Origin of the sequence: Arthrobacter sp. M2012083 (assembly GCF_000281065.1) — a bacterium.
GTDB lineage: Bacteria > Actinomycetota > Actinomycetes > Actinomycetales > Micrococcaceae > Arthrobacter.
In genome coordinates this window covers 1-57,671 of the sequence record NZ_AKKK01000027.1, presented here as the reverse complement: position 1 = coordinate 57,671, position 57,671 = coordinate 1, and the positions used below count along the sequence as shown (strand labels likewise).

At 63.0% G+C, this 57,671-nt stretch carries 50 protein-coding genes, 1 tRNA gene and 1 riboswitch; of the genes, 18 read left to right on the top strand and 33 right to left on the bottom strand.

Annotation, left to right across the window (positions count from 1 at the left end):
* Positions 1–43: 43 nt before the first annotated feature.
* The 3 genes from A477_RS0113640 to A477_RS0113625 form a co-directional block, all read right to left on the bottom strand.
* Positions 44–1,405, bottom strand: a complete 1,362-nt coding sequence (locus tag A477_RS0113640) for an MFS transporter (protein ID WP_017199536.1) — start codon at positions 1,403–1,405, stop codon at positions 44–46.
* A 333-nt stretch (positions 1,406–1,738) separates the two neighbouring features.
* A complete protein-coding gene (locus A477_RS0113630) occupies positions 1,739–2,656 on the bottom strand; it encodes a LysR family transcriptional regulator (protein ID WP_017199534.1) in 918 nt (305 codons plus the stop codon).
* Positions 2,657–2,685: 29 nt separating this feature from the next.
* The gene (locus tag A477_RS0113625) at positions 2,686–4,374 is read right to left on the bottom strand and encodes a PucR family transcriptional regulator (RefSeq protein WP_017199533.1); all 1,689 of its coding nucleotides are present in this window, start codon (positions 4,372–4,374) and stop codon (positions 2,686–2,688) included.
* 115 nt (positions 4,375–4,489) lie between these two features.
* Here A477_RS0113625 and A477_RS0113620 point away from each other — a divergent pair, with 115 nt between their 5' ends.
* From A477_RS0113620 to A477_RS0113610, 3 genes are all read left to right on the top strand, one after another.
* Positions 4,490–5,977: a CoA-acylating methylmalonate-semialdehyde dehydrogenase gene (locus A477_RS0113620; RefSeq protein WP_017199532.1), complete on the top strand. Its 1,488-nt coding sequence runs from the start codon at positions 4,490–4,492 to the stop codon at positions 5,975–5,977.
* Between the two features lie 26 nt (positions 5,978–6,003).
* Complete coding sequence (locus A477_RS0113615; RefSeq protein ID WP_017199531.1) at positions 6,004–7,365, top strand: aspartate aminotransferase family protein; 1,362 nt, start codon at positions 6,004–6,006, stop codon at positions 7,363–7,365.
* A 153-nt stretch (positions 7,366–7,518) separates the two neighbouring features.
* A complete protein-coding gene (locus A477_RS0113610) occupies positions 7,519–10,155 on the top strand; it encodes a trehalase-like domain-containing protein (RefSeq protein WP_017199530.1) in 2,637 nt (878 codons plus the stop codon).
* Positions 10,156–10,243: 88 nt separating this feature from the next.
* Here A477_RS0113610 and A477_RS0113605 read toward each other — a convergent pair whose 3' ends face one another.
* The 6 genes from A477_RS0113605 to A477_RS0113580 all read right to left on the bottom strand — a co-directional run bounded on the left by A477_RS0113605 (position 10,244) and on the right by A477_RS0113580 (position 16,919).
* Positions 10,244–11,170, bottom strand: coding sequence for an AEC family transporter (locus A477_RS0113605; RefSeq protein WP_017199529.1), 927 nt, complete (start codon positions 11,168–11,170; stop codon positions 10,244–10,246).
* Between the two features lie 133 nt (positions 11,171–11,303).
* Positions 11,304–11,735 carry an aspartate 1-decarboxylase gene (gene panD / locus A477_RS0113600; protein WP_017199528.1) on the bottom strand — a complete coding sequence of 144 codons (432 nt, stop codon included), beginning with the start codon at positions 11,733–11,735 and terminating at the stop codon, positions 11,304–11,306.
* Positions 11,736–11,747: 12 nt separating this feature from the next.
* Complete coding sequence (locus A477_RS0113595; protein ID WP_017199527.1) at positions 11,748–13,286, bottom strand: rhamnulokinase; 1,539 nt, start codon at positions 13,284–13,286, stop codon at positions 11,748–11,750.
* Between the two features lie 8 nt (positions 13,287–13,294).
* Complete coding sequence (locus A477_RS0113590; protein ID WP_017199526.1) at positions 13,295–15,334, bottom strand: bifunctional rhamnulose-1-phosphate aldolase/short-chain dehydrogenase; 2,040 nt, start codon at positions 15,332–15,334, stop codon at positions 13,295–13,297.
* 2 nt (positions 15,335–15,336) lie between these two features.
* A complete protein-coding gene (rhaI, locus tag A477_RS0113585) occupies positions 15,337–16,515 on the bottom strand; it encodes an L-rhamnose isomerase (RefSeq protein WP_017199525.1) in 1,179 nt (392 codons plus the stop codon).
* On the bottom strand, positions 16,512–16,919 hold the full coding sequence (locus A477_RS0113580) for an L-rhamnose mutarotase (RefSeq protein WP_017199524.1): 408 nt from the start codon (positions 16,917–16,919) through the stop codon (positions 16,512–16,514). Before A477_RS0113580 ends, rhaI begins: the two co-directional genes overlap by 4 nt.
* 126 nt (positions 16,920–17,045) lie before the next feature.
* Between A477_RS0113580 and A477_RS0113575 the strand changes: the two genes are divergently transcribed.
* Positions 17,046–18,062, top strand: a complete 1,017-nt coding sequence (locus tag A477_RS0113575) for a LacI family DNA-binding transcriptional regulator (RefSeq protein WP_017199523.1) — start codon at positions 17,046–17,048, stop codon at positions 18,060–18,062.
* Between the two features lie 27 nt (positions 18,063–18,089).
* On the opposite strand, the gene A477_RS0113570 is transcribed toward A477_RS0113575, so the two are convergent.
* The 7 genes from A477_RS0113570 to xylA all read right to left on the bottom strand — a co-directional run bounded on the left by A477_RS0113570 (position 18,090) and on the right by xylA (position 27,060).
* Positions 18,090–18,986: an aldose 1-epimerase family protein gene (locus A477_RS0113570; protein WP_017199522.1), complete on the bottom strand. Its 897-nt coding sequence runs from the start codon at positions 18,984–18,986 to the stop codon at positions 18,090–18,092.
* A complete protein-coding gene (gene araA / locus A477_RS0113565) occupies positions 18,983–20,518 on the bottom strand; it encodes an L-arabinose isomerase (protein ID WP_017199521.1) in 1,536 nt (511 codons plus the stop codon). Before araA ends, A477_RS0113570 begins: the two co-directional genes overlap by 4 nt.
* A 104-nt stretch (positions 20,519–20,622) precedes the next feature.
* Positions 20,623–21,330, bottom strand: a complete 708-nt coding sequence (locus A477_RS0113560; RefSeq protein ID WP_017199520.1) for an L-ribulose-5-phosphate 4-epimerase — start codon at positions 21,328–21,330, stop codon at positions 20,623–20,625.
* On the bottom strand, positions 21,327–23,078 hold the full coding sequence (gene araB / locus A477_RS0113555) for a ribulokinase (protein WP_017199519.1): 1,752 nt from the start codon (positions 23,076–23,078) through the stop codon (positions 21,327–21,329). The genes A477_RS0113560 and araB overlap by 4 nt, the downstream gene beginning before the upstream one ends.
* A 208-nt stretch (positions 23,079–23,286) precedes the next feature.
* On the bottom strand, positions 23,287–24,270 hold the full coding sequence (locus tag A477_RS0113550; RefSeq protein ID WP_017199518.1) for a LacI family DNA-binding transcriptional regulator: 984 nt from the start codon (positions 24,268–24,270) through the stop codon (positions 23,287–23,289).
* Positions 24,271–24,339: 69 nt separating this feature from the next.
* The gene (locus tag A477_RS0113545) at positions 24,340–25,770 is read right to left on the bottom strand and encodes a xylulokinase (RefSeq protein WP_017199517.1); all 1,431 of its coding nucleotides are present in this window, start codon (positions 25,768–25,770) and stop codon (positions 24,340–24,342) included.
* A 102-nt stretch (positions 25,771–25,872) separates the two neighbouring features.
* Positions 25,873–27,060, bottom strand: coding sequence for a xylose isomerase (gene xylA / locus A477_RS0113540; RefSeq protein WP_026005608.1), 1,188 nt, complete (start codon positions 27,058–27,060; stop codon positions 25,873–25,875).
* A gap of 143 nt (positions 27,061–27,203) precedes the next feature.
* On the opposite strand from xylA, the gene A477_RS0113535 reads away from it, so the two are divergent.
* The 3 genes from A477_RS0113535 to A477_RS0113525 all read left to right on the top strand — a co-directional run bounded on the left by A477_RS0113535 (position 27,204) and on the right by A477_RS0113525 (position 29,913).
* On the top strand, positions 27,204–28,409 hold the full coding sequence (locus A477_RS0113535; protein ID WP_026005607.1) for an ROK family transcriptional regulator: 1,206 nt from the start codon (positions 27,204–27,206) through the stop codon (positions 28,407–28,409).
* Positions 28,410–28,558: 149 nt separating this feature from the next.
* The gene (locus A477_RS0113530) at positions 28,559–29,683 is read left to right on the top strand and encodes a YihY/virulence factor BrkB family protein (protein ID WP_026005606.1); all 1,125 of its coding nucleotides are present in this window, start codon (positions 28,559–28,561) and stop codon (positions 29,681–29,683) included.
* A 20-nt stretch (positions 29,684–29,703) separates the two neighbouring features.
* Entirely contained in the window at positions 29,704–29,913 is a 210-nt protein-coding gene (locus A477_RS0113525) for a hypothetical protein (protein ID WP_237715800.1), read from the top strand.
* Between the two features lie 60 nt (positions 29,914–29,973).
* Here A477_RS0113525 and A477_RS23515 read toward each other — a convergent pair whose 3' ends face one another.
* The 4 genes from A477_RS23515 to A477_RS0113505 form a co-directional block, all read right to left on the bottom strand.
* Positions 29,974–30,147: a hypothetical protein gene (locus A477_RS23515; RefSeq protein ID WP_017199514.1), complete on the bottom strand. Its 174-nt coding sequence runs from the start codon at positions 30,145–30,147 to the stop codon at positions 29,974–29,976.
* Between the two features lie 387 nt (positions 30,148–30,534).
* Positions 30,535–31,377, bottom strand: coding sequence for a sugar phosphate isomerase/epimerase family protein (locus tag A477_RS0113515; RefSeq protein WP_017199513.1), 843 nt, complete (start codon positions 31,375–31,377; stop codon positions 30,535–30,537).
* Positions 31,374–32,588 carry a dihydrodipicolinate synthase family protein gene (locus A477_RS0113510; RefSeq protein WP_017199512.1) on the bottom strand — a complete coding sequence of 405 codons (1,215 nt, stop codon included), beginning with the start codon at positions 32,586–32,588 and terminating at the stop codon, positions 31,374–31,376. Before A477_RS0113510 ends, A477_RS0113515 begins: the two co-directional genes overlap by 4 nt.
* Positions 32,588–33,757: a Gfo/Idh/MocA family protein gene (locus tag A477_RS0113505; protein ID WP_026005605.1), complete on the bottom strand. Its 1,170-nt coding sequence runs from the start codon at positions 33,755–33,757 to the stop codon at positions 32,588–32,590. The genes A477_RS0113510 and A477_RS0113505 overlap by 1 nt, the downstream gene beginning before the upstream one ends.
* A 197-nt stretch (positions 33,758–33,954) precedes the next feature.
* On the opposite strand from A477_RS0113505, the gene A477_RS0113500 reads away from it, so the two are divergent.
* Positions 33,955–34,992 (top strand): LacI family DNA-binding transcriptional regulator, encoded by a 1,038-nt coding sequence (locus tag A477_RS0113500; RefSeq protein ID WP_017199511.1) that lies wholly within the window; start codon positions 33,955–33,957, stop codon positions 34,990–34,992.
* Positions 34,993–35,066: 74 nt separating this feature from the next.
* On the opposite strand, the gene A477_RS0113495 is transcribed toward A477_RS0113500, so the two are convergent.
* Both A477_RS0113495 and A477_RS0113490 read right to left on the bottom strand, forming a co-directional pair.
* Positions 35,067–35,840, bottom strand: a complete 774-nt coding sequence (locus tag A477_RS0113495) for a sugar phosphate isomerase/epimerase family protein (RefSeq protein ID WP_017199510.1) — start codon at positions 35,838–35,840, stop codon at positions 35,067–35,069.
* Between the two features lie 101 nt (positions 35,841–35,941).
* Positions 35,942–36,796: a LysR substrate-binding domain-containing protein gene (locus tag A477_RS0113490; RefSeq protein ID WP_017199509.1), complete on the bottom strand. Its 855-nt coding sequence runs from the start codon at positions 36,794–36,796 to the stop codon at positions 35,942–35,944.
* A gap of 167 nt (positions 36,797–36,963) precedes the next feature.
* Between A477_RS0113490 and A477_RS0113485 the strand changes: the two genes are divergently transcribed.
* Entirely contained in the window at positions 36,964–38,349 is a 1,386-nt protein-coding gene (locus tag A477_RS0113485; RefSeq protein ID WP_017199508.1) for an MFS transporter, read from the top strand.
* A 46-nt stretch (positions 38,350–38,395) separates the two neighbouring features.
* On the opposite strand, the gene A477_RS0113480 is transcribed toward A477_RS0113485, so the two are convergent.
* From A477_RS0113480 to A477_RS0113455, 5 genes are all read right to left on the bottom strand, one after another.
* Positions 38,396–39,568 carry a N(5)-(carboxyethyl)ornithine synthase gene (locus A477_RS0113480; RefSeq protein WP_017199507.1) on the bottom strand — a complete coding sequence of 391 codons (1,173 nt, stop codon included), beginning with the start codon at positions 39,566–39,568 and terminating at the stop codon, positions 38,396–38,398.
* Positions 39,565–39,699: a hypothetical protein gene (locus tag A477_RS23870; RefSeq protein WP_011776304.1), complete on the bottom strand. Its 135-nt coding sequence runs from the start codon at positions 39,697–39,699 to the stop codon at positions 39,565–39,567. Before A477_RS23870 ends, A477_RS0113480 begins: the two co-directional genes overlap by 4 nt.
* 130 nt (positions 39,700–39,829) lie before the next feature.
* Positions 39,830–40,291: a nuclear transport factor 2 family protein gene (locus A477_RS0113470; RefSeq protein ID WP_017199506.1), complete on the bottom strand. Its 462-nt coding sequence runs from the start codon at positions 40,289–40,291 to the stop codon at positions 39,830–39,832.
* A 168-nt stretch (positions 40,292–40,459) separates the two neighbouring features.
* Positions 40,460–40,533 (bottom strand) — tRNA-Gly (locus A477_RS0113460).
* 79 nt (positions 40,534–40,612) lie between these two features.
* Positions 40,613–42,091: a M15 family metallopeptidase gene (locus A477_RS0113455; protein WP_237715799.1), complete on the bottom strand. Its 1,479-nt coding sequence runs from the start codon at positions 42,089–42,091 to the stop codon at positions 40,613–40,615.
* A 241-nt stretch (positions 42,092–42,332) separates the two neighbouring features.
* On the opposite strand from A477_RS0113455, the gene A477_RS0113450 reads away from it, so the two are divergent.
* Entirely contained in the window at positions 42,333–42,776 is a 444-nt protein-coding gene (locus A477_RS0113450) for an SRPBCC family protein (RefSeq protein WP_017199503.1), read from the top strand.
* An 87-nt stretch (positions 42,777–42,863) separates the two neighbouring features.
* Here A477_RS0113450 and A477_RS0113445 read toward each other — a convergent pair whose 3' ends face one another.
* Complete coding sequence (locus A477_RS0113445) at positions 42,864–44,153, bottom strand: CAP domain-containing protein (RefSeq protein ID WP_017199502.1); 1,290 nt, start codon at positions 44,151–44,153, stop codon at positions 42,864–42,866.
* A 794-nt stretch (positions 44,154–44,947) separates the two neighbouring features.
* Between A477_RS0113445 and dcd the strand changes: the two genes are divergently transcribed.
* On the top strand, positions 44,948–45,523 hold the full coding sequence (gene dcd / locus A477_RS0113435) for a dCTP deaminase (RefSeq protein ID WP_011776299.1): 576 nt from the start codon (positions 44,948–44,950) through the stop codon (positions 45,521–45,523).
* Between the two features lie 96 nt (positions 45,524–45,619).
* Here the strand turns inward: dcd and A477_RS0113430 are convergent, their stop codons facing one another.
* From A477_RS0113430 to A477_RS0113420, 3 genes are all read right to left on the bottom strand, one after another.
* Positions 45,620–46,819 carry a cation:proton antiporter gene (locus A477_RS0113430; RefSeq protein ID WP_017199500.1) on the bottom strand — a complete coding sequence of 400 codons (1,200 nt, stop codon included), beginning with the start codon at positions 46,817–46,819 and terminating at the stop codon, positions 45,620–45,622.
* A gap of 5 nt (positions 46,820–46,824) precedes the next feature.
* Positions 46,825–47,307, bottom strand: coding sequence for a cation:proton antiporter regulatory subunit (locus A477_RS0113425; RefSeq protein ID WP_017199499.1), 483 nt, complete (start codon positions 47,305–47,307; stop codon positions 46,825–46,827).
* Positions 47,308–47,371: 64 nt separating this feature from the next.
* Positions 47,372–48,775, bottom strand: coding sequence for an MFS transporter (locus A477_RS0113420; protein ID WP_017199498.1), 1,404 nt, complete (start codon positions 48,773–48,775; stop codon positions 47,372–47,374).
* Positions 48,776–48,978: 203 nt separating this feature from the next.
* On the opposite strand from A477_RS0113420, the gene A477_RS0113415 reads away from it, so the two are divergent.
* The 6 genes from A477_RS0113415 to mnhG are packed head-to-tail and all read left to right on the top strand — an operon-like array spanning position 48,979 to position 55,323.
* On the top strand, positions 48,979–51,996 hold the full coding sequence (locus A477_RS0113415; protein WP_017199497.1) for a Na+/H+ antiporter subunit A: 3,018 nt from the start codon (positions 48,979–48,981) through the stop codon (positions 51,994–51,996).
* Positions 51,993–52,493, top strand: a complete 501-nt coding sequence (locus tag A477_RS0113410; RefSeq protein ID WP_017199496.1) for a Na(+)/H(+) antiporter subunit C — start codon at positions 51,993–51,995, stop codon at positions 52,491–52,493. The genes A477_RS0113415 and A477_RS0113410 overlap by 4 nt, the downstream gene beginning before the upstream one ends.
* Positions 52,490–54,103 carry a Na+/H+ antiporter subunit D gene (locus A477_RS0113405; RefSeq protein WP_017199495.1) on the top strand — a complete coding sequence of 538 codons (1,614 nt, stop codon included), beginning with the start codon at positions 52,490–52,492 and terminating at the stop codon, positions 54,101–54,103. The genes A477_RS0113410 and A477_RS0113405 overlap by 4 nt, the downstream gene beginning before the upstream one ends.
* Positions 54,100–54,666, top strand: a complete 567-nt coding sequence (locus A477_RS0113400; protein WP_017199494.1) for a Na+/H+ antiporter subunit E — start codon at positions 54,100–54,102, stop codon at positions 54,664–54,666. The genes A477_RS0113405 and A477_RS0113400 overlap by 4 nt, the downstream gene beginning before the upstream one ends.
* Positions 54,663–54,941: an MrpF/PhaF family protein gene (locus A477_RS0113395; RefSeq protein WP_017199493.1), complete on the top strand. Its 279-nt coding sequence runs from the start codon at positions 54,663–54,665 to the stop codon at positions 54,939–54,941. Before A477_RS0113400 ends, A477_RS0113395 begins: the two co-directional genes overlap by 4 nt.
* Complete coding sequence (gene mnhG, locus A477_RS0113390; RefSeq protein ID WP_017199492.1) at positions 54,931–55,323, top strand: monovalent cation/H(+) antiporter subunit G; 393 nt, start codon at positions 54,931–54,933, stop codon at positions 55,321–55,323. Before A477_RS0113395 ends, mnhG begins: the two co-directional genes overlap by 11 nt.
* Positions 55,324–55,393: 70 nt before the next feature.
* On the opposite strand, the gene A477_RS0113385 is transcribed toward mnhG, so the two are convergent.
* Positions 55,394–55,654, bottom strand: coding sequence for a DUF4235 domain-containing protein (locus A477_RS0113385; RefSeq protein WP_017199491.1), 261 nt, complete (start codon positions 55,652–55,654; stop codon positions 55,394–55,396).
* Positions 55,655–55,690: 36 nt separating this feature from the next.
* A complete protein-coding gene (locus tag A477_RS0113380; RefSeq protein WP_017199490.1) occupies positions 55,691–56,380 on the bottom strand; it encodes an NUDIX hydrolase in 690 nt (229 codons plus the stop codon).
* A 376-nt stretch (positions 56,381–56,756) separates the two neighbouring features.
* Positions 56,757–56,893: riboswitch (TPP riboswitch) on the top strand.
* 76 nt (positions 56,894–56,969) lie between these two features.
* Here A477_RS0113380 and A477_RS0113375 point away from each other — a divergent pair.
* The gene (locus A477_RS0113375) at positions 56,970–57,590 is read left to right on the top strand and encodes an ECF transporter S component (protein ID WP_017199489.1); all 621 of its coding nucleotides are present in this window, start codon (positions 56,970–56,972) and stop codon (positions 57,588–57,590) included.
* Positions 57,591–57,671: the final 81 nt, after the last annotated feature.

The window sequence follows — 57,671 nt, the reverse complement described above, 5'->3', positions numbered from 1 at the left end:
GAGGTCCTTAGAGTTCTTTGAAGTGCAGTGCGTGCGGTGGGTCTCAGCCCATGCGGCCGCGGGTCTCAGGCACCTTGGTGAAGAGGATCAGGAGAAGTACGACGGCGGCAGCTGCCGCCATGTACAGTCCCGGCGCGTGCGGTACCCCGGTAGCGCCTACCAGTGCGGTGCCGATCAGCGGAGCGGTGCCGCCAAAGATCGCGTAGGCGCCGTTGTAACTAACAGCTGCCGAGGTGAAGCGTGTCTTGGTGGTAAAGATTTCGACGAAGAACGTGTAGCAGCCGCCACCGTAAATGCAGAGTGCCACTACGAAGATTGACTGGCCGAGCAGTGCAAGGGGCAGGCTGCCGCTGGTCACGAGCATGAAGCTCGGGATGGACAGCAAAGCCAGGGCAGCGGACCCGGCGATCAACATTGGCTTGCGGCCGAAACGATCCCCGAGTCGTCCACCGATCGGCAGGAGTACGGCATAGAGTGCCAGTGCCGCGGCGTTGACCATCAATGACTGCTCGCGGCTGAGTTTTCCTGTGGTCTGGACATATGAGACGAAGTAGGCGGAAAGGAAGTAGAAGCCCATGGCTGTCAGGCCCATCACGAAGATGACCTGCAGCATCCGAAGCTTGTTTTCGCGGAAGGCCTCACGGATGGGGCTGAATTCCTTGGTCTGCCCGGACTGCGCCTCTTTGAAGACATCGCTTTCTTCGGTGCGGCTGCGGATCCACACTCCGAACAAGGCGAGGGGAAGGGCGAGCAGGAACGGCAAACGCCATCCCCATTCCATGAAGGCAGAGTTGGGCATGGACTGGCTGAGGATCAGGATCATGGAGCCCGCCACCACCGATGGCAGCGCCGTTGCTGCGATGGTGATGTTGAGCCAGAAACCTCTCTTGCTGACGGGCGCATGCTCGAACACGAAGGACGGCGCACCAACGGATTCGCCCCCCGCGGAGAATCCTTGGATTAGCCGGCAGAGCACCAGGAGGGCCGGGGCCCAAGCTCCGATTTGAGCGTACGTGGGGAGCAACCCCATGAGGGCCGTGGCGCCGCCGATCGCGATGAGGGTGATGGTGAGGACCCGGCGCCGACCGATCCGGTCACCCAGTGCGCCGAAGAACAGGCCACCGAGGGGGCGGACCACGAAAGCTACGCCGAACGTGGCGAACGTGGCCAGCATTGCCGTCAGCGGGTTGCTTCCCGGGAAGAAGAGTTGGGAGAACACCACAGCCGTGAGGCCGTAGAGGGTGAAGTCGTAGAACTCGATGAACTGGCCGACGCTGCCGCCAGCCAGAACACGCTTCTGCATGGTTGTGGATTTGTGGTGGGGCTGGACATTGCCATTGGTGGTGGGCGTGGCGGGTGCCGGATTTTGGGCCGATTCTTGCCCGGCGAGCTTGTTGAGGGTCATGACAGCCACGCTAGGTTGCTCAGATTTCCTGCTGCCGATCCGATGTTTCGGCTGTGGGAAATGATTTCGGTGAATATTGCCTGGTTGTTGCGGATGGGTCCGTGGGCCGAAACCACGCGGACACTTTCTACGCTGTTCTGTACCATCGAATCTCCTCTGATCAAGATGGCAAACGGAGGTCCAGCTGGGTGACTTCTACTGCAACGGCGGGCACTGTGGGGACATTGCCCGGTGGTGCAGATGCTGGACTTGTTCAACCTTCGGTGACGCGGATCACATCTGTCCAATTGATTGTTTTTGATTCTGCGATCGACTTTTTCAATAACTGAAGACCTAGTCCCGGACGGCGCCGTACAGCTTCAGGCAGGTCTCTTCGAAGGCCAACACCCGTTGGGTGGCCTGGACTCCTTCGGGCCGTACCAACATCACCTCGATTGGCGGGAAGGCATCCGTCAAAGCCAAGGGGACCACTTTGCCGCCTGAGTAAGTGACGTCACTGTGCAGCCGCTGATTGAGGATCGCGTAGCCGTGGCCCTTGGCAACGAATGAGCGTACGGTCTCATAACCCGCGAATCGGTGCCGGACATTCTGGACTACTCCGGCCATGGCGTAGAGCTGCTCGTAATACTCCCGGCTATGCGGAAGGTCCAGTACCACGGAAGGCTCGCCGTCGAGCTCCATCAGCGAGATTTCACGTTCCGGGCGTGCCGCCGCCGGGTGCCCCTCGTGGACCAGGATGTGTGGCGGAACCCGCTCCACCACCTTGTACGCGAATCCCTTGCCGAGACCCAGGCCATAGGTGAGGGCGACATCGCAACGGCCATCCATCAGCGCGTCCTGCAACGTGGCCAGGTCCGCCTCCAGAAGGGAGACTTCGACGCCGGGATGCCGGGTTTCGAACGTCTGCAGGATGGCAGGAAGGCGGAAAGGCGCCAGCGGGGCGAAGACGCCAACCTTCAACTCGCCAACCAGCGTGGTGGACAGGCCTCGCGCGGACTCATACAGCGAATCTGCCTGCTCAAGGAAGGACTTGATGTCCTTGGCGAATTGTCGGCCGCTCTGTGTCAGTCGAAGGCCCCTGGACTTATGGCGAACGAACAGCTGCGTGGCCAGGCTCGTTTCCAACTGCGCCATGGCCGCGGATAGAGCAGACTGCGTCACCATCAGCCGCTGTGCCGCTGCCGTCATGTTCTCGAGTTCCGCCACCACGGCGAAGTACCGCAGCTGGGTGAGGGTGAAGGGTTTGGCCATCCGTCCATGGTCGCACCAATGGCGCCAGGTTACTGGCCTCGGATGAGGTGCGCCAGAAGCGCCACATGCAGAGAGGTTCGCGATTCGGCGTCGTCCAGGTCCACGGCAAGCAGTTCCTCCAACTTGGCGAGCCGGGCATAAAGCGTGGGGCGGCTGAGGTATCCGCTGCGTGCCATGGCTGCTTTGTTGCCGCCGGACCCGAGGTAAAGCCCCAGCAGTTCCAAGTATTCGCCTTTGCCCTCGGCTTCCGCTTGGAGGACCGCCGACAACTCCGACTCAACGAATTGCTGAACGCGGGGATCCTTGCGCAGGAGGGCCAGAAGCCCTCGAAGGCGCACGTCTGTAGCCCGATAGTAGGGCTTGCCCGCTTCACGGAGCGTGGCGGCACTCTCGGCTACATGGGCGGCTTCGTCAATGCCGGCCGCGGCTTCCAAAAGCGTTGCCTTCATGCGGCCCACTCCGATGATCCACGCGGGAGGCACCGCGGAATGGGGTTGGGCGGTGGAGTTCGGTTGGGCGGTGGAGTTTGCATCAACCCCTGGCCCTGCGGCAGCCCCGGCCAGGATTTGCAGGGTCGCCTCCTCTTGCTGGCGGGCGGGGAGGGCGAGGATCATCCCCACCGAACCGGACTGGATGCTTGCTGCCAGGGCTGTGCCGGCGCTGGACTTCAATGCTTTGGCCAGCCGCTCGAGAAGTTCGCGTTCGTCCTGCTGCCCGGCAAAGGGGTCCGCGGGCAGGACCGGGGAACCCCAAGCCTGGAGGGCGGTCCTGAAAACCACGGGGACGTAGTACGGCGAGCGCTTCAAACCCAAGGAACCCGCCCGTGCCAGTGCCTCGGCTTCGCTGAGTCCACGGGGCTGGCGGAGCGCGTTCAACAGCCCGGCCTGTGCGTGGTGGCTGAGCTCGCGTTGATCGCGGTCCGCCAAGCGGTTGATCGCCAGGGTCTGGGCCGCCCGCTCCAGAACCATGATCGCCATGTCCTCGTCGGCGTCGAAAGCCGCGGATGGTGTGGGAACCACCAGCCTGCCCCAGACCTGTTGCCGGACCCCGACTGCTGCTTGCAGCCATCGCTCTGGTCCGGACCGTGCGGTGTGCGCCGGGAAGGGCGTGGTCCTGGATCGTCGCTCCCAATCGCCCAGGAGTTCCGTGGTGGAGACGTGCTGGCCCGCATAGGCAAGCACCAGGTGCGAAAGGTCCTCCAGCACCACTGAAGCCCCAATCATGGTGGCTGCTTGCTCCACGACGCGTTGGGTGTCGGCACTTTCCAAGCTGAGCACGGTGAATGCTTCATGGACGTCCCGGGCCCGTTCCACGCGCTCCAACTGTTCAGCCACGATCATCCTGTGGACGATCTCCGTGACCTGGACGAACCGCACCCGATGTTCCACAACTACTACCGGCAATGTTGCCGTACGGGCGGCTTTCTCCAAGGCCGTTCGGCTGCGTTGGCGCTGCCCGACCAGCTCGACGATCAATCCTGCGGCTCCGGCCGACTCCAATGAGCGGATGAACGACGCCGATTCTTCCGGGGATTTTTCCAGCTCCAGTCCCGTGGTCAGAACCAGTTCCCCGCCGGACAGCAAGTTGCCGACGTCGAGGATTTCGCTGACGTGCACCCAGCGAACGGGCGCGTCAATACCTGCCGCGCCGCCGAGCAACCTGGGGGAGGCGGCGCGCAGCACAGGGAGCTCGAGGATGGCGCTAACGGTAGGCAGCATTTACACAGTGTAAGGCTCTCAGAAGATTGCTTTACATGTATGCCCTACTGCGTGGAGTCAACGGCGGACAGACTGGTTCCAACCTTCGAAAACACCCCTGAACCAAGGAGAACTCTTGAACACCATCGAGCACTGGATCAACGGCAGCTACGTCCCCGCCGGCGAGCGCACAGCTCCTGTCACAAACCCGGCCACGGGGAAGGTCACCGGGCAGGTTGCTTTGGCCAGCGTCGAGGACGGCAATGCCGCCGTCGCCTCCGCGAAAGCTGCTTTCCCGGCATGGCGCGATACCTCCTTGGCGCGCCGCACCCAGATCCTTTTCGCTTTCCGTGAGCTTCTCAACTCCCGGAAGGACGAGCTCGCCGCGATCATCACCTCCGAGCACGGCAAGGTCCTGGATGATGCCCTGGGCGAGGTAACCCGGGGCCAGGAAGTGGTGGAGTTCGCTTGCGGTATCCCGCACCTGCTCAAGGGCAGCTACACGGAGAACGCCTCTACCAAGGTGGACATCCACTCCATCCGGCAGGCACTGGGCCCTGTGGCAATCATCAGCCCGTTCAACTTCCCGGCAATGGTTCCCATGTGGTTCTTCCCGATTGCGATCGCGGCAGGCAACACCGTCATCATCAAGCCCAGTGAGAAGGATCCCACGGCCGTCAATTGGGTCGCCGAGCTCTGGAAGGAAGCCGGACTGCCCGACGGCGTCTTCAACGTCCTTCACGGTGACAAGGTGGCGGTTGATACCCTTCTGACGCACCCCGACGTCAAGGCCGTCTCCTTCGTGGGCTCCACTCCGATCGCCAAGTACGTCTACGAGACCGCCACCGCCCATGGAAAACGGGTGCAGGCCCTGGGTGGTGCGAAGAACCACATGATTGTCCTTCCCGACGCCGATCTTGACCTCGCTGCCGACGCCGCCATCAACGCCGGCTTCGGTTCCGCCGGGGAACGCTGCATGGCTGTCTCGGCACTTCTGGCTGTCGGCGACATCGCCGATGCACTGGTGGACAAAATTGCTGATCGTGCCCGTAGCCTGCGCACCGGCGACGGGCTGCGTGGGTGCGACATGGGCCCCTTGGTGACGTCCCAGCACAGGGACAAGGTTTCGGGATACGTCGACGCCGGCGAAGCGGCAGGTGCCACGCTCGTCGTCGACGGCCGCGGCGTAGTTCCCGACGCCGAAGGTGACGGCTTCTTCGTGGGCCCTACCCTGTTCGACCACGTCACCACCGATATGTCCATCTACCAGGACGAAATCTTTGGACCCGTGCTCTCAGTGGTCCGGGTGGACAGCTACGACGACGCCCTGGCCACCATCAATGCCAACCCATACGGCAACGGCACCGCGATTTTCACGAACGACGGCGGTGCAGCCCGCCGCTTCGAGAACGAGGTTGAGGTTGGAATGGTGGGCATCAACGTCCCCGTCCCGGTGCCCATGGCCTACTACTCATTCGGCGGATGGAAGAACTCCCTGTTCGGAGACACCCATGCCCACGGTTCTGAAGGTGTCGGATTCTTCACCCGTGGCAAGGCCGTCACAACCCGCTGGCTGGATCCCAGCCACGGCGGGATCAACCTCGGCTTCCCCCAGAACTCCTAAGCGCCGACGACGTCAGGAAAACCACCATGACCGCCACCCCTGAACCAACACAAACGGACCGCGAGGCAGCCCAACGTGCCTATGAACTGGACCGCAAGCACGTTTTCCACTCCTGGTCCGCGCAGGACACGCTGGATCCCATGGTCGTCAGCGCCGCAGAGGGATCACACCTCTGGGACGGGGAGGGCAACAAGTACTTGGACTTCTCTTCCCAGCTGGTCAACACCAACATCGGACACCAGCACCCGGCCGTTGTGGCAGCGATCGGTGCACAGGCAGCAAAGCTGTGCACCATTGCTCCCAGCTATGCCAACGACGCCCGATCGGAAGCTGCGCGGCTGATCGCCGAGCGGACCCCGGGGGAGTTGGACAGGATCTTCTTCACCAACGGCGGGGCAGATGCCAACGAACACGCAGTCCGAATGGCCAGGCTGCACACTGGCCGCCATAAGGTCCTTTCCGCCTACCGCTCGTACCATGGCGGAACGCATTTGGCAGTCAACATCACCGGTGATCCACGGAGATGGGCCAGCGACAACGGGTCCGCAGGCACCATCCATTTCTTCCCGCCATACCTCTACCGCACGGCGTTCCACTCCACCACCGAGGCAGAAGAAGCCCAGCGGGCATTGGAACACTTGGAACAGCTCATCGAGTTCGAAGGCCCGGCCAGCATCGCTGCAATCATGCTGGAAAGCATTCCCGGAACGGCGGGGATCTACGTTCCTCCGGCCGGATACATGCAGGGCGTCCGTGAGCTCTGCACCAAGCACGGCATTGTCTTCATCGCCGATGAGGTCATGGCTGGCTTCGGACGCACAGGCAAGTGGTTCGCCGTCGAGCATTTTGACGTTGTTCCGGACCTGCTCACCTTCGCAAAGGGCGTGAACTCCGGCTACGTACCGCTTGGTGGCGTAGCCATTAGTCCGGAAATCGCAGCGACCTTTGGTACCCGGGCCTACCCGGGCGGGCTGACCTACTCCGGCCACCCGCTGGCCACGGCGGCCGCCGTAGCCACCATCAATGCCATGGAACGCGAAGGCATGGTGCAGCACGCAGCGAGCCTCGGCACTGACGTGATCGGGCCGGCGCTCGCCGGATTCGCCGAACGTCACCAGTCCGTGGGCGAAGTGCGGGGCAGGGGTGTTTTCTGGGCCATCGAGCTGGTCAAGGACCGTGCCACACGTGAACCGCTGGCTCCATATGGCTCCTCCAGCCCGGAGATGAACCAACTCGTGGCAGCCTGCAAGTCACGTGGACTCATCCCTTTCGCCAACTTCAACCGTATCCATGTGGTTCCGCCGTGCAATATCAGCGTTGGGGATGCCCGGAAGGGTTTGGCCATTCTGGACGAGGTCCTGGAAATCGCGGACACGTTCACGGCTTAGTGGTTGCGTCAGGTCCCGCCTCGCGCCGTAAAGCGAGTGCGGGACCGTCGCGCATAAATCCAAGGAAAAGCTTTACTTATTTGCAATCTACTAGGTAGTCAAGTGAAACCGGACGGGCGGAGACTGTAGCTATCCGCTTCGGAAGGATTCGCCATGCCTACGCACCTGAACCAAGCAGTAGCCGATTCGGCGCTGCTCATGAAATCGCTTCCGCTTGGCCTCCTTCGCACCGTCCTCCAGTCTGACGCGGAGAACGGCATCACGCCGCAGCTATTCGCGGAACTCAGGGCACTGGCCAGGGTTCCCGGCCTGCTGGTCGCCTGCAACTACGGTGGAACGCTCTGCTCGGCCGAGGGTGTGTCAACGGAAACGTTGCCCCTGGATAGCGCCGCCGTGGCCCTCCGCGCACTGGCCGCCTTGCCCAATACGCACACGGCCATCATCTCCGGACGCTCATTGCGGGATCTCGCAGCAGTTTCCCGGCTTCCGGCGGAGGTCCATCTGGTGGGTTCCCATGGCGTGGAGTTCGACATGGGCTACGCCTACACCTTGTCGCTCGCCACGGAGCAGTTGCTTCAACACGTGGCCACGGCGCTGACTGAAGCCGTTGCTTTCGAGAAGGGCATCAGTATTGTCCGAAAGCCCGTTGGGGTTGCCGTGCACACCCGGCCGGCGACGCCCGAGGTAGTGGAGCGGGTGATTTTCGTATCGCAGAAGATCGCCATCGAGTTCGGGCTGTATTTCATCATCGATGGAACGGTGCTGGATTTGACCGTGGAGGAACCAGCCAAAGGCCAGGCGCTGGAGCAGCTCCGGGCACGGCTTGGGGTAAGTGCTGCGCTGTATGCCGGCGACGCCGAAAGCGACGAAAAGGCAATAGCCACCCTGCGCGGTCCTGACCTCGGATTGCACGTCGGACCGGGGGATACGACGGCGGCCCACACCATCCCGGATCCGGAATCCTTTGCGCACGTGCTGGCTTTGCTGTTCGAACTGCGGCGGGCCTGGCTGTTCGGCGAGGATGCTGTGGGGCTGGAACGGCATTCGATGATTGGCAATGGAAGCTCCACGGCGTTGCTCACCCCTGACGCGAAGGTCTGCTGGATGAGCCACCCCCTTCCGGACTCCGGGTCAATATTTGCCCACATTCTTGGGGGTGAGCCCGCTGGCCACTTCAGCATCGAGCCGGTGAAGGCATCGCAGGTACTGGCGCAGCGATATGTGGACAACACCATGATCGTTGAGACGCGCTGGGCCGATGTCACGGTGATTGACTACTTGGAGCCGGCACCCGAGGGCATCACCAGCTTGGTGCGTGTCCTCTCCGGGACGGGTACTGCGCGCATAGTGTTTGCGCCGCGGCCGGACTACGCCAATGCGCCCTTCAGCATGGAGATCCGGGGCGACGAAGTCCACATCATGGGCACTTCGGATCCGATCATCCTGTCCGCACCAGGGGTTCAATTCCGGATCAGCAGCGACAGCAAATACGCCACTGCCACCGCCGAAGTTCCCCTCCACAACGGGCCCGTTGTGCTGAACCTTCGCTGCGGTGACACTGAGCCGCCGCCCGCGGACCCTGCAGGGGAACCGAACCGGCGTGCCGGCGTCGGGCAGTCTTCCCGGGAGTGGATCAAGGCGCTGCAGCTGCCCACCATCAAAACTTCCTTGGTGCGCCGCTCCGCCCTGGTGCTGAAGTCGCTCGTCCACGAGCCCACCGGGGCAGTGCTGGCCGCGCCCACCACATCGCTGCCTGAGGGCATTGGCGGGACCCGCAACTGGGATTACCGGTATTGCTGGCTGCGTGACGGGTCCATGACCGTGAATGCACTGGTGTCGTTGGGCTCCACGCGGGAGGCCGATGGGTTCCTGGCCTGGCTGGACCGCATCCTCAAGAACGCACCAGGGCCCGAGTGGCTGCATCCCCTCTACTCCGTGACCGGCGCGCCGCTCTCCACGGAGGCAATCGTGGAGAGCCTGCCCGGTTATGCGGGTTCGCGACCCGTCCGGATCGGCAACGCAGCAGATCACCAGGTGCAGTTGGACGTGTTCGGCCCCATTGCCGAGCTGATCCACGATCTCGCCGAGCGGCGTGGATTCCTGCCCGATGAACATTGGTTCCTGATGGAGCAGATGGCACATGCGGTGCTTGCCCGTTGGCACGAGCCCGATCACGGGATTTGGGAAGCCCGCAGGCCCCCGAGGCACCACGTGTACACCAAGGTGATGTGTTGGGTCACGCTGGACAAGGCCCTCCGGGCTGCCGCTTTGCACGGGCGCCAACCCCACGCTGATTGGGCTCCCACTGCCGAAACGATCCGCGAGGAAGTCCTCAGCGAGGGCTGGGATTCGTCTGCAATGTCCTACACAGTGGCTTACGACAGCCCCGACCTCGACGCCGCCGTCCTTCACATAGGACTTTCCGGCTTGCTGGATGTTCAGGACCAGCGGTTCCTGGATACGGTCACAGCCGTTGAGCGCGAGTTGCGCGTGGGGCCCACCGTTTTCCGGTACAGATACGACGACGGGCTGCCTGGCTTGGAGGGCGGCTTCCACATCTGCACCACTTGGCTGATCGAGGCGTACCTTGCCGTTGGCCGCTTGGATGATGCCCTGGAGCTGTTCAACCAGTTGGTGGCATTGTTCGGACCCACAGGCTTGCTGCCGGAGGAGTACGATCCCGGCACGGAAACGCACTTGGGCAACCATCCGCAGGCATACTCGCATCTGGGCTTCATTCGCTGCGCGCAGCTGCTGGACTACTATCTGGCCAGCGCGGACGTGGAGTAACCCAACCAGGACGCAGGTCGGGCCGTTCTGAACGCACTCAACGGCTTGATCTGCTACCTGCCTGCTTGATCTGCTACGTGCCTGGGAGTCAGGCGAGCAGGAGCGCCACGGCGATCATGGCCGGCACTGCCACGATGGTGGTGATGAGAACGGTGTCCTTGGCCACGGTGATTCCCGCTTGGTAGCGGTTCGCGGCGACGAACACGTTCTGCGCGGTAGGCAACGCAGAGGTGACCACCACCGCGAAGAGGGCATGCCCGTCCATGCCCAAGGCGAACCGGGCGAACAAGTACGCGATCAACGGGTGGACAATGAGCTTGAACCCGCTGGCCAGCAAGGTATCCAACCTGCGACCTGCGGTTTTTTGCAGTGGCTTGGATCCGTTCAGGCTCATGCCGAAGGACATCAACATGGCCGGAATCGCGGCACCGCCGATCAGGTGGATGGGCTCCAGAATCAGGGTCGGGACGTGGAAGCCCGTGCCCGCCACCAGAAGTCCCAGGGCTGAGCCAACGATCATGGGATTCCTCACGATCATCAGCAGGAAGCGGAGGAACGTGGTGCGGTGTGAGCTGGTGCTGGCATCGAGGGCCATGAGGTACATCGGGGTGAAGAACGCCAACTGGAAGATCAGCAGCGGCGCCACATAGCTGGCGTCACCCAGCACAAAGACGGCAATGGGGATGCCGAGGTTGGCTGAGTTTGCCAAGGACGCGCTCATGGAGGACATGAGGGCTTCCGGCATGGTTCGTTTCAGCCAGAACTTCACGATCAGGAAGAACAACAGGCCCGTCGCTACGGCCCCTACGGCAGTGACCAGGAGGGGAGCAGCGAAAACGTCATGCAGTTTGGCTTTGCTCAGGGTCTCGAACAGCAAAGCAGGGCTCGCCACGAAGAACGTCAGCGAACTCAGCACCGACCGGGCGTTCTCGCCCAGGATGTTCCGCCGTCCAACAAACATGCCCACCAGGATGATGGCCCACACCACGAAGAACCCGGACAGGACGCCGATCATGGAGCTGTGCGAGCGGAGGCTGGTTGGGTCACGAATGACAGCTTAGCCACAAACGCGATCTGAGTAAGCGTTTTCTCGGGAGAGTTCCGTCATACGGACATTGAGGACACCCGTCGAACGTTGCTGTTGCGACCTAGCTAAGGTGCGCTGCGTTACTGAGCGCGTGGGGCGGGCGCATAAGTCCTGGAGTGTGGCCCTCCGCGGGGTCGTTGTCGAGCTGCAGGATTTTGTTGTCCTTGCCCACGTGGACAACCCGCGGCTCGTAAGTCCGTGCCTCTTCCGTGGTCATCTCCGCGTAGGTGATAAGGATGACGGTGTCGCCAACGTGGACCATGTGGGCTGCCGCGCCGTTGATCCCGATCACGCCGGAACCCCGCTCGCCGGCAATCGTGTACGTTTCCAGCCGGGCCCCGTTGGTGACGTCAACAATGGAGACGAGCTCACCGGGCAGGATGTCGGCCGCATCCAGGAGGTCCAGGTCGACAGTGACCGAACCGACGTAATGAAGGTCGGCGTGGGTCACCGTTGCGCGGTGGATCTTGGACTTGAACATTGTGCGGATCATAATGCGATCAGTTTAGCGCGGCACCCTCACCCGGCGCTGTGACGTACCAGACTCCAGACCTGCCGGCTCGTAGTGTTCCAGTGCGGTTCCCGCCACCACCAACGCACGCAGCTCGGCCAACCCGCCGGCCACCGCCCCGGCTGCCCGGGCCTGGACCAGGACATTGCCTTGGGCCGTTGCTTCAACAGGTCCCGCGACCACAGGCTTACCGGTTGCGTCAGCAGTAAGCTGGCAAAGGAGCCGGTTCTGCGAACCGCCACCCACAATGTGCACCACGCCGGTGCTCCGGCCGGTGAGCCGCTCGGCGTCGGCCAATGTGCGCGCATATCCGGCCGCGAGGCTATCCATAATGCAACGCACGACGGCGGCGGGCCGGTCCGGGAGCACTGCACCTGTGTTGCGCACGGCTGCCCGGATACGGTCCGGCATGTTGTCCGGCGCGGTGAACGCAGGATCATCGGCATTGATCTGCGGACCGCCGGCAGGGAGCGCAGCAGCTGAGTCAAGCAAAGCCGGGAGCGACTGGCTGAATCCCTGGACAGCCCACGTACGCTGGCATTCGCTCAACAGCCACAGGCCACCCACGTTGCGGAGGTAGCGGATGGTGCCGTCCACGCCGCGTTCGTTGGTGAAGTTGGCCTTGCGGCTCGCTTCGGTGAGCACCGGGGCGTCCAACTCCACGCCCACAAGGGACCAAGTGCCAGAGGAGATGTAGGCGAAATCTGCTTGCCCGGTTGTACCCGGACCCTGAGACGGGACGGCGGCGACTGCGGACGCTGTGTCATGCGAACCCACGGCCACCACGGTGGTGTCGGCGGGCAACCCCGTTTGCTCAAGGACCGAGGACAGAAGCGTACCCACGGGTTCGCCGGGTTGGATGAGCGGCGGGAAGATGTTCCTGGGCAGTCCCAGGGCATCCAGGACTTCCGTTGCCCACTCGCCCGAAACGGCGTCGAAAAGGCCGGTGGTGGAAGCATTTGTAGCCTCGGTCCGGCGCTCACCCGTGAGAAGGAACGCGATCAGGTCCGGGATCAGGAGTGCCTGCACACCGTCCAGGTTCGGTTCTGCCGCAAGCTGGTACACGGTGTTGAACTGCAAGTACTGCAAGCCAGTAGTGGCATACAGCTTCTCCGGGGAAATGACGGCATGGACCCGCTCAACGGTGCCGCGGCTGCGCTCGTCCCGGTAGCTGTACGGCTGCGCCGTGAGTTCGCCGGCTTTGTCCACCAAGCCGTAGTCGACAGCCCAGGTGTCGATCCCGATGCTAACGATGCGCTCGCCGTTCTCACGTGCCGCGGTAGCGGCGGCCGCCAGGCCCTTAAGCAGCTCAGCGAACAGGGCGTCGAAGTCCCAGCGGAGGCCGCCGTGGAGCTCTATGACGCCGTTGGGGAAGCGATGAATGGTTTCCAGGGACACCCCGGACTCAGGTGAGACGCGGCCCAGCATGACACGGCCGGAGGAGGCGCCGATGTCGACGGCGGCAAACACTGCGGGAGCGGACACCGCCCCGGCGTATGCCGGGGCGGTGCTCGCGGTGGTTCCGTTGTTCACTGTCAGTCCTAGCGCAGGAATGCTGCCGCAACGCCGGCGTCCACGGGGATGTGGAGGCCGGTGGTGTGGGACAGTTCGTTGCTGGTGAGGACGGCGGTGGCGTTGGCGACGTGCTCGGGGAGGACTTCGCGCTTGAGGAGCGTGCGCTGGGCGTAGTACTTGCCCAGTTCCTGCTCGTCTACGCCGTACACGGCAGCCCTCTTGGCGCCCCAGCCGCCGGCGAAGATGCCGGAGCCGCGGACCACGCCGTCGGGGTTGATGCCGTTGACGCGAACGCCGTATTCGCCCAGTTCAGCGGCGAGCAGGCGGACCTGGTGGGCCTGGTCTGCTTTGGTGGCGGAGTACGCGATGTTGTTGGGGCCGGCGAATACGGAGTTCTTGGAGGAGATGTAGATGATGTCTCCGCCCAGGCCCTGATCGATCATGACCTTGGCGGCGGCCTTGGATACCAGGAACGAACCCTTGGCCATGACGTTGTGCTGGAGGTCCCAGTCCTTCTCGGTGGTTTCCAGCAGCGGCTTGGAGATGGAGAGGCCGGCGTTGTTGACCACCAGGTCCAGGCCACCGAACGCGAGCACGGCTTCCTGGATTGCGGCGGCGATCTGGGTTTCGTCGGTCACGTCCGCCTGGACGCCGATGGCGACGTCGGAACCGCCCAGTTCCTCGGCCACCTTGTGGGCGTTCTCGAGGTTCAGGTCGGCAATGACTACGCACGCGCCGTCGGACACCAGCCGGGTGGCGATCGCCTTGCCAATACCCGACGCCGCTCCGGTCACCAGCGCGATGCGGGTGGCGTGGGACTTGGGCTTGGGCATCCGGGCGAGCTTGGCTTCTTCCAGTGCCCAGTACTCGATGCGGAACTTCTCGGATTCCCCGATCGGGGCGTAGGTGGAGATGGCCTCGGCGCCGCGCATCACGTTGATGGCGTTGATGTAGAACTCGCCGGCCACGCGAGCGGTCTGCTTGTCCTTGCCGAAGGAGAACATGCCAACGCCGGGAACCAGCACGATGGCCGGGTCTGCGCCGCGCAGTGCCGGGCTGTCGGCGTCGGCATGCCGGTCGTAGTACGCCTGGTAATCCTCACGGTAGGCCGCGTGGAGTTCCTTGAGGCGGTTGAGCGCTTGTTCGAGAGGGGCATCGGCAGGGAGGTCCAGGACCAGCGGCTTGACCTTGGTGCGAAGGAAGTGGTCCGGGCAGGAGGTGCCCAGGGCACCAAGGCGCGGGTGCTCCGCCGACTCAAGGAATTCAAGGACCACGGCGTCATCACTGAAGTGCCCCAGTTGTGGCTTGTCCGTGGAGGCCAGGCCGCGGATTACGGGTGCGAGGGCAGCAGCCCTGGCTTTGCGCTCGGCTTCGGGGAGGGCGCCATAGCCGGGGAGCTTGGCGCCGAAAGGCTCGGCCTTGCCGTTTTCCTTGATGTAGTTCTCGGCCTGATCGATGATCCAGAGCGAGTTAGTCTCGGCCTCTTCGCTGGTGGCTCCCCACGCGGTGATGCCGTGGCCGCCCAGGATGGTGCCGATGGCCTGCGGGTTGGCTTCCTTGATTGCGGCGATGTCCAGGCCCAGCTGGAAGCCGGGGCGACGCCACGGAACCCAGACAACTTTGTCGCCAAAGATTTTGGAGGTCAGCGCCTCGCCGTCCACCGCGGTGGCGATGGCGATGCCCGAGTCCGGGTGCAGGTGGTCAACGTGTGCAGCATCAACGAGCCCGTGCATCGCGGTATCGATCGACGGTGCAGCGCCGCCCTTACCGTGTAGGCAGTAATCGAACGCGGCTACCATGTCGTCTTCACGCTCGACGCCGGGGTAAACAGCCTTGAGTGCCTGCAGCCGGTCCAGCCGGAGTACAGCAAGGTTCTCCGCTTTGAGCGTGCCGAGGTCGCCACCGGAGCCCTTGACCCAGAGGAGCTCAACGTCCTGGCCCGTGACCGGGTCCTTCCCAGTGCCTTTGGCGGAGGTGTTGCCGCCGGCGAAGTTGGTGTTCCGCTTGTCCGCGCCGAGGCGGTTGGAGCGGGAAATCAGGTCTTCAACGGTCTTGTTGGTAGTCATGCTTATGCGCCCCATCCGGCTTGCTGGCCGCCTGCGCGGTCCTCGTTGATCTTCTTCTGGTAGCCGCTGGCCTTGTACGCGGCCATCGGGTCGGCAGGCAGGCCGCGGGATTCGCGCCACTCGGCCAGGAGCGGGCGGACATCGGTGTAGAAAGCATCGTTGAAGATGCCATTCGCGGCCAGGACATCCCCGGCACGCTGGGCTTCGGAGAGCGCCGCGGTGTCCACCAGCAGGGCGCGGGCCGTCATTTCCTGGACGTTCAGGACCGAGCGGATCTGGCCGGGAATCTTCTCTTCAAGGTTGTGGCACTGGTCGAGCATCAGCGCGACGCCGGACTCTTTTCCTGACGACTTGCCGAAGCCGCCACCACGGATGACCTCGTGCATGATGCGGAACAACTGGAACGGATCGGCCGCACCAACAATCAGGTCGTCGTCGGCATAGAAGCGGGAGTTGAAATCGAAGGAGCCCAGCTTGCCCAGGCGCAGGAGCTGCATCACGATGAACTCGATGTTGGTGCCCGGAGCGTGGTGGCCGGTGTCCAGGCAGACGAACGCCTTCTCGCCCAAGGCGAGGGTCTGCGCGTAGGAAGTACCCCAGTCCGGAACATCGGTGTGATAAAACGCCGGCTCAAAGAACTTGTACTCCAGGACCAGGCGCTGCTCGTCTCCGAGGCCCGCGTAGATCTCTTGGAGGGACTCCGCGAGGCGGTCCTGGCGGCCGCGGATGTCGTCCTGGCCCGGGTAGTTGGTGCCGTCAGCGAGCCAGATCTTCAGGTCCTTGGACCCGGTGGCGTGCATGATGTCGATGCACTCAAGGTGGTGGTCGATGGCGCGACGGCGCACTGACTCGTTGGACGAGGTCAGCGAGCCGAACTTGTACTCGTCATCCTGGAAAGTGTTGGAGTTGATAGTGCCCAGTCCAACGCCCAAGCCGGCGGCGTATTCGCGCAGGGCGGCGTAGTCATCCACCTTGTCCCACGGAATGTGCAGCGCCACGGTGGGTGCCAGCCCCGTCAGCTCGTGAACCTTGGCGGCGTCGGCGATCTTTTCCTGTACCGTGCGGGGAGTACCAGGGGTGCCGAAGACCTTGAACCGGGTCCCGGAGTTTCCGTAGGCCCAGGACGGCACTTCAATGGCCAGTTCCCCTAGACGGCCCAGGGCCGATTCTGTGGTGTTCATGCTTGTTCCTTTAGGTATTCGCGGGTTGGGTCTGTGTCTATGCGTGCTGTGCCGGGGGCATCTGCGACGATGCCGGCAGCGTCAAGCTGGTCTTCGAGGTTGAAAACTTCTTCAACGATTTCAAAGGCCTGGTCCGGAGGGACGTCGCTGTCTGCGAAGAGGGTGGCCATCTCTGCTTGCCACCGGGCATTGACCTCAGTCACAGCCATACGGGCTCTGGCTGCCTCGTAGTTTTCGCATTCCAAATAGCCGATCAATTGGCCGTCCGAAGCGAGGAACAGTGAGTAGTTGTTCCACCCTGCGTTTTTCAGTGCGGACAGCATCTCCGGCCATACGGCGGCGTGGCGCTGCTTGTACTCGGCCATTAGTTCCGGCTGGACTGATGAACGGAAACAAACCCTCATGTGCGGATCTCCAGGGTTACTCGTCTTTGAATCGTTTCATTTGTTACGATTCAAATTACCCTCGTACACGGGAGGGTGTCAAGGCGTTTCCAACACCTTGACGTCAGCCAGCGGAGATCGGAAAGCATGTCGCAGACAGCCAGCATCAAAGACGTTGCAACCCACGCCCAAGTAGCAGTGGGAACTGTTTCCAATGTGCTGAACTATCCGGATCGGGTTTCGCAGAGGACCAAGGAACGCGTCCTGAAATCCATCGCTGAACTTGGCTTTGTCCGCAACGACGCCGCCCGCCAACTCCGCGCCGGACAAAGCAGGACCATCGGCTTGATCGTGCTCGACGTTGGAAACCCTTTCTTCTCCTCCGTGGCTCGTGCGGCGGAAGATGCGGCGACGACTTTGGGCAGCGTCGTCCTTGTGGGGGATAGCGGCCAGGACGCTTCGCGGGAAGCCCACTATATGGACCTGTTCCAAGAGCAGCGCGTCCAAGGCCTGCTGATTTCGCCGGTCGGCGACGTGGGTCAGCGGATCGATACCCTCCGCGAACGGGGAGTCCCAACGGTCCTGGTGGATGAACTCGCCGACACCGAGCGTTGCAGCTCAGTCTCCGTAGATGATGAGGAAGGCGGCTATTTGGCCGCCAAGCACCTGTTGGACATAGGCCGCCGTCGTCTGGCTTTTGTTGGCACGCCCTCCATCCGCCAGGTGGCAAGCCGACTCAAGGGCGCGCAGCGCGCTGTCGGTGAAGTATCGGATGCCAGCATTGAGGTGCTCGACTCCGAAGGGCAGACTGTCCTGACCGGCCGAAAGGTGGGCAACAGCTTGGTGGAACGCTCCCCGGAAGAGCGGCCGGAAGCCGTCTTCTGCTCCAACGACCTCCTGGCCCTCGGAGTCATGCAATCCCTGACGATGCTGCGCACTGTTCGTATTCCTGAGGACATCGCTCTCATCGGCTACGACGACATCGATTTTGCCATCTCGGCTGTGGTGCCGTTGTCGTCCATCCGCCAGCCCACTGAGGCGCTTGGCCGGACGGCGATCGAGCTGCTCGCGGAGGAGCAGGAGAGCGGCGGAACCAAACACCGGTCCGTGGTGTTCACCCCCGAGTTGGTGGTCCGGCAAAGCACCGCGGGCGCAGATAGCTAACCCCGGACGCACCACCTGGTGGGGTCTCTATAGGGCGTAGATGCTCCAGGACGCCGTGTGTTCGGCGCCGGGTTCCAGTCGGATCAGATCCGTGCCGCTGTTGAAGGCATCCGGCGGGCACGTCATGGGCTCCACAGCCAGTCCGATTCGGCCCGGGACGGGTGCCGGCTTGTCTGCCGTATGGATCTGCAGCCAAGGGCAGCTTTCGTCCCAAGACATCCCGACGCCGGTGCCCGCCGGGTCGCGTAGCGACAGCCGCGCCAGCCCGCCGTCGAACGTTATTCCTGTGAAAGCGTGGTCGATTTCCGTGCTGCCAATGGCCCGCGGGGAACGGAAGTCGAAGTCGTGGCCTTCTACGCCCACGACACCCACGGGCAGCAGCCGGTCCGGCGTGACTTCCAGGAAAGAATCGGCGGCGAACTCGAGAACCCAATCATCCAGCGGTGACGTGCCGGCCACAAGGTAAGGGTGTGGGCACACGCCGTAAGGGGCAGCGACGTCGGCGGCGTTCCGCGCTGTGACGGACGTATGAAGTCCGGCATCGTCCAGCATGAATCGAGCCGACAGCTCCACCACGAACGGGTATCCCGCCGTGGGGCCAACCGTGCAGCTTAGGGTGAGCGATCCGGCGTCGGACTCTTTCAGGGCCCACTCAAGAGGGAAGGCCAGCCCGTGCAACGCGGTGGCCCGCTCTGGTTCGTTCATCGCCACGCGGTGCTCGGCGCCGTCGAAGCTGTACGTGCCGTCCGCGATCCTGTTTGGCCACGGCGCGGCAATAACGCCACGGTAGTCCGGGATCGGACCGCCCTCCGGAAATGGGACGACAAGATCCCGGCCTTTAAACCGGAGGACGCGCAGCGCAGCCGCGCGGGCGGTCACAACTGCCGTGTAGCCGCCCGCGCTCAGCGGGAATTCGGTGCTCACAGGCCGCCAGCCAGCTTGTAATAGGCGGCGTTCCAGTTGAGCTCTTTCTTGAACTGTTTGATGGTGGTGCCTTCATCGATGGTGAGGAGCTCTGTCTTGGCGATTTCGGCGAAGTCCTCGAACACGTCCAGGCCCACCTGCGTGGACAATACCGTGTGGTGCGCGGCGCCCGCGGTGAGCCACGCGGCGGCGGAAGTAGCGAAGTTGGGCTTGGGCTCCCAGAGCGCGCGGGCTACAGGCAGGTTGGGGAGCGGCTGGTCGAGGTCGACGACGTCCACCACGTTGGCCACCAGGCGGAACCGATCGCGCATGTCGGACAGCGCGACCACGATGCCGGGGCCGGCATCAGTATCGAAGACCATGCGAACGGGGTCTTCCTTGCCGCCAATGCCCAGTGGGTGGATCTCAACACGGGGCTTTTTAGCAGTGAGCGAGGGGCAGACCTCCAGCATGTGGGCGCCCAGGATCTTCTCCGAGCCCGGCTCAAGGTGGTACGTGTAGTCCTCCATGAGCGAGGCACCGCCGGGCAGATCGCCGCCCATCACCTTGGCGGCGCGGACCAGGATCGCGGTTTTCCAGTCACCTTCGGCGCCGAAGCCGTACCCATCGGCCATGAGGCGCTGGACGGCCATTCCCGGCAACTGCCGCAGCGCCCCCAGATCCTCGAACGACGTCGTGAAAGCTGCGGAACCGTTTGCTTCCAGGAAGCCGCGGAGACCCAGCTCGATCCTGGCGCTGTAACGCAGTGACTCGTGGCGGTCGCCGCCTGCTTTAAGTTCGTCCACCACGTCGTAAAGGCGCTCATACTCGGCAACCAGGGCGTCGACGTCGGACTCTGCGGCGCCATGGACGGCGTCGGCGAGCTCGTTGACGGACCAAGTGTTGACGGAAACGCCGAAGCGGAGCTCGGCTTCAGTCTTATCGCCTTCCGTGACGGCGACGTTGCGCATGTTGTCTCCGAAGCGGGTCAACTTCAGGGTTCGGACGGCCGCCCAACCGGCCGAGGCGCGCTGCCAGGCGCCAACCTGTCGGGCAACCTCAGGGTTGCTGACATGCCCGACGACGGTCTTCCGCGGCACGCCGAGGCGCGACTGGATATATCCGAATTCGCGGTCGCCGTGCGCTGCCTGGTTGAGGTTCATGAAGTCGAAATCGATGTCAGCCCACGGAAGGTCCCGGTTAGCCTGTGTGTGCAAGTGAAGCAGTGGCTTGCGCAGGGCGTCCAGGCCCTGGATCCACATCTTCGCGGGACTGAACGTGTGCATCCACGCAGTCACGCCGATGACGGAGTCGTCTGAGTTGGCTTCCAGCGCAGTGCGACGGATGGCGTCGGAATCGGTAAGGACAGGCTTCCACACGAGCTTGACCGGGACGTTGCTGTTGGCATTGAGGACGTTGGCAATCTCCTGCGACTGCGCTGCGACCTGCTTGAGGACGTCCTCGCCGTAGAGGTGCTGGCTGCCCGTGAGGAACCAGACCTCGTACTGATCGAGGGAAGTGTTGTTGGCGGAAGTATTAGCGGCGGTAGGCATGAGGTGCTCCTGGAGTGAGGTGGTCCGAATGTTTTCTACGACGATGCAGTGACTACGTTGCTGTGACTAAGTTGCTGTGACTAAGTCGCTGTAAGCGGCGGCGCTTAGCGGCCGTAAACGTTCTGGTATCGGTCGTAGAGGGACTCGATCTTGGCTTGGTCGATGGGAAGCGGCTCGCCGAGTTGGCGGGAAATGTGGACTGTCCTGGCCACTTCCTCGCACATAACAGCAGCCTTGACGGCATCGCGGGCGGACTTGCCGATGGTGAAGGGGCCATGGTTCTGCATGAGCACCGCGGGGGAGTTGGAGTTTTTGAGCGTCTCCACGATGCCCTGCCCGATGGAATCGTCGCCGATCAACGCGAACGGTCCCACCGGAATGGGCCCGCCGAATTCGTCGCCCATCATGGTCAGCACGCAGGGGATTTCCTCACCGCGGGCAGCCCATGCCGTGGCGTAGGTGGAGTGCGTGTGGACCACGCCGCCTACCTCCGGCATGTGGCGGTAGACGTACGCGTGCGCGGCGGTATCCGATGACGGAGAAAGGTCCGGGTTGCCCCAGTCCACCGTCCCGGCGCTCCCGGTGTTGATGCCCCTGACAGGTGTGCCGTAGAGGTCGGTGACCACCATGAGCTCAGGTGTCAGGTTGTCATAGGAGACGCCGGATGGCTTGATGACCATCAGGTCATGGCCCGGGATTCGACCCGAAACGTTGCCCGCGGTCCAGACCACAAGTTCGTACCGGGTCAGTTCGGCGTGCAGCTCGCAGACTTCACTGCGGACCCTCGCGATGGCTTTCAGAAGGGTGCTCATGCCGTGGCTCCTTCCAAGGTGCTGGACTGTGAAGCTGAACCTTGTTGTCCTGAACCTTGTTGTCCTGAACCTTGGATCGCGGCGCGCTGGATGGCCTTGAGGCGGTGCATGACGTTGTTGGTGCCGCGGCCAAAGTAGTCGTGCAGAGCTTTGTACTCCTGGAAGAGGACCTCGTAGGCGGCCACGTTTTCGGGGATGGGGGTGTAGACGGCGCCGGGAGCAGCGGCCATGGAGGCGGCGGCTTCACGGATGTCCCTATACTTCCCGGCAGCAACAGCGGCGTGGATTGCCGAGCCCAGGGCAGGACCCTGCTCAGATCCGATGGTGGAGAGCTGCAGGCCGGTGATGTCGGCGTAGATCTGCATGAGGAACTTGTTCTTCAGCAGCCCGCCGGCCACGATGAATTCCTTGACGGGAACGCCGGAATCACGGAAGGCGTCCACGATGGTGCGGGTTCCGAAGGCCGTGGCTTCCAGCAGTGCCCGGTACGTGTCTTCCGGCTTGGTGGCCAGGGTCTGGCCCACCACCACGCCGGAAAGTTCATGGTCAACCAGCACTGAACGGTTGCCCGAGTGCCAGTCCAAAGCGATAAGTCCGTGCTCGCCGATTGCCTGCTTCTCAGCGAGCTCCGTGAGGAACTCGTGGATGCCCAAACCTTTGTCTTTGGCCGCCCGGTGGTACTCGGGCGGTACTCCGTTCTTGGTGAACCAGCCAAAGATGTCGCCCACACCGGACTGGCCTGCTTCGTAACCCCACAGCCCATCCACGATGCCGCCGTCGACTACCCCGCACATGCCGGGGACTTCGCGGAGGACATCCCCGTTCATGACGTGGCAGGTGGAAGTGCCCATGATCGCTACGAGCTGTCCTGGTTCAACAGCGTTCGCGGCCGGCGCGCTGACGTGGGCGTCCACGTTGCCTACTGCCACGGCGATTCCCGCAGGAAGCCCGGTCCATGCCGCGGCTTCTTCGGTGAGGTAGCCGGCGGCGTCGCCCAAGCGGCCGATGGTGTGTTCGAGTTTGCTGCTGACGAAGTCCTTGAAATCAGGATTGAGCGCAGCCAGGAAGTCTTCCGACGGGTACTTTCCATCCTGGAAGATGCCCTTGTAGCCAGCCGTGCAGGCGTTGCGGACGTAGCTGCCGCAAAGCTGCCAAACGATCCAGTCCGCAGCCTCGACCCAGTGATCCATGGTGCCGTAGACCTCCGGATCCTCCTCGAGGAGCTGAAGCCCTTTGGCGAACTCCCACTCAGAGGAAATCAGGCCGCCGTATCGTGGAAGCCAGGATTCGCTGCGTTCTTCAGCGAGCTCGTTGATGCGGTCCGCCTGCGGCTGGGCCGCGTGGTGACGCCACAGTTTGACGAACGCATGCGGCCGGTCCGCGAAGCGTTCCAGTTCGTTCAGCGGCGTGCCGTCGGCCGTCGTCGGAACCATGGTGCAAGCCGTGAAGTCGGTGGCGATACCCACCACGTTTTCCGGGTTGATGCCGGCGTCGGCGACGGCGGCCGGTACCGCATTGCGCAGGACGTCGCGGTAGTCGTTGGGCACCTGGAGGGCCCAGTCCGCGGGGAGCCGCTGGCCGCTACCCGGGAGCTTTTCTGTCACGACGGCGTGCGGATACTCGAACACGCCGCTGCCGATCTCGGCGCCGTCAGATACTCGCACCACGACAGCGCGGCCGGAGAGTGTGCCATAGTCCACGCCGATGACGAACTGCTCATCGAGGGGGAGGTTTTCAGAGGTATTCATGGGTCTCCATCCGGCTGGCCAAGGCCTCATTGCCGGGGGTCGGGGTGGAAAAGTGAAGAAGGTCTGATGCAATTGTTAGCGCTCACAACATTGATGTCAAGAGGAGACCATGTGGAACAGGTGCTCACGCCGGGGATCGGTCGCAGGCGCACCCAAGTCGGTAGCAGCACAGGTCGTTCTGAGCGATCAGAACGACCTGTGCTGCTGCCTAATTGGAGGCGGGAGCCGTGGTGGAGCGGACAACCAGTCGGGGCTCCACCGTCGCGGGCGTGCCGGTAGTGCCGCTCTCCAACCGGTCCAGCAGTAAGCCGATGCAGCGTTGGCCGAGCTCCTCGAAGTCCTGCGCCACGGTGGTCAACGGCGGTATGAAGTATGCCGACTCCGGTTGGTCGTCGAAGCCCACTACGCTGATGTCCTCCGGTACCCGGACACCCAGTTCGTTAAAGGCCCGGAGAACACCGAGGGCCATCTGGTCATTTGCGACGAACAAGGCCGACAAGGAGCGGTCGGCGGCGATTTTCAAGCCTTCGCGGTAACCGCATTCGGCGCTCCAGTCGCCCTCGATGAGCGTCACGGGTTCAATTCCCGCCTCTGTCAGGGCATCCCGCCAACCCTCTATACGGGCAGCGGCGTCAATCCAATCGGAGGGCCCGGATAAGTGTCCAATCCGTTGGTGCCCCAGTTCCAACAGATGCTCGACGGCGAGTCGCGCACCCTGCCGCTGGTCCACTGTGGCGCCTGCAAGGTGCTCGTCACCGATGGAACCGACTGCAACCAAGGGGACTTGGGCAGTGATGTCTTTGAGGACGTCAAAGGTCCCCGGGTGGGGCACCGTTACCACGACGCCGTCGACGCCCTGATCCATGAAGTGCGCCATGGCGTCCCTAATGGTCTCCGGCGTCACTTCCCGCAGGCCCGCGACGCTGACGAAATAGCCCGCCTCCCTGGCCGCCTGCTGGACTCCGAGGAGCGTGTGCGACGGCCCGTACTGCGCCATTTCGCTGCCAAGTACGCCAATGGTCTGGGACCGTCGTGTGACCAGGCTTCGCGCGGCGGTGTTCCGGCGATAGCCTAGCTCAGTGATGGCCTTTTCCACTCGCTCGCGGGTCTTGGAGCTCACGTTGGGGTGGTTGTTCAATACCCGGGAGACGGTCTGGTGGGAGACACCTGCCACTCGGGCAACGTCCTCCATGACGGGAGGCCGGGGCGGTGCGGATTCTTCAGTGCTCACCCTGTCACGATAGAGCACGCGCGACGTCGATCAGCCTTCGGCCACCTTGGCAGCGTAATGGCGGTACCTCGTCAGAAATTCGGGACTCCCGGCGGTATTTTCGTGAACAACCTCTATTCCCTCGAGTGGCCATTCCGGCAAGTTGCCTGTCAGGACGCCTGCAGCTTGCCGGGCTGCGCCGTCCGCCACGTACTCTCCGGGTTCGGGCACGAATACGGGCAAAGCGAAGGCTGCGGCGGCGATCTGCTGGACCGCAGCCGATTGTGCACCGCCGCCCACCAGGATGATGCGCTGGGCTGAGACGCCCTGTGCCTGCAGCGCGGCCAGCCCGTCGGCCAGCGAACACAGCACGCCTTCCACTGCGGCCCGTGCCATGTTGGCGGGAGTGTAATTGGAAACGGTGATGCCGTGGAGGGAGCCGGTGGCTTCCGGCAAATTAGGGGTCCGTTCGCCCTCGAAATACGGGACGAGGGTCAGCCCTTCGGCGCCGTCCGGAGCGGAAAGTGCCAGGTCGCCCAGTTCCGGCAGGGTGACGCCCAGTAGTGCAGCTGTGGCATCGAAGATCCTCGTCGCATTGAGCGTGCACGCCAGCGGCAGATAGTTGCCTGTAGCGTCCGCGAAGCCCGCCACGAGTCCGCTTGCATCAAACGCCGGGACATCTGAAACCGCGAAGACTGTCCCCGATGTTCCGATCGAAATCACTACGTCTCCGACGCTCGCACTCACGCCCAGACCTGCTGCCGCATTGTCGCCTGCACCCGGCCCGATCAGTGCCCCTCCAGGTGTCTTTCCCACAGCTTCCAACGGCCCGGCGACACCAGGCAGCACAGGAACGTGGCCGAGCGTTTTGTTGAGGACCTCTGGAAGGTATTCGCCGCTGCTGGCAGAGAAGTAGCCCGTGCCGGAAGCATCCGAACGGTCTGTGCGGAGGAGATCCAGGGCGGCCGGCCCACTTCCGGGCCCGTGTCCGGCCAATCGCCAGGACAGCCAATCGTGGGGCAAGCAGACCGCAGCTGTCCGTTGGGCGCTAGCGGGTTCGTTCCGCGCCAACCATCGGAGCTTAGTGGCCGTCAACGATGCCACTGGCACAGTTCCGGTGCGCGATGCCCAGTAGGACGCTCCGGCTGCGGCATCGCCATCACCTGCGTCGAGGATCAGTTCTTCCGCGTCCGGGGCCGAGCGGGTGTCATTCCACAACAAAGCCGGCCGGATAACGTCCCCGGATTCATCAAGGCACACCATGCCGTGTTGCTGACCGCCGATAGACACAGCCTCGACGTCATCCAAACCGCCTGCCTGTGCGATTGCTTCCTGGAGGGCTGACCACCAATGGTCCGGGTGAACTTCGGTGCCCTCCGGATGGGGGGCCCGCCCTTGACGTAGCAAAGCGCCAGTGGCTGAATCCCGGATGACCACTTTGCAGGACTGGGTGGAGCTGTCGATCCCGGCTACGAGAGGCATGCGTTCATTCCTTTTTGGGGACCGCCGCCGGGCGGCAAGGAAACCTTGTAAAGAGAGCCCTTGGGGAGCCCGGCGGCGGGATGACGGTGGGGTGGGAGTAACCTAGCGCGCGCCGAGCAGGTGCTCGATGGCCAGCTGGTTGAGGCGGACGAAGGCGAACGAGCGCTCGGCGGCCTTATCGGCGTCGAACGTGTCGAAGGCGCTGGCGTCAGCCAGCAGGTCCGCTGTGGTCTCTCCGTCGTTCAGCGTTGACTCGCCCAGTTCAAAGACACCCGACGTGGCGAGTGCTTCCTGGACGTCCGGGTCCGCGCGGAAGGCCAGGGCGCGTTCCTTCAGCAGGAGGTACATGGACATGTTGGACTTGGCTGATTCCCACACGCCGTCGTAGCCATCGGTGCGTGACGGCTTGTAGTCGAAGTGGCGCGGACCGTCGTACTTCGGACCACCGTTGGGGAAGCCGTTCTCCAGGAGGTCCACGGTGAAGAAAGCGCTGGTGAGATCGCCGTGGCCGAAGACGAGGTCCTGATCGTACTTAATTCCACGCTGGCCATTGAGGTCGATGTGGAAGAGCTTTCCGGCCCACAGTGCCTGGGCGATGCCATGGGTGAAGTTCAGTCCTGCCATCTGCTCGTGGCCCGTCTCCGGGTTAAGGCCCACGATGTCGCCGTGTTCCAACTGCGCGATGAATGCCAGTCCATGGCCGACTGTCGGCAGGAAGATGTCACCGCGGGGTTCGTTCGGCTTGGGCTCCAAGGCAATTCGAAGGCCGTAACCCTTCTCCTTGATGTAACCGGCTGCCGTGTCCACGCCTTCCTTCATGCGGTCCAGCGCTGCCGAAAGGTCCTTGGATCCGTCGTACTCGCTGCCTTCGCGCCCGCCCCACATCACGAAGGTTTCGGCGCCCAGTTCCGCGGCAAGGTCAATGTTCCGGAGGATCTTGCTCAGGGCAAAGCGGCGAATGGAGCGGTCGTTCGAGGTGAATCCGCCGTCCTTGAACACCGGGTGGCTGAAGAGGTTGGTGGTGACCATGGGCGTCTTCAGGCCGGTTTCTGCCAAGGCTGCCTTGAAGTTCTTCAGGATGAGGTCCCGCTCGGATGCTGAGGCGTCGAACGGAACCAAGTCATTGTCGTGGAACGTGATGCCGTAAGCGCCGAGCTCGCTGAGCTTGTGGACTGCCTCCACCGGGTCCAGTGCCGGGCGAGTAGCTACGCCAAAGGGATCGGCGCCAGTCCAACCAACGGTCCAAAGGCCAAAGGTGAAGCGGTCCTGCGGGGTGGGCTGCGGGGTCATTTTTGCTCCTTTGCAAAGCACTGGGGATGAACTGCAAGAACTGCATTCCAATTAGTTTTCAATCTGAACTATATGGGGGATGATGGATCATGGTCAATGGAAGCCGGAAAAATTCTTCGAAGCTGCAGGGAGGTTCCACGCCAGTGAATGAGCAAAACGCGCCCGGACGCGTAGGTGACGTCCGCCGTCGAAATCTTTCGTTGGTCATGGACTCCATCGCGCGGACCGGAGATGCCAAGCCCAGCCGCGCGCAGTTGGCTGCCGGAACCGGACTGACCAAAGCGGCGGTTTCAAGCCTGGTTGCCGACCTCGTGGAATCCGGGCTGGTCTCGGAAGTGGGCCTTTACCGCGACGGAGAGCGCGGGCGGCCAGGCCAAGGCCTGGAACTCAGCGCCCGCCGTGGCGTAGTGGGCATGGAGATCAACGTGGACTACCTGGCCGCTGGCCTCGTGGACCTGGGAGGAAACCTCCGCTTCCATTCCACCGTTGAATCGCGAAACCGGGGCCTGGCCCCTGAAAAGGTCATGGAACGCTTGGGTGGCCTGGCGGCCGAAGCAATAGCCGCCGCGGCCGCTGCGGACATCTCGATCCTCGGTGGCGGATTGGCGGTTCCGGGCTTGGTGGATGAGCAGCGCAACCTTGTGTTGTCCGCTCCCAACCTGCACTGGGAGCACGAAGCGCTGAATCCGCAGAATCTGCTGGAAGGCGCACCGCTTGGCGTCAGGTTGTCCAACGAGGCCAACAGTGCAGCACTCGGAGAGCTTTGGTATGGCGCGGGTCAGTCGGACTTCCTCTATGTTTCAGGGGAAGTGGGTGTTGGTGGGGGCGTCATCATCGGCTCGGAACTTTACACCGGACCTGGCGGATCAGCCGGCGAACTTGGCCACATCGTTGTCCACCCCGACGGGCCGGCGTGTTCCTGCGGCGGCGCGGGGTGCTTGGAAACCTTCGCCGGCCAGGAAGCCATTTTCGAGGCCGCAGGTATCCCCGAGGGATCGCTGGGAGGGCGCACGGAGCTGCTGCTGGCGGCCTTGGCTGCCCGGGAGCCGCAAGCCACCCAGGCAGTTCACGACGCCGGGAGGTACTTGGGTGTTGCGCTCGCCTCGTCGGCCAGGTTGATGGATATTGAAGCCGTAGTCCTCGGTGGGCACTTTGCCGTCCTGGCGGAATGGCTCAGGCCGGCGCTGCTCAGCAGTTTGGATCACTACGCGCCGGGTTTGCTGGATCCAAGCAACCTGACGGTTTCCAACCTCGAGCATTCCGGGACGCTCCTCGGCGCTGCCGGCCAAGTGATCCGGTCGGTGATCGAGTCGCCGTTCGAGTTCCTGCTGGCGAGCAAGCTGGCCTAGTCTTCCCGGTGGGTTCCGCGATACCCTTCCGGGGTCGCGGGTCTTAATCGTGGGGGATTAACCGGCGTGGGTGCTTCCGTTGTATTCATCAGCATGCTTACTATTGAAGGGTCAGTTGTTCGCGCAAACTACCCACGGACGAGTGCCCCATGACTACAAAAGACTCAGCCCACACCAGCACGGCCAAAGCGCAGAGTGCTCCTTCTCCTGAGGACTCACGCAAGCCGGACAGTCCCAACGACCTGGTCAAGCCCACGTGGAAGTACGTTGCCAAGCGGACGTTGCAGGAGTTCACCAAGGATCAGTGTCCGGATGCGGCGGCAGGTCTGACCTACTACGCAGTCCTCTCGCTGTTTCCCGCGCTCCTGGCCTTGGTTTCGCTGATTGGCATCTTTGGCGACGCCGGACGCACCACATCGGCGCTGCTGGACATAGTCCAGCAGTTCGCACCGGGGCCGGGCGTTGACGCCATGCGCCAGCCGATCGAGGAACTCGCGCAATCCAACACAGCAGGGCTAGCGTTGGTTTTCGGTATTTTGGTGGCGCTGTGGTCTGCCTCCGGCTACACCACAGCTTTCAGCCGGGCCATGAACCGGGTGTATGAAGTGGACGAGGGCCGCGGCTTCGTCAAACTGCGCGGCACGATGCTCGCCGTCACTATCGTTGCCGTGGTGGGTGCAGCGATCGCCGCAGCCATGCTGGTCCTCAGCGGCCCGGTGGCCGAGGCTATCGGAGGCGCTATCGGATTGTCAGAGACCGCCCTCACCGTTTGGAACATCGCCAAGTGGCCGGTCCTCATCCTCATCGTGGTGGCGATCATCGCTGTTCTCTACTACTTCACGCCCAACGTGAAGCAGCCCAAGTTCCGGTGGATGAGCATGGGTTCGTTCATCGCGCTGATAATTTTCGCTTTGGCCTCCCTCGGTTTCGGTTTCTACGTGGCAAATTTCAGCAACTACAACAAGACGTACGGCGCCCTGGCAGGCGTCATCATCATGTTGCTGTGGCTCTGGATCCTGAACATGTCCCTACTGTTTGGCGCAGAGTTCGACGCCGAGATGGAACGCGGACGCCAACTTCAGGGCGGCATTGAAGCCGAAGAAAGCATCCAGCTGCCGCCGCGCGATACCAAGAAGAGCGACAAGATGCAGGAAAAGGAAGAAGAAGTAGTACGCCGCGGTGAGGAACTTCGCGAAACCCATGGGAAGGAAGACTCCGCGGACGACGCCCGCGGCAACCATGCCCGCGATGACGATTCCCGGAAGAACAAGTAGTGGCAATGGAGGATCCGGCCATGGCGTCCGGTGCAAGGAGCAAGAAGCTTAAAGCCATTAAGAACGGCGACAGCGTCCGGATCAGCGGTGAGGTTTTTCAAGTCAACTCCGTCGAACCCCAAGAGGGCTCGCGGAGTATCCGGTTGGTACTGAAGGGGCTCGACGGCGGGTCGGTCACCTTTATCGGCCTGCCGAAGGCCAAAGTGCAGCTCGCTGCGCGAGCCTCATGAGTCCGGCCGGTCTTCTCCGTGCGGCGTGGTCTTGGGACGGGCTCGTAGCGGGTCGATAACTCAGGCTTCGGCTGGGAAGCCCTGATCGGCGTCATCCCACCAGCCCTCCCAGGCGCTGGAGGTCAGGTGCTCCGCTGCAACGGCGGGGGAGTGCTCGGGGTTGGATTCGCCGGACGGGCCGCTGTGGCTGCTGCTGGTGTCGAGGAAAAAGTTCAGAGTCTTCAAGAGCATCATGGTGGTGTCCTTTCAGTGGTTTCGTGGACTTCCTTGTCCAGGTGAAACCAGCGTAGGTGGCCATTGTTTCCTCCCGTCGACGCAATGTTTCAGCTGTGTAGCACTTATCTCACCTGCCCGCTGAACGACTCATGGCGGACACAAAGAGGGTGCGCCGTCACCACCTTCTTTGGCCCCGGGACTGCCGCGACACACCCGCAATGCGGCGTGTCCGGCTCATTTAGAAATCAAAGTGGGTGGTGGCCGCACCCCCGCCGGGATAACCGGCCCGGAGGGAGACCTGTGGTGCCAAAAAAGCGGGCCCCCGCCGTGACCTTGGCAGGAACCCGCTGGTTTGTGGAGCGATCCTCCCGCGGAGCTTAGGGCATCCGCGGGAGGAGCACGTTGTTACGCGAACGGGAGGACAAGCTCCTCGTAGCGCTGCTTCATGGTTTCCAGGACGGTGTGGCCGTCGGCGTCCCAAATTTCCTGGTTGAAGATTTCAACTTCGATGTCGCCTGTATATCCAGCGTCCCTGACCCAGGTGCCGATGGTCGCGAAGTCGATGACGCCGTCGCCCATCATGCCGCGGGACAACAGCGCGTCCGCAGCGATCGGCAGGTTGAAGTCGCACACCTGGTAGGAGGCGATGCGGTTCTCGCGGCCGGCACGTTCAATCTGCGCCTTCAGTTCCGGATCCCACCAGACGTGGAAGGTATCGACGGCCACGCCCACGGCCTTCGCGTCGAAGGGCGCGGCGAGATCGAGGGCCTGGCCAAGGGTGGAGATGAGGGCACGGTCGGCGGCGTACATCGGGTGCAGGGGTTCCAGCACCAGGCGTACACCGTTCTCGGAAGCGAACGGGACCAGTTCTTCGAGACGATCGGCCACACGCCGGCGTGCAGCGACGACGTCCTTCTCACCCGGAGCGAGCCCACCAACCACCAGGAACAGCTCCTGGGTGTCCAGTGCTACTGCTTCGCGGATGGCCTCGAAGTTGTCGGCGAGGGCTGCGGCCTGTCCTTCAGCGTCAGCCGCCGTGAGGAAGCCGCCGCGGCACAGCGAGGAAACCCGGAGGCCCGCGTCCTTGATGAGCTTGGCTGCCTTATCCAGTCCGGCCTCGGCCACGCGGTCACGCCACGGTCCGATCGCGGGGATGCCGGCGCGGGCGCAACCATCCACAGCCTCAGCGAGCGTCCACTTCTTGGTGGTGGCGCTGTTCAGCGACAGCCTGGAGAAGTCCGCGCTCATGCGCCCACCCCGTTGATCCGCAGGAAGTCAGACATTCGGAAGGCGGCCAGCGACGGATCCTTCAACAGGCCGGCTTGGTCGGCCAGTTCGAAGGTCTTGGCCAGATGCAGGACGGAACGACCGGAGTGCAGGCCGCCCACCATCTGGAAACCGGGCTGTTTGCCGTTGAGCCAGGACATGAACGCGATACCTGTCTTGTAGTAGAACGTGGGTGCGCTGAAGATGTGCTTTCCGAGCTCACCGGTGGAGTCCAGGATCGCGCGCCCTTCGGCGCCCTGACCGGCGTCGTACTTTTGCAAGGCAACCGAAGCGGCCGGGTAGATGGCAGCGAAGATGCCCAGCAGGGCGTCCGAGTGGTGCGTCTGGTCGCCGTCGATCAGTTCCGGGTAGTTGAAGTCGTCGCCGGTGTAGAGGCGGACGCCTTCCGGAAGTGCAGCGCGCAGGGCGACCTCGTGGGAAGCATCCAGCAGCGAAACCTTCACGCCGTCAACCTTGTCCGAGTGCTCGCGGATCAAGCTGAGGAACGTATCGGTGGCCACAGAGACGTCGTCGGAGCCCCAGTAGCCGGCCAGCGCGGGGTCGAACATGGTGCCGAGCCAGTGCAGGATGACGGGCTGATCCACTTCTTGCAGGAGCGTCGAGTAGACGTGCAGGTAGTCGTCCGCGCCATTGGCGACCTTGGCCAAGGCGCGGGACGCCATGAGGATGACCTTGGGGCCGGCCTCACTGACGACGGCGATCTGCTCACGGTAAGCATCGATGACGGACTGGATACCGGCAGCGCCGTCCGGAAGGGCGGCGATGTCCAGCTGGTCGGTTCCGGCACCACAGGAAACGAGGTCGCGGACGGATTTGCCGGTGATGGCGGCGTTATCTGCAGCAACAACTGACGCTGCCTCGGCGCCGGTGCGCTTGATGAGCTGCTGGGTGGCTGCCCAGTCCAAGCCCATGCCGCGCTGCGCGGTGTCCATGGCATCTGCAACGCCCAGGCCGTAAGACCACAGCTCGTGCCGATAGGCCAACGTGGCGTCCCAGTCGAGCTGCGCCGGTGCGCCGGGAGTGTTGTCCGCTGCGACCTCGGGGATGACGTGGGCTGCTGCGTAGGCGCGGCGGGCCGTCAAAGGAGCGGTCGGCTTGGCCCACGATGTGGCGGCCTGAAGGCGGTACTCGCGGGTGCCGCCGTCGTTGGTGGGAAGGATAAGGGACGTCATTAGAGGGTAATCTCCGGGATGTCGATGGTGCGGCGCTCAGCCGAGGACTGCAGGCCCAGTTCGGCCAGCTGCACGCCTCGGGCTGCGGAGAGCAGGCCGAAGCGGTGCTCGCGGCCGGCGACGACGTCGCGGAGGAATTCTTCCCACTGCAGCTTGAAGCCGTTGTCCAGTTCAGCGTTGGCGGGAACTTCCTGCCACTGGCTGCGGAACGATTCGGTGACGGGCAGGTCCGGGTTCCAGACGGGCTTGGGGGTGTGGGCGCGCTGTTGCGCAACGCACTTGTTCAAACCGGCGACGGCGGAACCGTGCGTGCCGTCGATCTGGAACTCCACCAGTTCGTCGCGGTAGACGCGGACGGCCCACGAGGAGTTGATCTGTCCGATGACGTCGTCGCCGCCCGGGGTTTCGAGCTCGAAGATGCCGTAGGAGGCGTCGTCAGCGGTGGCCGTGTATTCCTTGCCGGCCTCGTCCCAGCGGGCGGGGATGTGTGTGGCGGTCTTGGCGTTGACGCTCTTGACCTTGCCGATGATGCCTTCAAGAACGTAGTTCCAGTGGCAGAACATGTCCGTGGTCATTCCGCCGCCGTCTTCCTTGCGGTAGTTCCAGGACGGGCGCTGTGCAGCCTGGACATCGCCTTCGAAAACCCAGTAGCCGAATTCGCCACGGATGGAAAGGATGCGGCCGAAGAAGCCTTCGTCCACCAGGCGGCGGAGCTTGACCAGGCCGGGGAGGTACAGCTTGTCGTGCACAACGCCTGCGGTGACGCCGGCTTCCTTGCCGATCTGTGCCAGCTCGATGGCTTCTTCGAGGGTCTCGGCCGTGGGCTTCTCGGTGAAGATGTGCTTGCCGGCGCGCATTGCCTTCTTCAGGGTAGCGGCGCGGAGGCTGGTCATGGAGGCGTCAAAGATGATGTCAACGGTGGGATCGGCGATGACGGCGTCCAGGTCCGTGGTCCATTCGGAGACCTTGTGGAGCTCGGCGAGTTCGCGGATCTTGGCTTCGTTGCGTCCAACCAGGATCGGCTCAACCTGCACCTTGGTGCCGTCTTCCAGCGTGAAGCCGCCGGCGTCGCGGATGGGGAGGATGGACCGCAGCAGGTGCTGGCGGTAGCCCATGCGGCCGGTGATGCCGTTCATGGCGATGCGGATCGTCTTTGTTTCGTAGCCCATGTTTTCTCCAGTGCCTTGTGTGCCGGTCGCTCTTCGGATGCCGGTGCTTGCAGTTACGTATGTGGGAAAGCGCATTCCCGCTGCAATCGATCATGCACCATGACGCGCCGGGTTGGCAAGCGCTTTCCCAAAAATGGTGGAGGCCTGCCATAATTTTCCTAGCGCCAGTCCCGACGCTCGCAGAAAAGGAGGGCCCCGTGGCCGCCAGCACACTGAGTGAAGTTGCCCGACTAGCCGGGGTCTCCCTTGCCACGGCATCCCGGGTCTTGAACGGCTCGTCCCGTAAACCAGCTGAGGATATCGCGGAGCGCGTCCGCGAAGCTGCCGACAAGCTCGGCTACGTCCCGAACGCGCAGGCGCAGGCGCTGGCGAAGTCGAGCTCAGGATTGATCGGCCTCATTGTTCATGACATCGCCGACCCCTACTTCTCTGCCATCGCCCGCGGGGTCCAGGAAGCAGCCCGCCAGCAAAACCGAATGGTGTTGCTGGCCAGTACGTCCGGCGCCGCGCAGGACGAAAAAGAGGCAGTGGCCGCGTTCGCCGCCCGACGCGCCGACTCCATCGTGATCGCCGGTTCGCGATCCGTGCGCGCCGAGGACAAGCAAGGCAACATCGAACTGGCCGCCGAATTGGACCGCTACTGCCGCAATGGCGGACACGTGGGGGTTGTTGGCCACCCGGTGGTCGGCGCCTCCACTACTGAGGGCTACCACGTGGTTGAAGTACCCAATGAAGAGCTTGCTGCCGACCTTGCTGCGGAATTGGCCGCTACGCATGAAGGTGAATTCCTGATCGTGGCGGGTCCCGAAGGGCTGTACACCTCCGACGACCGCGTCCGCGGTTTCCAACGGGGCCTCGCAGACGCTGGAAGACCTGCAGCAGGGATTATCCGCACCGGCTTCAATCGTGCCGGAGGATATGACGCCGGGCCCGCACTCGCCGAGCGGATCAAAGCCTCCAAGGAACGGCTCTGCATCTTCGCCGTTAACGATGTCATGGCCATCGGCGTCACCGCTGCGCTCCGACCCGAAGGCGTATGGATTCCCCGGGATGCGACCATCGCGGGTTTTGACGACATCGAAACGCTGAGAGACTTCCGCCCGGCTTTGTCCACGGTGCACCTGCCGCTGGAGGACATCGGCCGCCTGGCCGCCGGCGACCCTGACACCGCGCCGGTCAGCGGCGCGGTGAAACTCCGCCGCAGCACGGAAACTCCGGTGGAAGTGCAAGCCTGACCAAGTCAGAAGGCATAACCGTTAAGGCGCAACGGCTCTGTTTTCAGCGGATGGGCTGGACTGAGTAGCCGGCGCTAGTCCTCGCCCAGTGTGATCGTGTGCAGGAAAGCGGCGTCGTTGAGGACGTTTTCCGGCAGGTCATCCTCAACGAATTCCAGCATGATGTCCATATCCTTGCCGTTGCCCCGCAAGACATCCGTGACGGTCTGCCACAGCAGCTTTCGGTTCCGTAGTGGAAGGCGCTCGCCTTCGGGTCCCCATGAGAAACAGTGCACGCCAACCAGGTGCGGCAAGACTTCGTGGAGCGACTCAAGCGCCTGCTTGTCCGAAAGCCCGACGGCGGGCTGCCAGTAGGTGCCGACGTTGGGGTGATTCACCCGGTTCAGTAAGTCGAGGGTGGTGGCGGGGGAGTCGGTAAGGGTGTTGCCGTGGTACTCGAATGCGATGGCGATGCCGCGGTCGGCCGCCAAATCGGCAATTCGCCGGGCGTCTTTGACCACCGCATCCCACTGGTCCTCGGTGGCCTCGGCGGAGCCAAGTTCCCCAGCCCACACCCGGATCCTCGGAGCGCCCAGAGCTGTGGCAAGGTCCAACTCGCGGCCAAAGTCCTCGAACGCGCCGCAGCGGTAGTACGAGCCGAGCGAGAGGACGCTGAGTCCGGCCGCCATCGTGGCTTCCTTGGCGTGCGCCGCTGCCTCGGAATCGCTGATGTGCACGTCGGTGCCCCACTCGATCCCGGCCAGACCTGCGTTCGAGGAAATCCGGACCACCTCGTCGATCCCGTGCGTGCGAAGGGTGACGGAACAGATGCCGGGCGTGAGGTCAGCCAGAGTAGTGAGGTCGATCATCCTCCAAGGATACCGGGAATGCGCTTACCCAGTAAGGGCGTATCGCCTGGTGAACTCCTGGCACCCCTCTTGTGAATCATTCGGTGAGCCTCCTACGCACACTAGGTAGACTTGCTCAGCGTCCTGCCCATGATGGCCTGCGTGAGGGCATCGATGACCTCGGCGTTTGCCAGGGGATTCCGGATCAGGGTGAAGTCGACGTCACCTACAGGCGGCAGCCCGAACCGCTGCGTAATGACCTTCAGGTCCTCGGGCACCAGCGAAGCCGGCATCACGGCAACTCCAATGCCAGCTCGCACGGCCGCAAGCACTCCACTGATTTGCTTGGTGCTGCACGTGATCCGCCAGGTCCGGCCTTCGGCTTCCAAGGCGTCGATGGCCAGTTTTCGGCTCAGGCTTGGCGCTGGGTAGGCGATGAGGGGGACGGGTGCCCCGGGTTCCAGCACCGTCTGTTCCACGCCGACCCAGGCAAAGTTGTCGTGCCGGACCACCGTGCCTTCCTTTGCCCCGGCCACCCATTTCACGAACACCAAATCCAGCTGGCCGGCATTGAGTCGCTTGTAGAGCTGGTCGCTTTGGCTGACAGTGAGCTCCAGGTTGATCTGCGGGTACAACTGCCGGAACTCGCGGAGAATCCGGGGGAGACCCGTGATGGCGAGGTCGTCTGCGGTGCCAAAACGGAGTCGCCCGCGCATGGCCGAGCCGGAAAAATACCGGGCAGCGGAATCGTGGGCGGCCAGGATGCTGCGGGCAAAACCGGCCATCGCATCGCCGTTGTCGGTGAGCCGGACCTCGCGCGTATCGCGGGCAACCAGCACCCGTTTGGCGGCGGCTTCCAGCTTGCGGACGTGCTGGCTGACAGTGGGCTGAGCCAGCCCAAGGCGCTCCGCCGCTTTGGTGAAACTCAGTGTTTCTGCGACGGCCAAAAAGGAACGGAGCTGGACAGGTTCGAACACGGAACTCCTAAAGCGCAGGTCAGCGCCGGGCCGGAGTACTGCGCCCTCGCAGCACGGTCATTGCGTTCCGCAATGCTAGTTATAGGCGCAATACGCTTCCATAATTGCTGCTCGCAACCCTAGCGTTAAACGCATCCCACCGAAACTCTCCATCCGAGGACTACCTTTTGGCACCCCCACCGCCTTCAGCGGCAAACGTCAGCCAGCCCGTCATCGATTCCCTGTCCGCACCTCAGCCCGCGGACACCGTCACCCAGCCACTCGCCGTCGTGAGTGAAAAGCTGCCCTGGCGGCATACCTTCATCTCCCTGAAGGTCCCCAATTTCAGGATCTTCGCGATCGGTCATTTCATTGCCGTGATCGCGATCTGGATGCAGCGCATCGCCCAGGACTGGATGGTGCTGCAGCTGTCCGGTTCCGTCACAGCCGTCGGAATTACCGTGGCATTGCAGTTCATGCCTTCGCTTTTCCTTGGCCCGTGGGGCGGCATGATTGCCGACCGCTTTGCCAAGCGAAAGATCCTCATCATCTGCCAATCCGCGGCGGCTGTGCTGGCGGCCGCGTTGGCGGTGCTCTCCCTGAGCCAACGCGTCGAAGTGTGGCATGTGTACGTCATCGCCCTGCTTTTGGGCTTCGTGACGGTGCTGGACCAGCCGGCCCGGCAGGTGTTCGTCAACGAGCTCGTCGGCCCCAAATACCTCCGGAATGCCATCAGCGTTAACTCCACCACGTTCCAGCTCGGCGGACTGATCGGTCCCGCCTTGGCCGGTGTGCTGCTCACTGCAGTAGGTGCCGGTTGGGCCTTCGCGGCGAACGCCGTGGCCTGCTGCTCCACTGTCGCGATGCTGTTGATCCTCCGCAAGGACCAGTTGCACCTCAGCCAGCCGACCCCTCGCAAGAAGGGAATGCTCCGCGAAGGACTCAACTACGCGCTCAGCAAACCCACTATTTACTGGCCATGGTTAATGGCTGGTTTCGTGGCAGTTTTCGCCATGAGCCTGCCGGTACTGCTGGCCGCGTTTGCGGATCACGTGTACGACGCCGGCGCCGGAGGCTACGGCCTGCTCAATGCGATGGTTGCGCTCGGTGCACTGACTGGCGCGGTGGCGTCCACCCGCCGTCGCCAGCTGCGGTTGCGGTCGGTGGTGACGTCCGCGGGGTTGTATGGCCTGATGCTCTGCGTGTCTTCCCTCATGCCAACCATGGTGTGGTTCAGCGTCACCATGGTCCTCGCCGGATTCTGGTGCCTCATGTTCCTCACCGCTGCTAACCAAATGGTGCAGACCAGTTCCAACATGAGCATCCGCGGACGCGTCATGAGCCTGTACCTCGTGGTGCTGATCGGTGGGCAGGCAATCGGCGGCCCCATGATGGGTTGGCTTGCCGAGCACCTCGGCCCGCACCTGGCCGTCCTGATCTCCGGTGGCGTGCCGGCCATCGCGGCTGCGGTAGTCGCCGTCGTACTGGCCCGGAAGTCGTCCCTGCACATCAAAGTGGACCTGCGGGATCGGCGTCGAGTGCTGCGGATCGTGCAGGAGCCGCAGACGGCTTAACCCAGATGAAGCGCCCCGGCAGCCGGGAGCGCTTCATCTGTGCGGGCTATCTTGGCTGAAGCTGTGCCACTGGCAGGTGTGGGTATTCAGCTGAGCGTCCCTGGAACTCGAGGACGTCCGGATTGCGGATAACACCTTCACGGATCTCGATGGCACGGGAGACGGTCTCGTTGGCTTCCCAGCCTTCCGGTCCCGCCACTACGGTGTCCAGGAACGGAAGCAGGGCTTCGCTGATCTCCCAGCTGGCCGAGTTCCAGAGGTATGACGGGCTGTGGTCCACGGCGTAGTAGTTAACGTGCCCGCCCACGCGGAACATGGGCTCGTCGAACGTGGTGGTCCGCGCCCAGCTGAAGCCCATGCCTTCATCGCAGGACACGTCAACGATCAGGCTGTCCGGCTGGAATTCCGCCAGGTCCTCCGTGCGGAGGTAGGTCAGCGGGGCGTTCGGGTCCTGCAGGGTGCAATTGACCACGATGTCCGCCGCGGCCAGGAACGGCGCCAACGGCTTGCGCCCCTTGTCCGTGATGACTTCACTGAGGAACGGCGCCTTGCTGTCGTGGTCGAATTGCACGATCCGCACTGAATGGATCGGGGACCCGACGGCGGCGACGCCCCGGTTGGTGAGCACCTGGACGTCGTGGACGCCGTGGGCGTTCAGGGCGGTGACGGCACCGCGGGCGGTGGCCCCAAAACCGATGACTACGGCGCTGAGACGGCGGCCGTAATCGCCGGTGGAACCAGTCAAAGCCAGTGCATGCAGCACGGAGCAGTAGCCGGCGAGTTCGTTGTTCTTGTGGAAGACGTGCAGCCCGAAGCCGCCGTCGCCCGCCCAATGGTTCATGGCCTCAAAAGCGATGAGCGTGAGCTTCTTGTCAATGGCCAACTGGGTGATGGCCCGGTCCTGGACGCAGTGCGGCCAGCCCCACAAGGTTTGGCCGTCACGGAGTTCTGCCAGGTCTTGGGCCTGCGGCTTGGGAAGGAGGATGACGTCGTTATTGGCAATCAACTCCTGGCGTGTACCGAGCCCGCCCACCATTGATTCAAGCTTGCTGTCCGGGACACCGAACCGCTCGCCGTAGCCGTACTCAAAGCGAAGTTGCCGGCGCACGTCCGGAGCAATGCGTTCCAAGTGCTGCGGGTGGATCGGCAGGCGGCGCTCATTGGGTTTCAGCGAAGTAGCAAGGACACCAATGCTCAGCTGGCCGGTTGGTGCGGTCACTTCTTGTTGCCGGTAGAGGGCTTGGCGGCCTCGGTGGCGGAGGACTCGGAAGCCCGCTTATCCGCTCGCTTTTCCTTGATGGATTTGCTGGATTTCTTTGACGCAGTTTGGCGCGGTGATTTGTCGCCCATGATGGCTCCCTTAGAGCGGAGCCGAAATGGCTCCTGACTCCTGACGATACACCTCCCCGCATGGCTTTGTGGCCGGAGTCACGCGTGCTGGACCGCAGGCCTCCGGCTGTAGGGGCAGGCTGGCGTTGGCCTATTGGGCGGGCTGAACCGCCGGGCGGCCATGCGTTACCCGGTGAGTGACGCGATCCGCGGTGTCGTCCATGGTCACCACTTTCTCCACAGGCTCCAGGTAGAAGCGGGCACTGCTGATGATGCCCTCATTCACGCCGAAGATGATGACGCCGGTCATCTCATGCGGGGTGCCGTCGCGGCGGGCGCCTTTCAGGTGCAGCTCGGTCCACACACTGCTCCCATTCACGCTGTGCGCCAACATGCGGGCGGCGATGTCCGGCACGCCGGTGAAAAGTTGCTCCCAATTGCTGCGGATAGTGTCCCGTCCCGTGAATCCCCGGGTGGGGTGGGCCGGTGTCTCGTTGACGTAGCCCGGAGCGAAACACTCAGCAAGGGCTTCAAGGTCATGCTTGTTCGTGGCTTCCAGCAGGCGGTTGATGACGGCGAGGGGACCCGCCTCACCATCGTCGGTGAGAGTCATTGGAGGACCTCCCGGATAGGTGGATGTACGTAAGAGTTTAGGCTTACGAGGCCTCCCGGTCGACGGGTAAGCGGCCCTCTTTGGTGAGTGCCGTCGTCGAGTGCATTTTCTTGACAGCGTTCAGTCCGGGCACAAAGAAACCCCGGATCATCGGATCCGGGGCTTTCTTGGAGCGGGCGACGGGAATCGAACCCGCGTATCGAGCTTGGGAAGCTAGCGCTCTACCATTGAGCTACGCCCGCATTGCCCGGGAAAAACTCCCCCGAGCGAGTCCTAGCTTAGCGCAGTTGCAGGACTCCCCATGACCGGCGCACCGGACGCTTACCTGAACAGCTTCATACCATTCCAGCCGTTGCCCACCTGGCGTTGGGCGCCCCAGGCTCCGGTCCCCAGCCGGTAATCGACGAGGTAGCCATCCACGGTCTGGGCAGTGATACTGCGCGTTCCCGGACCGGACAAACCGAAGCTCGGGACCAGTGCCTTCATGGTTCCCCAACCGGAACCCACTGTGGTGGGCAGGCCCGCGAAGCCGCCGCCACCGTTGCCGGGGTAGCTGAGCAAGTGCCCGGAGGTAGTGGTGGCCAGGATGTCGTTGGCGCCGTCGGCATTCCAGTCGGCCATGGTCAGGCCCATGCCCGCCCACCCGCTTCCGATGTCCACACGGTAGGTCAACGCCCTGCCTGAGGTGTTGGGGTAATACCGGAGCCCGCCATCCGGGAAATAGCCCACGATGCCTGGATACCCCTGCGCCGCGGACCATTTGCCCACGGTTATGGTCATCTTGTCCCAGTCACCCGTTCCCACCACGATCTGAGTGGAGAAAGCACCGCCGGGCCAACCCTTGAACAGGCCCAAGGTGCCGTTGTCCCATTGGGCCAAAATGTCGTAGACGCCATCAGCATCCCAGTCCACCACGAAGGCCTGCTTCAAGCCCTGCCAGTTTGAACCGATGACTGTGGGAATCCCATAACCGCCACCGCCATGTGCAGGGTAGCGAAGGAGGCGCCCGGACGAGTCCGCAGCAACCAGGTCCGCGCCGGAGGTGATGCTCGCATACGCAGTGGGGTTGCCGGCGAAATACTGCTCCATGGTGGGGAAGCCACGGCGTTTCATGTCGGTGGCGAGGTCCACTCCGACATAGCGCAAATGCCACGGCTCATAGCTGTAGCCCGTGACATTCGTGTAGCCGTTGGGGTATCGGACAATGAAGCCGTACTTGTGGGCATTCGCCGCCACCCAAACCCCGGCCGGAGTGTCCCCGAAACAGGTGCTGAGGCCGCAGGACCCGTTGGCGTTCCCGACGTCGACGGCGAGCCCCGTCTGGTGCTCGCTGTGCCCCGGACGTGCGGAGATCAGGTCCGCCTGTGCTTGGCCGTAGATGCTGACGTAATAGGAGTAGACCTGCTGCTGCTGCGCATAGGAACGGTAACCGCTCACCACGGCCAGCCCGCCCGTGCCGGCATCAGCTGCACCTTGGAACAACCCATTAAGCCATGCCGCAGCCTCGGCACGCAGATACTGGCCGGAGCCGCGGGCATTGACCAAGTCGCCGGGAGCGTAGCTCAAAGGACTCAATGGCCGGGACTTGTTGACCAGGACAGAGTAGTTCGCGGGGTCGCCCACAGGATCGACGCTCGGCAGTGGATTCGCAGTGGTCGGTACTGCACTTTGAACGACGGCGGCGCGCGCGTTGGATGGCGCCGGCGCAGCCGTGGCTGGAGCCGCAGCAATGACACCGCCAGCAACGGTCAGGCTGAAGAAAGCAGCGCAAGCCGCCAGCCGTCGCCGTGCGTTCCTCATGGAACCCGGGTGGAATTGACCTCGCATAACGCCCCCAATTTGCTTGTAGTCAGCCGCAGGCACTCTACCGGGCCCGCGGACTCCTGTCAGCAGTACCCCGGAAAATCGTGAGATAACCATTCGGTCAAGGCTCGGCAGTCATGTGTTGCTGGCGCCCGCCGCTGACTATTCTGAAGGTGTTAGCTGCAGCGTATGGGGAACCGGGCTACGACACTCGACCGTACGCCGAAAGAGGTTTTCCATGGCATTCGCTGCCAATGAAGTGGTGATCAGCAGGGACGCCATGACCGTTTACGGATTCCTCATGGATGGGATGAACAACTCCCTGTGGCGTTCGGGTGTTCGCAGTATCGCGCTTCGCTCCGGCATTCGCGGCCAAAAAGGCGCCCTTTACCAACAGACCGTTTCCGGCCCCGGCGGCCGCCCCGTGGCCGCCGACTTCAGGATCACCGAAGCCCGCCCGGGAGCCGAAGTCCGTTACGCCGTGGTGGCCGGACCGGCACGGCCGACCGGAGGCTTCTACCTCAGCACCGAAGGTGCCACCACTCGCCTCCGGTTCGCCCTTGAGTACCATCCCAAGGGCCTGCGGAAGCTTATGAATGGCATATTCCAGAAGGCCTTGGAAGACGAAGTGGCGCAGTTGGAACAACTCAAGGTTGCCATCGAGTCCCACTCGGACGCTTAGCGGCGGTTGCTGCTTACGCCACCGGTTGGCGTACGACGTTGGGTTGGCGTACGACGCCGACACCCGGGTTGGGTGGGCATGCCTCCTCTATTGGGCGAACTTCAGCCCGCCCCAGCCGATGCCGATGGTCACCGGCGTCGTAAGCCGTCCGGTGTTGAGATCCCAGTACTCAACAACTCCGTTGCGGTCCAGTCCGGCAACGCCCGTAGAGTCGGGACCCGTTACCCCGCGCAACGCCCGCAGACCCGTGTAGTCGGTCCATTCCGCACCCACTACCGGACGGGATTCCTGCTTGGGTGTGCCCAGTCCGCTGCCGCGATACAACCTGAGGGTTCCATTGGCCTCAGTGGTGAGGAGGTCCTGGAAGCCGTCGGCGTTGTAGTCCACCATGCTTAGCCTGATCGCCGGGAATCCCGTGCCGATTGCCGCTTGGGCACGAATGTAGGCCAGGCCCGCGTTCTTATAGAGGTACAGGTTGCCACCCGAGTCCATGGCGACGATCTGGGGAAGCCGGTTGTTGGCACACCACGTGCCCACGGCGATGTTCAGGGTCCCCCAGCCCTGGCCAAGGGCAATGGGATCCTTGAATCCGCCCGCCTGAAGCCCCGGATACACCAGCAGGGCGCCGTCGAGCCTTTGAGAGATCAGATCAAACACGCCGTCGCGGTCCCAGTCCGTGATGAAGAGGTCCTTGAGCCCCGTAAAGCCGACGCCGATCCTCTTGCCGCCGCCGTACCTTCCGCCACCCCACGATGGGTAGGCAACCACGGAACCGTCGCCGGCGATCGACACGAGGTCGGCTGCGCTGCTGATGGATGCCGCGCTCAGGTTCAGGGTAGGTGGTTGGTGTTTGCTGCCAGGTTCGCAGACACCCACAGGGTCCGTTGGTGGTGGGACTGTGCCGCCCGGGCTTGTGGTGGTCCCGGCCGGCAAAGACGTGTAGCCAAAGAAGTTCACTACGCCCCAGAGCGTGTAGCGGTTGGGGGTGGTCTGCCAGTTGCCGTCCGTGTACGTGATGCCGATGCCCATGACGTTGAACCGGGGATCACGCAGAAGGGCATCGTGACCCGGAGAGCCCTTCCACCACTCCACCAGCTGCGCTGCGTCACGGTCCCAGCGGACAGCAATAACTTCACCCGCCCCGTTGTTCGGGTTGAGCGCCCGGGGATCAGTCCAGAAGTTGGCACGGTGCTGGATCACCTCACGCGTCGCGATGTTGTTGGACCAGTCCTGGGCCAGGCTGGCCACCGTGGCGTGATACTTCACCGGTGCAAGGCCGAGCGACGCGCGGTAGCTGTTGATCGCGTTGAACACCGTCAGGATCGCAGCTGTATTGCTGTCAGGGAGGAGCGCCAAGGCGCCGTTCTCCGGATCCACGTTGCTGCTCGGGCTCTTGCCGGGGAAGGGGGTCGCGGTAGGCGTAGGGGTTGGTGAGGCGGTTTCGAGTGTTGGAGTAGGGGACGGGCTTTCTGTGGGGGCAAGCGTTTCTCTTGGTGGCGATGTTTCGCCAGGGGAAACTGGTTCAGTTGGGGCCGGCGTTTCTGTTGGAGACGCAGACGGATCAGGCCCGGCTGCCTGGCCGGATGGTGTCGGCGCGGGTGGAACAGTACCAACAGTCTCCTGTGGAGATGGCTCCGCTACGGGCGGCTCGGTGGCTCCGGGATCCGAGGGGTTGTCAGGCCCCCAGGAAGGCCCGATGTTGGGCACCGGAGGTGGAGTTTCAAATACCGGATCTATAGCGACGGGGCCGGTGTCTGAGCCTGTTCCCGCGCCGGCGCTTGGTGTGGGCTCCGGCGTCCCGGGGTCCGTGGTGGGCACTGTCGACGGTTCCGAAGCTTTGCCGGCCGCCGGGAGGCCCGCTGAAGGTGCCGGGTCCGCCGTCGTGGTTTCCTTTGGTGCGGTCATCCCTGAAGGGACAACGGACGAAGGGGTGGCGGTGGGCCCGGGGACCGTCTGCGTTGACGGGAGAATCTGGCTGGAGGCGGCCACCCCGAGAGCCAATACGCCAGCCAGCACGATAGCGGCAGGCGCAACCATTTTTCTCACAATTACCCCGCGAATGCTCGTTGCCCCCAAGTACGGGCGCGGTTCTACATGTCCGGGAACTATAGTCCCATGGGGCGGCGCGGACAATGCATAGGGTATTTGATGCATGGGGTATTTTTGATGCTGTGCTGATCTCTGACCGCGATATTCGTGCCGAAATAGACTCCCAACGGATTGTTCTTGAACCGTACGACCCCGCGATGGTTCAGCCGTCCTCCGTTGACGTGCGGATTGACCGGTTTTTCCGGCTCTTCGACAACCATAAATATGCCCACATCGACCCCGCCGAGGAACAGCCGGAACTGACCCGGCTGGTGGAAGTGGAAGGCGACGAGCCCTTCATCCTCCACCCCGGGGAATTCGTACTCGGCTCCACCTACGAGACCGTCAGCCTGGCCGACGATATCGCTGCCCGTCTCGAGGGCAAGTCATCCCTTGGGCGCCTCGGGCTGCTGACGCACTCCACAGCCGGTTTCATCGACCCCGGATTCTCAGGCCACGTGACCTTGGAGCTGTCCAATGTGGCAACTCTGCCCATCAAGCTGTGGCCGGGCATGAAAATTGGACAGCTGTGCTTCTTCCGGCTGACGTCCTCGGCCGAGCACCCCTACGGTTCGGGCGAATACGGGAACCGGTACCAAGGCCAGCGAGGACCCACCGCGAGCCGCAGCCACCAGAACTTCCACCGGACGTCCATCTAGCCTCCTTCGGGGCCTCTGCGTCGAGGGGGTTTGGCTGTCGGCCCTCTAGGTCTCTCTTAGGCCGAGATGTCGCCGCTCGGCGCGCTGGGAGACTCGTTACGCGGGTTCGCGCTCCTGCGTCCGTGGCGGAGCTCCCGGTGATTTACGCATGGCTTTGACCACGGGTTCCACAAAGCGGGCCGCCAGCGGACCAAGGATGGCCATGATGAGGACATAGGCCGTGGCGAGTGCCGCAAGTTCGTCGGGAACTGCCCCGGAAGCAACAGCCAGGCCCGCGATGACAATGGAGAATTCCCCACGCGCAATCAGGGCAGCCCCCGCGCGGAAACGGCCGGGGACTGCGATGCCGGCCCGCTTGGCAGCCCAGAATCCAGTGAGCATCTTGGTAGCTGCGGTGATGACGGCCAGCACCAAGGCCCAGCCAAGGACGGGTGGGATGGATGTCGGATCGGTGTTGAGCCCGAAGGCCACGAAGAAGATCGCCGCGAAGAGATCCCTCAGCGGTTCCAGGATCCTGGTGGCATTGTGGGCGGTGGCACCGGAGATTGCGATGCCAAGCATGAAGGCACCCACAGCGGCGGACACCTGCAGGGCTGATGCGATTCCCGCCACCAACAGTGCGAGACCCAGCACGTTCAGCAGGAAGACCTCGGAGTTTTCGCTGTGCACTGCTTGCGAGACCCGGTGGCCGTGCTTGAGGGCTATGACAAGAACCACGGTGACCACGGCAAGGGCGATTCCCACCGTCTGCAGTCCGCCCAGGAACCCCACGCCGGCAAGGATCGCCGTGAGGATCGGGAGGTAGATAGCCATTGCGAGGTCTTCAAAAACGAGGATGGACAGCACCACAGGCGTTTCGCGGTTACCGATCCGTCCGAGGTCCGTGATCACCTTGGCGGCGATCCCGGATGACGAAATATAGGTGACACCACCCATGACGATGGCGCCTACAAGCCCCCAACCCAACAGCACGGCGAGTCCCGCGCCCGGAAGGAAGTTGAGGACAAAATCCATGACCCCGGCCTGCCACGAGCGCCGAAGCCCCGTGACCAGCTCTGACGCCGTATATTCCAATCCGAGCATCAGCAGCAGGAGGATAACGCCGATTTCGCCGGAAAGATGGGCGAACTCGTGCATGCCATCCAACTTGACGAACCCGCCGGCTCCGAATGCCAAGCCACCCACCAAATAGAGCGGGATGGGGGACATGCCTATTCGGCCCGCTAATCGAGCAAGGAGACCGAGGCAGAAGACGACGGCCCCCAGTTCAACGAGGGCTAGTGCGAGCGGATCCATTCCGGTCAGCCGTTGCGGAGGATGTCGGCTGCCGAGTCAAGACCTTCCTGTGTGCCGACCGCTACGAGCAAATCACCGGTGTGAAGTACGACGTCGGGTGCCGGCGAGGGGACAACCTCACCTTCGCGCATGATCGCCACGATGGAAACACCACTCCGGGTGCGGATCTGCGCCTTGCCCATGGGCTGGTTGACGAAGGGTGAATCAGGGGTGATGGAGAACTGTCGGGTGACGATGCCTGGTATCTCGCGATGTTCTTCTGCCAAGCGCATGGCAATGTGTTGGCCGCCCAGGAGGTTCCCCAGGGTCGATGCCTCATCTGCTGTCAACGGGATGGAGGCTTGGCACGTGTCAGGGTCGTCCCAAGTGGACACGAATAGCTCGGTCTCACCCTCCCGAAGTTCCACTACACCGATGCGACGGCCCGACGCCGTGACGAAATCCTTGCGGATCCCAAGGCCCGGGAGTTCAGTCTCATCCACGTTCATAGCTACACCCTAACTCTGTTGTATGGGTCTGGTACGGCGTTCATGCTCAGCCAGTCCTATGTAGTTAACGCTCAGGGACCACGGCTATTTCCACCTTGGCCGGTGGCTTCACTGGCAGGATCACCAACAGGCCGGCCAGCAGGACCACCATGATTCCCAGGATGCCCCAGCGCTGGGCTTCACCTTCTGCGACGAACGGCGAGGCGATGGCGATACAAAGTGTGAAGAGCGTTGGTGCGAGGAAACTGACGGCACGCCCGGTGGTCGCATAGACCCCGAAAAGCTCCCCGGACTCTCCGTGGGGGGCAAGCCTTGCAAGATACGCGCGTGATGACGATTGGGCCGGTCCCACGAACAAGCAGAGCAGCAGGCCGAAGACCCAGAACGTAGTGGCACCCGGCCAGTCATTTCCAAAGAAAACGTAGTCGCCGTTACCCAGGACCAGAATGGCCGTGCCTGCCACGAGGAGACCAATCAGCGAGAGGATAATGACTGCCTTTGGTCCGATCCTGTCGTCGAGGAAGCCTCCAATGATTGCACCGACGGCAGCCACGACGTTGCCGAAAATAGCGAAGAAGATGACGTCCTTGAGCTCGAAGCCGAACGTCCCCGCGGCGATGACGCCGCCGAAAGTGAATACTGCCGCCAAGCCGTCACGGAAAATGGCACTGGAGAGCAGGAAGTAGATGGTGTGGGGGCTCGTCCGATAGATCGCGCCAATGCGGCGGAACAACAGCTTGTAGGACGCAATGAAGCCCAGCGAGGCGGTGCTCTTCTTCACGGAAACTTCAGGAACAGCGAACATCACGGGAAGGGCAAAGATGAAGAACCACAGTGCCGAGAAGATGGCAACGAGCCGGATATTCAAGGAGTCCTGGGTCGAAGCGCCGAACCACTCGAAGGAGGGCTGCACGAAGAGCTGAAGAACCAGGAGGAGCGCAACGATGCCGCCCAGGTAACCCATGGCCCAGCCGAAGCCGCTGACCCTGCCGATGTTCCGGGGCGTAGATATCTGGGCCAGCATGGCGTTGTAGTTCACTCCGGCAAACTCAAAGAAAATGTTGCCGAGCGCTATGAGGCATACCCCCAGCAGCAGGAACTCCGGTTGGGGGAACACGAAGAAACAGAGCGCTGTCAGGACAGCCGTTGCGGCGGTGTTGACGCCGAGCCACATCTTGCGGCGTCCCCCGGCGTCGGAACGCTGCCCGGTGACGGGAGCCAGCAAAGCAATGGCGAGGCCGGCAACGGCGAGGGCAGCACCGAGCGCGGCCGATGCTGCGTCTTCTCCGCCGAACGCATTGGACGTGAGGTAAACGGTGAAGACGAAGGTGGTCATCACCGCTTGGAAGGCAGCTGAGCCCCAGTCCCAGGATGCCCAAGCAAGGATCTGTCCCTTCTTGGAAGCGACGGGTCCTGAGGCAAGCTCGGACGTCGAGTGGGAGGCTTCGGGAACTGCGGCCGCGTTCATAGCTTGAATGCTATAGCGACGGGGAAGAACGGCGGGTAGATGACAGACCGCTATGTGGAGAACGCGGCTTTAAGCCATGCGCGCAGCCAGCTTCCCCTGCCCAAAACTGTCAGTTCGCCTTGATAAACTTGGTAAACCGAACCCAACGTATGACCGCCTGCTCCAACTTTTGACAATATGTTCCTGACTTTGCGGAGATAACAGTGATCACAGTTCTCGCCATCACCTTTGTAGCGGCAACTGTGGCGCCATTGATCTTCAGCAAACTCGGCAGGAACGCCTTCTACGCTCTAGCAGCGGTCCCCGCAGGCACCTTTATTTGGCTGCTTTTCCAGTACGGCCCCGTATATTCCGGTGGTGGCATAGAAGAAGTCCTGCCTTGGATTCCCAGCTTGAAGCTTGAGCTCGCCTTCCGCATGGATCCCTTGGCATGGGTGATGTCGTTGCTGATCCTCGGGGTGGGATCCCTGGTGTTGATCTATTGCGCCAGGTACTTCAAGAACAAGGACGCGGGCTTGGGCGGATTTGGCGCTCAACTGCTCGCTTTTGCCGGGGCCATGTTCGGTTTGGTGACCTCCGATGACCTGCTGATGCTCTTCATCTTCTGGGAGCTCACCACCATCCTTTCCTATCTGCTGATCGGCTACGCCCGCACCCGTTTGGCGGCGCGACGTTCGGCACTGCAGGCACTCATGGTCACCACCGCGGGTGGCCTCGCCATGCTCGTCGGCCTCATTATTCTGGGTCAGGCCGCCGGAACCTACCGCATTTCGGCGATCCTGGACCAAGCCGGGCCGCTCATGGCCGGACCGATGCAGGGAGCGGTGGCCACCGCCGTCGTACTCATCCTGGTGGGGGCGGTGACCAAATCGGCGCTCGTACCGTTCCACTTCTGGCTTCCGGGCGCCATGGCCGCGCCGACTCCCGTGAGCGCGTACCTGCATGCGGCCGCGATGGTCAAAGCCGGCATCTACATCGTGGCGCGACTTGCGCCCGGGTTTTCGACGTCGGAGTTTTGGCTTCCCGTGGTTCTGGGACTCGGCCTGGCGACCATGCTCGTGGGTGGTTACCGAGCCCTTCGCCAGACTGATATCAAGCTCATCCTCGCCTATGGCACGGTCAGCCAGCTCGGTTTCCTCACGATGGTGGTCGGATTAGGTCGCCCCGACGCCGCTTTGGCAGGACTCGGACTGCTGCTGGCACATGGCTTGTTCAAAGCTGCGCTGTTCCTGGTAGTGGGCATCATCGACCACCAATCCGGAACACGCGATATCCGCAAACTTTCCGGTGTCTTCCGTTCGTCACGCGCGTTGGGCGTTGTGGCTGCCATCGCAGCAGCGTCCATGGCTGGAGTGCCACCCTTGGCAGGTTTCGTAGCCAAAGAATCCGTGTTCGAGGCCTTCGTCCACTACGGCACCAGCGAAGACGCTCCAGCGTGGGGAATCTGGATATTGGTGGGCCTGGTGATCGGATCGATCCTGACGTTCGCCTACAGTGCCCGGTTCATGTGGGGCGCCTTTGCGGTCAAACCCGGCGTTGAACCTACCCCGTTCAAACCCATCAAACCCGCATTCCTGGCAGCTCCGGCCATTCTTAGTTTGCTCACCATCGCCTACGGATTATGGCCAACGCCTGTGGATAGCTGGATCCAGCCTTATGCAGCGCTGTTTGCTGACGGCCCGGACGCGGTCGACGCCGGACACTTGGCTTTGTGGCACGGCGTCACCCCCGCGTTGGGCCTGACGGCGCTGACGTTCGCGGCCGGTGCCGCAATGTTCTACTGGCGCAACCTCGTTTCCCGTGCCCAAAGCCTGGTCCCCGACTGGGTGGATGGCGACAGGGCCTACCAGAACACCATCGGCGCACTGGACGACGTCGCGGTTTGGGTTACGGGCCGCACCCAGCGTGGTTCGCTGTACTTCTACCTCGCGGTGATCCTCACAGTGGCGTTCGCGGTTCCGATGACGGCCCTGATCGTGGCGAACAAGCCCCTGCCGGATGGCATGTACTTCATCGACCCGAACTCGCCCCTGCAAGTAGTGGCAGGTATCGGCATCGTAGTGGGTGCCCTGGCTGCGGTCCGGGCCAACAAGCGTTTCCTCGCCGTGCTCATGGTGTCCGTCACGGGCTACGGCATTGCCCTTATGTTCGCCCTCCAAGGCGCCCCCGACCTCGCCCTGACCCAAATGCTGGTGGAAACCATCGTGCTGGTCGCTTTCGTGCTGGCCATGCGCAGCCTGCCCGCCGAGTTGAGGGACAGGACCGGGGGACGGCTCAGGGTAATCCGCGTGATCATAGGCGCGGCGTTCGGCATCACCATGATTTTCGTGGCGATCTACGCCATGGGCGCCCGCGTTGCGACGCCTATCTCCCTTGACTTCCCGCGGTTGGCCTACGAGGGCGGCGGGGGATTGAACGTGGTCAACGTGACCCTGGTGGATATCCGCGCCTGGGATACCTTCGGTGAGATTTCCGTGCTGGCGATTGCGGCCACCGGTGTAGCCAGTTTGATCTTTGTCCGCAGCCGCGGCGACCGGATCAAGACCTCGGAGGCCGTGCCCGAAGGCAGCGTTGGGCGACGCACCGGCGTCGACCGTGACTCCCGCGACGGCGCCACCTTGGCCGTTGCGAAGAAGTTCACCGACGTCAGCCGGGACGCGTGGCTGGTTGCCGGCCGTACCCTGGCCCCTGAACGCCGTTCGATCATCTTTGAAGTAGTGACGAGGCTGATCTTCCACTCGATGATCGTGTTCTCCATCTATCTTCTCCTCGCCGGGCATAACCTGCCGGGCGGAGGCTTCGCTGGCGGCCTCACGGCCGGGCTCGCACTGACGATTCGCTACCTGGCCGGTGGGCGGTTCGAGCTGAGCGAGGCAGCCACCGTCAGCGCGGGAACACTTTTGGGGACCGGACTTGCGACGGCGGCCGCCTCCGGCGTGGTGCCGCTCTTCCTGGGCGGCCAGGTGTTCCAGAGCGCCATTATCGAGTTCTGGCTGCCGGTCTTCGGCGACATCAAGTTCGTCACCTCCACCATTTTCGATATCGGTGTGTACATCGTGGTGGTGGGGTTGGCGCTCGATGTCCTCCGTAGCCTCGGTGCCGAGATCGACGAACACTTTGAGGGCAAAGGCGCCCCGCTTGCTGAGGAAGATGCCGCCGGGCATGCCGACCTCGCCGAGGAAGCCGCCGAATCCGCTGCGTCCGGGAAGGGTAGCGCATGAGCATCAACCTGACCCTGCTGATCGTCATGGGTGTCCTGTACGCCTGCGGAATCTACTTGATCCTGGAACGCAGCCTGACGCGCGTGCTGTTGGGTCTGATGCTGCTGGCAAATGCCACCAACATCCTGATCCTGAGTACGGGAGGGTACGCAGGCCTTGCCCCCTTGTTCGACAAGCAAACGAACCCGGAGGCGTACAACGATCCCCTGCCCCAGGCCCTGATCCTGACGTCGATCGTCATTTCGTTCGCTGTCACTGCTTTCATGCTCGGCATCATTTACCGCACATGGGTCCTGGCTCGTCAGGATGAAATCCAGGATGACCTTGAAGACGTCCGCGTGGCCAAGACTCCGAGCTTCGATGCCGAGGACGACGCCATTGTCCCGCTGGAAACTTCCGAATTTGCCATCACTCCGGCCAGCCCTGCAAGCAAGGACAGGCCCGACGCGACCGAAACTCCCAACACGGCATCAACCCAGGAAGTAGGCAGCGCGTGAATCTCGCAAACCTGTCGCCGCTAGCTGTCCTCCTACCGATCCTGGGTGCCGCCCTCGCGTTCCTGCTGATCCGGCACCACAGTGCGCAGCGGGTGGTAAGCATTGGCATCCTGAGTGCCACGCTCCTTCTCGAGTGCCTGCTCCTGGTCTCCGTGTGGGACGGGGGCACCACGTCCGTCACGCTCGGCGGATGGCTGCCGCCGTGGGGCGTGGTCCTCGTGGTGGACCAGTTCTCATCGCTCATGCTGGTGGTTTCCACCGTGGTCAGCTTGGCGGTGCTCATCTACGCCACCGGTCAGGGCATGGCCGACGGCGACCAGGAAGCGCCCGTCTCGATCTTCCACCCCACCTACCTGATCCTGGTGGCGGGTGTTTCCAACGCGTTCCTGACCGGTGACCTCTTCAACCTCTACGTCGGTTTCGAGATCCTGCTGACGGCCAGTTACGTCCTCATGACTCTGGGCGGCACGGGGCCGCGTATCCGGGCAGGAGTCACGTACGTTGTGGTGTCCGTGGTGTCGTCGGTGCTGTTCCTCATCGCGATCGCCATGATCTACGGTGCCACCGGAACCATCACCATGGCGGACCTTGCCATCAAACTTGCCGAATTGGATCAGGGCACGCAGAATCTCCTGCACGTCATGCTTTTGGTAGCGTTCGGCATCAAGGCAGCAGTCTTCCCTTTGTCCTTCTGGCTTCCGGACTCCTATCCGACTGCGCCCGCCCCTGTCACTGCCGTGTTTGCCGGGTTGTTGACCAAAGTGGGCGTGTACGCCATGGTCCGCACGGAAACGCTCCTGTTCCCCGGTGACACCCTCAACGTCCCATTGATGGTGGTGGCGCTACTCACCATGATTGTCGGAATCCTGGGCGCCCTGGCCCAGAGCGACATCAAACGTCTCCTGTCGTTCACCCTGGTGAGCCACATCGGCTACATGGTGTTTGGACTCGCCATGAGTTCCGTGGCTGGGCTGGGCGCTGCGGTCTTCTACGTTGCGCACCACATCACCGTGCAGACCAGCTTGTTCCTGGTCACAGGACTCATAGAGCGCCGTGGCGGGAGCTCCTCCATTGACCGTCTGGGTGGCCTTGCGAAGCTCTCGCCATTGCTTGCCTTGCTGTTCTTTGTTCCGGCGATGAACCTTGCGGGCATTCCGCCGTTCTCCGGCTTCCTCGGAAAGCTTGGGCTGCTGCAGGCCGGGGTGGAGTTGGGGACACCCCTGGCAATCGTGCTGGTGGTGGGCGGTGTTGTCACCAGCCTCCTGACGCTGCTGGCAATCGCCCGTGTCTGGAACAGGGCGTTCTGGCGCAAACCCGAGGACGCAGAATACCCGGACCCTGTGCTAATGACCCCCGGCAACGTGGGCGTCCTACCCCGCACCATGGTTGGTTCCACGGCGGGTCTGGTGGTGTTCGGAGTGGCACTCACTGTGTTCGCAGGGCCGCTCTTCCAAGTAGCTGATGGTTCTGCCGGGATCATGCTGGACCGCTCGGCGTACATCCACTCGGTCCTGGGAGATTCCGTTGAGGTGCCGCCGCTGGCACAAACAGAAGAACCGCAGCCAGGAGAAGCACCGTCAGGTAAGACAGAGCCGGGTGATGCCAAGTGAGCCGCAAACCCATTTCCTTCCGCACGGAGTTGCCGCTCCTCATCTGGTTGGTCATTGTGTGGGGCGCGCTATGGCGGGACTTCAGCCCGGGCAACCTGCTGTTCGGTGCCCTGATCGCCGTGTTGGTGGCTAAACTGTTCTACCTCCCGCCCGTGGAGCTCAGTGGCAGGTTCAACATTTTGCGCGCTATTCCCTTCGCCCTGATGTTCCTCGGCAAAGTGGTGGCAGCGAGCTTCCTGGTTCTGTACCTGGCCGTAGCCAAAGGACCCACGGTGCGTAGCGCCGTCGTCGCCGTTCCCTTGCGGAGCCACTCAGACCTGATGGTGACAGCCACCGGGCACGTTGTCTCGTTGATCCCGGGTTCGTTGGTGGTGGAAGTGGACCGCTCAACGTCCACGCTGTACCTGCACGCCCTCAACATTTATGAGGAAGCGGACATCGCCAAGATCCGCGAGGAAACCCAAGTCATTGAGGCGAGATTGATCCGCATCATGGGCACGCACGAAGAAGTCGCAGCCCTCAATGCAGAACAGCGCCCGGGAATGGAAGGGGCAACGCTATGAAGGAATTCGTTCTCGTGGCCACAGCTGTGATTCTTAGCCTCGCAGCGGCAGGGGCAATTGTCCGGATTGCGATTGGCCCGTCGTTGCTGGACAGGGTTCTGGCATCGGATGTGTTGCTGGCGATCCTGGGTGCCGCCCTGGCAATCGACATGGCAATGAACAAGCACCTGAACAACCTGATGCTGCTGGTCGCCCTTGCAGTGATTGGCTTCATTGGCTCGGTGACAGTTGCCCGGTTCGTGGCCGAACGGAGGGAACAGAGCAATGAATCCTGATGCCACGGGCGTTGATGCTGTGATCGACGCCGTCACTGCGGTGTTCCTGGTGGTGGGCGCCTTGATGTCCCTCGGCGCTGCTATTGGCTTGTTGAGATTCCCGGACCTCATGAGCCGCATGCACGCCGCCACCAAGCCGCAGGTTCTGGGGTTGTTTCTCATGCTGGCTGCGATCGGCCTCCAGATGCGGACCTGGTGGGTATGGCCAGTCCTTTTGGTGGCATGGATTTTCCAGCTCTTGACGGCTCCGGTATCCGCGCACATGGTGGGCCGGTCCGCCTACCGCACCAAGCACGGACACCGCGAAATGCTCACCAAGGATGAACTTGAAGCGGTTGTGCAGCGGGCTGCTGCGGGGCAAGAGCCCGAGACCGAACGCTAGCAGCAACCGAAACAACGAACGCCGGGATAACCCTCATGGGTATCCCGGCGTTGTTTGTGGTGTCAGAGGCCTAGACGATGTCGTGGGTCTTGGCGAAGCGCGCAATGGCGCGCTGCGTACCCCTGCTCGCGAGCACTTGGATGAGGGTGCTGACGAAGGCCGAGATCAGCGCGAACGTCAGGGCCGAGCGAAGACTCGATTCCATGTCGTCGTTGCCCAGGGGTGGCTTGTTGCCAGTGGCCTTTTCCCACCCTTTGTTGACGAGTTTGGTACCAACGAAGCCTGCTCCGAGGCTTACTCCGGCACCGATCAGCTTGAAGAAGAGGTTCATGCCCCCAGCCTAGCTGGCTCCGGCTCGTCCCAAGCGCTAGCGGCGGTTTTCCCGTTCCTTGAGGAACGCCGCCATGGAACCAACGGGTGCCAGGACCGGAACAACGTCATGTTCGGCCGACCAAACAGTATCCACGGTGGCGAACCCGGCGATTTCTTTGAGCAGGTAATACGTGGGCGGCATCAGCTTCAGGGTGCCGGCAGCCTCTGCCGCAAGAATGTCCGCTACCGGCATCCACAGTGATTGCCAGGCCTCCGTGGTCTGGTGCTGGGGTTCGGCGCCCGGGGAGGGCTTGGCAACGTAAAAGTAGGTGTCGAATCGCTTGGGCATATCTGTTGGCGTAATCCAGTTGGCCCATGGGCGGAGGTCCGAGGCCTCGACGCTGAGCCCGGCTTCCTCCCTGACTTCACGGATTGCGGCGGTCAGCACCGTTCCGGCGTTCTTTGTGGCTTCGCCCGCGTCAAGGCAAATGGAGCTCAGCTGCCAGTCAACGGCATGGCTTCGGAGCAGTTCTGCCGGGTAGTCCCACCCGGACGCATCCGCGGCATCCACCCGGCCTCCGGGAAAGACCACCATGCCGGCGGCGAAGTCCATGGTGCTAACTCTGTGCTGGACAAAAGCTTCGAGTCCGCCCGGCGCATCACGGAGCAGGATGACACTCGCGGCGAGGCGTGGTTGGGGCACTTCCGTGGGAAGAGGGAGGTCTTGCTGGGGAAGGTCAGTCATGAAGGAGCCCCTTTGCCGCGGTGGATTCTGCTGGTTCATTCTCTCAGGTCTGTTGTGGGGCCTGGTGTGCAGGGAAAGGCGTGGGGGAAGCGTGCAGAGCGGGCCTCGCAACGCGCCCCCACCTCGTTGTGGGGCCTGGTGTGCAGGGAAAGGCGTGGGGGAAGCGTGCAGAGCGGGCCTCGCAACGCGCCCCCATCTCGTTGTGAGGCCTGGTGTGCAGGGAAAGGTGTGGGGGAAGGGTGCAGAGCGGGCCTCGCAACGCACCCCGGGAAGCCCTGCAACGCACCACCACGGCCGATTGTGACCGCAAGCCGGCAACAGACCCACACCCGCCACGGACTCAGGTGTAAACTGAACCAGCCCATCAGGGCAGATTTGATAACGACAGGGGAGCGCCGCCGTCGGACTCTGCAGAAATGCAGGAGACGCGAGGGCGCTGAGAGTGCGGACAGCCGCAGACCCTCGAACCTGATCCGGTTAGTACCGGCGCAAGGGAGTCGAGCTTCTCAGAGTGTCCGGATCCGGATGGCGCAGGTCAGTCGGATTCCGGGGAGCACTTTCCCCTCCTGTAACCTCAGGAGGCAGAAAAATGACCACGGTAAACGTGAAGAAGACCAGTTATAACTGGCGTGTTGTAGACATCGTTGTGGCGGCTCTCATCGCCATCGCGGGCGGCGTGATCTTCTGGGCCTGGTCCCAGGGCGCCGCATTGGTATCCATCCCCATGAACGCGACGTATCCGCCGCTCACCGGTCTGATCGCCGGAGGGTGGATGATCCCCGCAGTCTTGGGCATGCTCATTATCCGCAAGCCGGGCGCAGCGTTGTTCTGCGAAACCGTCGCTGCCACCGGTGAGCTCATCATGGGGTCGCAGTACGGCACCACCGTGCTCATCTCCGGCGTTCTGCAGGGCCTGGGCGCGGAACTCATCTTTGCCGCCTTCCGGTACAAGAAGTTCAACCTGCCCACCGCTCTCCTCGCCGGTGCGGGCGCGGGCCTCTTCTGCGGCCTGAACGATTCCTTCCTTCCGTGGGGTTGGAACATCGCCTATGAGGCCGTCGACAAGCTGGCCTACATCACCTTCACCACAATTTCCGGCGCAATTATCGCGGGCGCACTCTCCTGGGTGGCCACGCGCGGCCTGGCCAAGACCGGCGTGCTGAGCTCCTTCGCCTCGCGCAAGGCCGCTTCGGAGCCCGTCTTCAGCTGATGTCCGCCACGCAAAGCGGCACGGTGAGGCCTGCCGCCATCTCAGCCGAGGGCTGGGGTTGGCGGCATGCCGGCCGGGCCC

Bases quoted from the DNA above. Each gene is read 5' to 3' on its own strand.
- A477_RS23515 (WP_017199514.1), bottom strand. From the start codon at position 30,147: ATGATGCTCTTGAAGACTCTGAACTTTTTCCTCGACACCAGCAGCAGC.
- A477_RS0113560 (WP_017199520.1), bottom strand. From the start codon at position 21,330: ATGAGCACCCTTCTGAAAGCCATCGCGAGGGTCCGCAGTGAAGTCTGC.
- A477_RS0113380 (WP_017199490.1), bottom strand. From the start codon at position 56,380: ATGACTGACCTTCCCCAGCAAGACCTCCCTCTTCCCACGGAAGTGCCC.
- A477_RS0113410 (WP_017199496.1), top strand. From the start codon at position 51,993: ATGAGCATCAACCTGACCCTGCTGATCGTCATGGGTGTCCTGTACGCC.
- A477_RS0113455 (WP_237715799.1), bottom strand. From the start codon at position 42,091: ATGAGGAACGCACGGCGACGGCTGGCGGCTTGCGCTGCTTTCTTCAGC.
- A477_RS0113420 (WP_017199498.1), bottom strand. From the start codon at position 48,775: ATGAACGCGGCCGCAGTTCCCGAAGCCTCCCACTCGACGTCCGAGCTT.
- rhaI (WP_017199525.1), bottom strand. From the start codon at position 16,515: ATGAACACCACAGAATCGGCCCTGGGCCGTCTAGGGGAACTGGCCATT.
- A477_RS0113640 (WP_017199536.1), bottom strand. From the start codon at position 1,405: ATGACCCTCAACAAGCTCGCCGGGCAAGAATCGGCCCAAAATCCGGCA.
- A477_RS0113625 (WP_017199533.1), bottom strand. From the start codon at position 4,374: ATGCTGCCTACCGTTAGCGCCATCCTCGAGCTCCCTGTGCTGCGCGCC.
- A477_RS0113605 (WP_017199529.1), bottom strand. From the start codon at position 11,170: ATGATCGGCGTCCTGTCCGGGTTCTTCGTGGTGTGGGCCATCATCCTG.
- A477_RS0113550 (WP_017199518.1), bottom strand. From the start codon at position 24,270: ATGGAGGACGTTGCCCGAGTGGCAGGTGTCTCCCACCAGACCGTCTCC.
- araB (WP_017199519.1), bottom strand. From the start codon at position 23,078: ATGAATACCTCTGAAAACCTCCCCCTCGATGAGCAGTTCGTCATCGGC.
- A477_RS0113525 (WP_237715800.1), top strand. From the start codon at position 29,704: ATGGCGTCCGGTGCAAGGAGCAAGAAGCTTAAAGCCATTAAGAACGGC.
- A477_RS0113495 (WP_017199510.1), bottom strand. From the start codon at position 35,840: ATGATCGACCTCACTACTCTGGCTGACCTCACGCCCGGCATCTGTTCC.
- A477_RS0113515 (WP_017199513.1), bottom strand. From the start codon at position 31,377: ATGAGCGCGGACTTCTCCAGGCTGTCGCTGAACAGCGCCACCACCAAG.
- A477_RS0113510 (WP_017199512.1), bottom strand. From the start codon at position 32,588: ATGACGTCCCTTATCCTTCCCACCAACGACGGCGGCACCCGCGAGTAC.
- A477_RS0113615 (WP_017199531.1), top strand. From the start codon at position 6,004: ATGACCGCCACCCCTGAACCAACACAAACGGACCGCGAGGCAGCCCAA.
- mnhG (WP_017199492.1), top strand. From the start codon at position 54,931: ATGAATCCTGATGCCACGGGCGTTGATGCTGTGATCGACGCCGTCACT.
- panD (WP_017199528.1), bottom strand. From the start codon at position 11,735: ATGATCCGCACAATGTTCAAGTCCAAGATCCACCGCGCAACGGTGACC.
- xylA (WP_026005608.1), bottom strand. From the start codon at position 27,060: ATGACCCCGCAGCCCACCCCGCAGGACCGCTTCACCTTTGGCCTTTGG.
- A477_RS0113395 (WP_017199493.1), top strand. From the start codon at position 54,663: ATGAAGGAATTCGTTCTCGTGGCCACAGCTGTGATTCTTAGCCTCGCA.
- A477_RS0113630 (WP_017199534.1), bottom strand. From the start codon at position 2,656: ATGGCCAAACCCTTCACCCTCACCCAGCTGCGGTACTTCGCCGTGGTG.
- A477_RS0113590 (WP_017199526.1), bottom strand. From the start codon at position 15,334: ATGACTACCAACAAGACCGTTGAAGACCTGATTTCCCGCTCCAACCGC.
- A477_RS0113610 (WP_017199530.1), top strand. From the start codon at position 7,519: ATGCCTACGCACCTGAACCAAGCAGTAGCCGATTCGGCGCTGCTCATG.
- A477_RS23870 (WP_011776304.1), bottom strand. From the start codon at position 39,699: ATGGGCGACAAATCACCGCGCCAAACTGCGTCAAAGAAATCCAGCAAA.
- A477_RS0113385 (WP_017199491.1), bottom strand. From the start codon at position 55,654: ATGAACCTCTTCTTCAAGCTGATCGGTGCCGGAGTAAGCCTCGGAGCA.
- A477_RS0113580 (WP_017199524.1), bottom strand. From the start codon at position 16,919: ATGAGGGTTTGTTTCCGTTCATCAGTCCAGCCGGAACTAATGGCCGAG.
- A477_RS0113545 (WP_017199517.1), bottom strand. From the start codon at position 25,770: ATGCCTCTCGTAGCCGGGATCGACAGCTCCACCCAGTCCTGCAAAGTG.
- araA (WP_017199521.1), bottom strand. From the start codon at position 20,518: ATGCCTACCGCCGCTAATACTTCCGCCAACAACACTTCCCTCGATCAG.
- A477_RS0113375 (WP_017199489.1), top strand. From the start codon at position 56,970: ATGACCACGGTAAACGTGAAGAAGACCAGTTATAACTGGCGTGTTGTA.
- A477_RS0113505 (WP_026005605.1), bottom strand. From the start codon at position 33,757: ATGGGCTACGAAACAAAGACGATCCGCATCGCCATGAACGGCATCACC.
- A477_RS0113450 (WP_017199503.1), top strand. From the start codon at position 42,333: ATGGCATTCGCTGCCAATGAAGTGGTGATCAGCAGGGACGCCATGACC.
- A477_RS0113425 (WP_017199499.1), bottom strand. From the start codon at position 47,307: ATGAACGTGGATGAGACTGAACTCCCGGGCCTTGGGATCCGCAAGGAT.
- A477_RS0113430 (WP_017199500.1), bottom strand. From the start codon at position 46,819: ATGGATCCGCTCGCACTAGCCCTCGTTGAACTGGGGGCCGTCGTCTTC.
- A477_RS0113470 (WP_017199506.1), bottom strand. From the start codon at position 40,291: ATGACTCTCACCGACGATGGTGAGGCGGGTCCCCTCGCCGTCATCAAC.
- A477_RS0113530 (WP_026005606.1), top strand. From the start codon at position 28,559: ATGACTACAAAAGACTCAGCCCACACCAGCACGGCCAAAGCGCAGAGT.
- A477_RS0113575 (WP_017199523.1), top strand. From the start codon at position 17,046: ATGTCGCAGACAGCCAGCATCAAAGACGTTGCAACCCACGCCCAAGTA.